This window comes from Pseudomonas fluorescens (genome assembly GCF_001623525.1).
Classification (GTDB): domain Bacteria; phylum Pseudomonadota; class Gammaproteobacteria; order Pseudomonadales; family Pseudomonadaceae; genus Aquipseudomonas; species Aquipseudomonas fluorescens_Q.
Map to the genome: position 1 here is coordinate 3,379,522 of NZ_CP015225.1, position 57,671 is coordinate 3,437,192.

The 57,671-nt window shown below is 61.6% G+C and carries 54 protein-coding genes (3 of these 54 cut by a window edge); 31 read left to right on the forward strand and 23 right to left on the reverse strand.

Annotated elements, in window-relative coordinates; all coding sequences use genetic code 11:
• On the reverse strand, positions 1–3 hold the beginning of the coding sequence (locus TK06_RS14500; RefSeq protein WP_003198539.1) for a carbohydrate ABC transporter permease. It extends 843 nt beyond the left edge of the window; only the first 3 of its 846 coding nucleotides appear in the window; its start codon is at positions 1–3; its stop codon lies off the left edge, out of view.
• On the reverse strand, positions 1–904 hold the 5' portion of the coding sequence (locus TK06_RS14505; protein WP_003198535.1) for a carbohydrate ABC transporter permease. Its footprint begins 5 nt before the window's first position; the window shows 904 of its 909 coding nt (coding positions 1–904); the start codon lies at positions 902–904; its stop codon lies off the left edge, out of view. The genes TK06_RS14500 and TK06_RS14505 overlap by 8 nt, the downstream gene beginning before the upstream one ends.
• A gap of 211 nt (positions 905–1,115) precedes the next feature.
• Complete coding sequence (locus TK06_RS14510; RefSeq protein WP_063322636.1) at positions 1,116–2,417, reverse strand: ABC transporter substrate-binding protein; 1,302 nt, start codon at positions 2,415–2,417, stop codon at positions 1,116–1,118.
• Between the two features lie 116 nt (positions 2,418–2,533).
• The gene (locus TK06_RS14515) at positions 2,534–3,793 is read right to left on the reverse strand and encodes an AGE family epimerase/isomerase (RefSeq protein ID WP_063322637.1); all 1,260 of its coding nucleotides are present in this window, start codon (positions 3,791–3,793) and stop codon (positions 2,534–2,536) included.
• A gap of 240 nt (positions 3,794–4,033) precedes the next feature.
• The gene (locus tag TK06_RS14520; protein WP_063322638.1) at positions 4,034–5,503 is read right to left on the reverse strand and encodes an ATP-binding protein; all 1,470 of its coding nucleotides are present in this window, start codon (positions 5,501–5,503) and stop codon (positions 4,034–4,036) included.
• The gene (locus TK06_RS14525; protein WP_063322639.1) at positions 5,493–6,224 is read right to left on the reverse strand and encodes a response regulator; all 732 of its coding nucleotides are present in this window, start codon (positions 6,222–6,224) and stop codon (positions 5,493–5,495) included. Before TK06_RS14525 ends, TK06_RS14520 begins: the two co-directional genes overlap by 11 nt.
• 184 nt (positions 6,225–6,408) lie before the next feature.
• The gene (locus TK06_RS14530) at positions 6,409–7,368 is read right to left on the reverse strand and encodes a glucokinase (RefSeq protein WP_063322640.1); all 960 of its coding nucleotides are present in this window, start codon (positions 7,366–7,368) and stop codon (positions 6,409–6,411) included.
• The gene (edd, locus tag TK06_RS14535) at positions 7,365–9,191 is read right to left on the reverse strand and encodes a phosphogluconate dehydratase (protein WP_063322641.1); all 1,827 of its coding nucleotides are present in this window, start codon (positions 9,189–9,191) and stop codon (positions 7,365–7,367) included. Before edd ends, TK06_RS14530 begins: the two co-directional genes overlap by 4 nt.
• Before the next feature lie 218 nt (positions 9,192–9,409).
• Between edd and gap the strand changes: the two genes are divergently transcribed.
• The 7 genes from gap (at position 9,410) to TK06_RS14570 (ending at position 17,553) form a co-directional block, all read left to right on the forward strand.
• Entirely contained in the window at positions 9,410–10,411 is a 1,002-nt protein-coding gene (gene gap / locus TK06_RS14540) for a type I glyceraldehyde-3-phosphate dehydrogenase (protein ID WP_047228368.1), read from the forward strand.
• Between the two features lie 247 nt (positions 10,412–10,658).
• A complete protein-coding gene (locus tag TK06_RS14545) occupies positions 10,659–11,180 on the forward strand; it encodes an RNA polymerase sigma factor (protein WP_063322642.1) in 522 nt (173 codons plus the stop codon).
• A gap of 99 nt (positions 11,181–11,279) precedes the next feature.
• Complete coding sequence (locus tag TK06_RS14550) at positions 11,280–12,242, forward strand: FecR family protein (protein WP_063322643.1); 963 nt, start codon at positions 11,280–11,282, stop codon at positions 12,240–12,242.
• Between the two features lie 119 nt (positions 12,243–12,361).
• Positions 12,362–14,956 (forward strand): TonB-dependent receptor, encoded by a 2,595-nt coding sequence (locus tag TK06_RS14555; RefSeq protein WP_063322644.1) that lies wholly within the window; start codon positions 12,362–12,364, stop codon positions 14,954–14,956.
• A 140-nt stretch (positions 14,957–15,096) separates the two neighbouring features.
• Positions 15,097–15,687: a biliverdin-producing heme oxygenase gene (locus tag TK06_RS14560; RefSeq protein WP_063322645.1), complete on the forward strand. Its 591-nt coding sequence runs from the start codon at positions 15,097–15,099 to the stop codon at positions 15,685–15,687.
• Between the two features lie 44 nt (positions 15,688–15,731).
• On the forward strand, positions 15,732–16,172 hold the full coding sequence (locus TK06_RS14565) for a YbaN family protein (RefSeq protein ID WP_063322646.1): 441 nt from the start codon (positions 15,732–15,734) through the stop codon (positions 16,170–16,172).
• A gap of 34 nt (positions 16,173–16,206) precedes the next feature.
• Entirely contained in the window at positions 16,207–17,553 is a 1,347-nt protein-coding gene (locus TK06_RS14570; RefSeq protein WP_063322647.1) for a CoA transferase, read from the forward strand.
• 189 nt (positions 17,554–17,742) lie between these two features.
• On the opposite strand, the gene arcD (TK06_RS14575) is transcribed toward TK06_RS14570, so the two are convergent.
• The gene (arcD, locus tag TK06_RS14575; RefSeq protein ID WP_063322648.1) at positions 17,743–19,170 is read right to left on the reverse strand and encodes an arginine-ornithine antiporter; all 1,428 of its coding nucleotides are present in this window, start codon (positions 19,168–19,170) and stop codon (positions 17,743–17,745) included.
• Positions 19,171–19,566: 396 nt separating this feature from the next.
• Here arcD (TK06_RS14575) and arcD (TK06_RS14580) point away from each other — a divergent pair, with 396 nt between their 5' ends.
• The 6 genes from arcD (TK06_RS14580) to TK06_RS32755 all read left to right on the forward strand — a co-directional run bounded on the left by arcD (TK06_RS14580) (position 19,567) and on the right by TK06_RS32755 (position 25,331).
• Positions 19,567–20,994 (forward strand): arginine-ornithine antiporter, encoded by a 1,428-nt coding sequence (arcD, locus tag TK06_RS14580; RefSeq protein WP_063322649.1) that lies wholly within the window; start codon positions 19,567–19,569, stop codon positions 20,992–20,994.
• Between the two features lie 31 nt (positions 20,995–21,025).
• On the forward strand, positions 21,026–22,282 hold the full coding sequence (gene arcA, locus TK06_RS14585; protein ID WP_063322650.1) for an arginine deiminase: 1,257 nt from the start codon (positions 21,026–21,028) through the stop codon (positions 22,280–22,282).
• Between the two features lie 71 nt (positions 22,283–22,353).
• On the forward strand, positions 22,354–23,364 hold the full coding sequence (locus tag TK06_RS14590; protein WP_063322651.1) for an ornithine carbamoyltransferase: 1,011 nt from the start codon (positions 22,354–22,356) through the stop codon (positions 23,362–23,364).
• A 148-nt stretch (positions 23,365–23,512) separates the two neighbouring features.
• A complete protein-coding gene (arcC, locus tag TK06_RS14595) occupies positions 23,513–24,442 on the forward strand; it encodes a carbamate kinase (RefSeq protein ID WP_063322652.1) in 930 nt (309 codons plus the stop codon).
• 65 nt (positions 24,443–24,507) lie between these two features.
• Positions 24,508–24,867: a DUF5064 family protein gene (locus TK06_RS14600; RefSeq protein WP_063322653.1), complete on the forward strand. Its 360-nt coding sequence runs from the start codon at positions 24,508–24,510 to the stop codon at positions 24,865–24,867.
• A 287-nt stretch (positions 24,868–25,154) separates the two neighbouring features.
• A complete protein-coding gene (locus tag TK06_RS32755) occupies positions 25,155–25,331 on the forward strand; it encodes a hypothetical protein (RefSeq protein WP_162843733.1) in 177 nt (58 codons plus the stop codon).
• 7 nt (positions 25,332–25,338) lie between these two features.
• Here the strand turns inward: TK06_RS32755 and TK06_RS14605 are convergent, their stop codons facing one another.
• Positions 25,339–26,232, reverse strand: coding sequence for a helix-turn-helix domain-containing protein (locus TK06_RS14605; RefSeq protein WP_063322654.1), 894 nt, complete (start codon positions 26,230–26,232; stop codon positions 25,339–25,341).
• Positions 26,233–26,407: 175 nt separating this feature from the next.
• Between TK06_RS14605 and pobA the strand changes: the two genes are divergently transcribed.
• Positions 26,408–27,598, forward strand: coding sequence for a 4-hydroxybenzoate 3-monooxygenase (pobA, locus tag TK06_RS14610; protein WP_063322655.1), 1,191 nt, complete (start codon positions 26,408–26,410; stop codon positions 27,596–27,598).
• A gap of 51 nt (positions 27,599–27,649) precedes the next feature.
• Complete coding sequence (locus TK06_RS14615; RefSeq protein ID WP_086936653.1) at positions 27,650–29,185, forward strand: MDR family MFS transporter; 1,536 nt, start codon at positions 27,650–27,652, stop codon at positions 29,183–29,185.
• 200 nt (positions 29,186–29,385) lie between these two features.
• On the opposite strand, the gene TK06_RS14620 is transcribed toward TK06_RS14615, so the two are convergent.
• Entirely contained in the window at positions 29,386–30,735 is a 1,350-nt protein-coding gene (locus tag TK06_RS14620; RefSeq protein WP_063322657.1) for a spinster family MFS transporter, read from the reverse strand.
• 352 nt (positions 30,736–31,087) lie between these two features.
• Here TK06_RS14620 and TK06_RS14625 point away from each other — a divergent pair, with 352 nt between their 5' ends.
• Positions 31,088–33,265 carry a hypothetical protein gene (locus TK06_RS14625; protein WP_063322658.1) on the forward strand — a complete coding sequence of 726 codons (2,178 nt, stop codon included), beginning with the start codon at positions 31,088–31,090 and terminating at the stop codon, positions 33,263–33,265.
• 105 nt (positions 33,266–33,370) lie between these two features.
• Here TK06_RS14625 and TK06_RS14630 read toward each other — a convergent pair whose 3' ends face one another.
• From TK06_RS14630 to TK06_RS32625, 3 genes are all read right to left on the reverse strand, one after another.
• Positions 33,371–34,318: an IS110 family transposase gene (locus TK06_RS14630; protein ID WP_063320545.1), complete on the reverse strand. Its 948-nt coding sequence runs from the start codon at positions 34,316–34,318 to the stop codon at positions 33,371–33,373.
• Between the two features lie 411 nt (positions 34,319–34,729).
• Positions 34,730–35,035: a DUF2288 domain-containing protein gene (locus TK06_RS14635; protein WP_063322659.1), complete on the reverse strand. Its 306-nt coding sequence runs from the start codon at positions 35,033–35,035 to the stop codon at positions 34,730–34,732.
• Positions 35,032–35,193, reverse strand: a complete 162-nt coding sequence (locus TK06_RS32625) for a hypothetical protein (RefSeq protein ID WP_158265818.1) — start codon at positions 35,191–35,193, stop codon at positions 35,032–35,034. Before TK06_RS32625 ends, TK06_RS14635 begins: the two co-directional genes overlap by 4 nt.
• A gap of 181 nt (positions 35,194–35,374) precedes the next feature.
• Between TK06_RS32625 and TK06_RS14640 the strand changes: the two genes are divergently transcribed.
• The 9 genes from TK06_RS14640 (at position 35,375) to TK06_RS14680 (ending at position 43,085) form a co-directional block, all read left to right on the forward strand.
• A complete protein-coding gene (locus TK06_RS14640) occupies positions 35,375–36,502 on the forward strand; it encodes a branched-chain amino acid ABC transporter substrate-binding protein (protein ID WP_063322660.1) in 1,128 nt (375 codons plus the stop codon).
• Between the two features lie 229 nt (positions 36,503–36,731).
• Complete coding sequence (livH, locus tag TK06_RS14645) at positions 36,732–37,655, forward strand: high-affinity branched-chain amino acid ABC transporter permease LivH (protein ID WP_014336891.1); 924 nt, start codon at positions 36,732–36,734, stop codon at positions 37,653–37,655.
• Positions 37,652–38,908, forward strand: coding sequence for a high-affinity branched-chain amino acid ABC transporter permease LivM (locus tag TK06_RS14650; protein ID WP_063322661.1), 1,257 nt, complete (start codon positions 37,652–37,654; stop codon positions 38,906–38,908). Before livH ends, TK06_RS14650 begins: the two co-directional genes overlap by 4 nt.
• Positions 38,905–39,672, forward strand: a complete 768-nt coding sequence (livG, locus tag TK06_RS14655; protein ID WP_063322662.1) for a high-affinity branched-chain amino acid ABC transporter ATP-binding protein LivG — start codon at positions 38,905–38,907, stop codon at positions 39,670–39,672. The genes TK06_RS14650 and livG overlap by 4 nt, the downstream gene beginning before the upstream one ends.
• Positions 39,673–40,374 carry an ABC transporter ATP-binding protein gene (locus TK06_RS14660; protein ID WP_063322663.1) on the forward strand — a complete coding sequence of 234 codons (702 nt, stop codon included), beginning with the start codon at positions 39,673–39,675 and terminating at the stop codon, positions 40,372–40,374.
• 277 nt (positions 40,375–40,651) lie between these two features.
• Positions 40,652–40,957, forward strand: coding sequence for a BufA1 family periplasmic bufferin-type metallophore (locus tag TK06_RS14665; RefSeq protein WP_063322664.1), 306 nt, complete (start codon positions 40,652–40,654; stop codon positions 40,955–40,957).
• Between the two features lie 27 nt (positions 40,958–40,984).
• The gene (gene bufB / locus TK06_RS14670; RefSeq protein ID WP_063322665.1) at positions 40,985–41,854 is read left to right on the forward strand and encodes an MNIO family bufferin maturase; all 870 of its coding nucleotides are present in this window, start codon (positions 40,985–40,987) and stop codon (positions 41,852–41,854) included.
• Entirely contained in the window at positions 41,851–42,609 is a 759-nt protein-coding gene (locus TK06_RS14675; RefSeq protein ID WP_063322666.1) for a DNA-binding domain-containing protein, read from the forward strand. The genes bufB and TK06_RS14675 overlap by 4 nt, the downstream gene beginning before the upstream one ends.
• Complete coding sequence (locus TK06_RS14680) at positions 42,606–43,085, forward strand: DoxX family protein (RefSeq protein ID WP_063322667.1); 480 nt, start codon at positions 42,606–42,608, stop codon at positions 43,083–43,085. Before TK06_RS14675 ends, TK06_RS14680 begins: the two co-directional genes overlap by 4 nt.
• Before the next feature lie 84 nt (positions 43,086–43,169).
• Here the strand turns inward: TK06_RS14680 and TK06_RS14685 are convergent, their stop codons facing one another.
• The gene (locus TK06_RS14685) at positions 43,170–44,084 is read right to left on the reverse strand and encodes a LysR family transcriptional regulator (protein ID WP_063322668.1); all 915 of its coding nucleotides are present in this window, start codon (positions 44,082–44,084) and stop codon (positions 43,170–43,172) included.
• A 104-nt stretch (positions 44,085–44,188) separates the two neighbouring features.
• Between TK06_RS14685 and TK06_RS14690 the strand changes: the two genes are divergently transcribed.
• Positions 44,189–44,788 (forward strand): short chain dehydrogenase, encoded by a 600-nt coding sequence (locus tag TK06_RS14690; RefSeq protein WP_063322669.1) that lies wholly within the window; start codon positions 44,189–44,191, stop codon positions 44,786–44,788.
• Positions 44,789–44,820: 32 nt separating this feature from the next.
• Here the strand turns inward: TK06_RS14690 and TK06_RS14695 are convergent, their stop codons facing one another.
• The gene (locus TK06_RS14695; RefSeq protein WP_063322670.1) at positions 44,821–45,189 is read right to left on the reverse strand and encodes a hypothetical protein; all 369 of its coding nucleotides are present in this window, start codon (positions 45,187–45,189) and stop codon (positions 44,821–44,823) included.
• Between the two features lie 175 nt (positions 45,190–45,364).
• On the opposite strand from TK06_RS14695, the gene TK06_RS14700 reads away from it, so the two are divergent.
• Positions 45,365–46,039, forward strand: a complete 675-nt coding sequence (locus tag TK06_RS14700) for a COG3650 family protein (RefSeq protein WP_063325154.1) — start codon at positions 45,365–45,367, stop codon at positions 46,037–46,039.
• A 121-nt stretch (positions 46,040–46,160) separates the two neighbouring features.
• On the forward strand, positions 46,161–47,774 hold the full coding sequence (locus TK06_RS14705) for an NAD(P)/FAD-dependent oxidoreductase (protein WP_063322671.1): 1,614 nt from the start codon (positions 46,161–46,163) through the stop codon (positions 47,772–47,774).
• 148 nt (positions 47,775–47,922) lie between these two features.
• Here TK06_RS14705 and TK06_RS14710 read toward each other — a convergent pair whose 3' ends face one another.
• Positions 47,923–49,017, reverse strand: coding sequence for a PLP-dependent cysteine synthase family protein (locus TK06_RS14710; protein ID WP_063322672.1), 1,095 nt, complete (start codon positions 49,015–49,017; stop codon positions 47,923–47,925).
• A 266-nt stretch (positions 49,018–49,283) separates the two neighbouring features.
• Here TK06_RS14710 and nhaA point away from each other — a divergent pair, with 266 nt between their 5' ends.
• Complete coding sequence (gene nhaA, locus TK06_RS14715) at positions 49,284–50,471, forward strand: Na+/H+ antiporter NhaA (protein WP_063322673.1); 1,188 nt, start codon at positions 49,284–49,286, stop codon at positions 50,469–50,471.
• A gap of 116 nt (positions 50,472–50,587) precedes the next feature.
• On the opposite strand, the gene TK06_RS14720 is transcribed toward nhaA, so the two are convergent.
• The gene (locus TK06_RS14720) at positions 50,588–51,052 is read right to left on the reverse strand and encodes a glycine zipper 2TM domain-containing protein (RefSeq protein ID WP_063322674.1); all 465 of its coding nucleotides are present in this window, start codon (positions 51,050–51,052) and stop codon (positions 50,588–50,590) included.
• A 171-nt stretch (positions 51,053–51,223) separates the two neighbouring features.
• On the opposite strand from TK06_RS14720, the gene TK06_RS14725 reads away from it, so the two are divergent.
• Positions 51,224–51,508 carry a hypothetical protein gene (locus TK06_RS14725; RefSeq protein WP_063322675.1) on the forward strand — a complete coding sequence of 95 codons (285 nt, stop codon included), beginning with the start codon at positions 51,224–51,226 and terminating at the stop codon, positions 51,506–51,508.
• Here the strand turns inward: TK06_RS14725 and pdxH are convergent.
• The 4 genes from pdxH to dinG form a co-directional block, all read right to left on the reverse strand.
• Complete coding sequence (gene pdxH / locus TK06_RS14730; protein WP_063322676.1) at positions 51,456–52,103, reverse strand: pyridoxamine 5'-phosphate oxidase; 648 nt, start codon at positions 52,101–52,103, stop codon at positions 51,456–51,458. The genes TK06_RS14725 and pdxH overlap by 53 nt on opposite strands.
• A gap of 24 nt (positions 52,104–52,127) precedes the next feature.
• On the reverse strand, positions 52,128–53,240 hold the full coding sequence (locus TK06_RS14735; RefSeq protein WP_063322677.1) for an OmpA family protein: 1,113 nt from the start codon (positions 53,238–53,240) through the stop codon (positions 52,128–52,130).
• A gap of 116 nt (positions 53,241–53,356) precedes the next feature.
• Entirely contained in the window at positions 53,357–54,502 is a 1,146-nt protein-coding gene (locus TK06_RS14740; protein ID WP_063322678.1) for a serine hydrolase domain-containing protein, read from the reverse strand.
• Between the two features lie 271 nt (positions 54,503–54,773).
• Positions 54,774–56,918 (reverse strand): ATP-dependent DNA helicase DinG, encoded by a 2,145-nt coding sequence (gene dinG, locus TK06_RS14745; RefSeq protein WP_063322679.1) that lies wholly within the window; start codon positions 56,916–56,918, stop codon positions 54,774–54,776.
• A 98-nt stretch (positions 56,919–57,016) separates the two neighbouring features.
• Between dinG and TK06_RS14750 the strand changes: the two genes are divergently transcribed.
• Positions 57,017–57,481: a CopD family protein gene (locus TK06_RS14750; RefSeq protein ID WP_003198438.1), complete on the forward strand. Its 465-nt coding sequence runs from the start codon at positions 57,017–57,019 to the stop codon at positions 57,479–57,481.
• A 63-nt stretch (positions 57,482–57,544) separates the two neighbouring features.
• Here the strand turns inward: TK06_RS14750 and TK06_RS14755 are convergent, their stop codons facing one another.
• Positions 57,545–57,671: the final stretch of a collagen-like triple helix repeat-containing protein gene (locus tag TK06_RS14755; protein WP_063322680.1), read on the reverse strand. It continues 632 nt past the right edge of the window; 127 of the gene's 759 nt are visible here — the last part of the coding sequence; its start codon lies beyond the right edge, outside the window — the gene reads right to left on this strand; it ends in the stop codon at positions 57,545–57,547.

Consider the following 57,671-nt stretch of genomic DNA (forward strand, 5'->3'; position numbering starts at 1 on the left):
CATGACGCTTGGTCCTCAGCTCGGAGTACAGGTAAGGCACGATGATTGCGAGGATCGCACCGAGCATCAGGATTGCACTGGCCGAGCCCATGCCCATCTGGCCGCGACTGAAGGTGAAGGAGTACATGAACATCGCTGGCAGGTCGGAGGAATAACCCGGGCCACCGGCCGTCATCGCGGCCACCAGGTCGAAGCTCTTGATCGCGATATGCGCCAGGATCATCACGGCACTGAAGAACACCGGACGCAGGCTCGGTAGCACCACTTTCCAGTAGATGCGCGGCATGCTCGCGCCATCGATCTGCGCGGCACGGATGATCGATTGATCGACACCCCGCAGGCCGGCCAGGAACATCGCCATGATGAAGCCCGAGGCCTGCCACACCGCAGCGATCACCAGGCAGTACACCACGCGATCCGGGTCGATCAGCCAATCCAGGCGGAAACCTTCCCAACCCCAGTCACGCAACAATTTGTCCAGGCCCATGCCCGGGTTGAGCAGCCATTTCCAGGCGGTACCGGTGACGATCATCGAGAGCGCCATCGGGTACAGGTAAATGGTGCGGATAAAACCTTCGCGACGAATGCGCTGGTCAAGGAACACCGCCAGCAACACGCCGATCACCAGGGTGATACCGATGAACAGGCCGCCGAACAGTGCCAGGTTCTTGCTCGCCACCCACCAGCGATCGTTGTCCATCAGCCGGGCATATTGCGCCAGGCCTGCCCACTTGTAGTTCGGCAGGAACGTCGAAGTGGTGAACGACAGGACGAACGTCCACAAGATATAGCCATAGAAGCCCACCAGGACGATGAACATGCTCGGCGCCAGCACCAGTTTCGGGAGCCAGCGCTGCAATGCATCGAACGGCGAGGCCTTGCTGAACACAGCAACAGAACTCATGGGAAAATCCAAAACAAGGTTACAAGGGCATCCCTTTGTGGGAGCGAGCTCTGTGGCGAGGGGATTTATCCCCGATCGGCTGCGAAGCAGCCGCAAAGCCATTGCATGCGGTGTTTCTGACACTCCGCCATTGCGACTTTTCGGGGCGGTGCGACGTTTCGCTAAATCCCCTCACCACAAAAGCTCGCTCCCACAAGGGAAGCGGCGCTAATTACTTCGCAGACTGAACCGCTGCGCCCAGTTTCTTGGCGGCATCGGCCGGGTCGGCTTTCGGGTCGTTGATGTAGTTGGTCACCACGTCAAAGAACGCACCCTGTACCGCCAACGTGGTCGCCATGTTGTGCGCCATGCTCGGTTGCAGGCCGCCCGTCTTGGCGTCTGTCAGGAAGTCCTTGGCAGCGGTCTGGGCGCAGGAATCGAAACCGTACTTGGCCATGTCGCCGAGCATGTCGTTACGAACCGGGATCGAGCCTTTGTTGATGCTGAAGACTTTCTGGAAGTTCTCGCCCAACACGACCTTGGCGATGTCCTGCTGACCGGCCGCAGTGCCTTTGTCTTTCTGCTTGAACACCGCCAGGGAGTCGATGTTGTAGGTGAAGGCCTTGTCGGTGCCCGGGAAGGCCACGCACTCGTAGTCCTTGCCGGCGACTTTCTTCGCGGCGGTCCACTCGCTCTTGGCCCAGTCACCCATGATCTGCATGCCGGCCTTGCCATTGATGACCTTGGCCGCCTCCAGGTTCCAGTCCTGGCCCTTGCCATCGTCGTCCATGTAGGTGGCGACTTTTTTCAGCTCGGTCAGTGCCTTGACCATTTCAGGGCCAGTCAGCGCTTTGTTGTCCAGGTCGACCAGGGCTTTCTTGTAGCCATCAGCGCCCATGACCGAAAGCACCACGGCTTCGAACACGGTGCTGTCCTGCCAAGGCTGGCCACCGTGGGCCAATGGAATGAAGCCCGCCGCCTTGAGCTTGTCGCCGGCGGCGTAGAATTCTTCGAGGGTGGTCGGGTTCTTGGTGATGCCGGCTTTCTTGAAGACTTCCGGGTTGATCCACAGCCAGTTGACACGGTGGATATTCACCGGCACGGCGACGTAGTCACCGTCGTACTTCACGGTGTCGGAGACTTTCTTGTCCAGCAGGCCGTCCCACTTTTCTTGCTTGGCGACGTCCTTCAGGACATCGGTATCGAGCAGGCCAGTGGTCGCCCATTCCTGGATGTCCGGCCCCTTGATCTGGGCCACGCCCGGTGGGTTGCCGGCCACGGCACGGCTCTTGAGCACGGTCATGGCAGTGGAACCACCACCACCGGCGACAGCGCCGTCCTTCCAGGTAAAGCCGTCTTTCTCTACCTGGGCCTTGAGCACATCGATCGCGGCTTTTTCACCACCCGACGTCCACCAGTGGACGACTTCCACGGTACCTTTGGATTCGGCGGCAAGAGCGCTGACAGGGAATGCTGCGACGGGAAGCAGGGAAGCAAGAGAAATGACAGTAGCGAGGCGAGAAATCGCATTCATCTAGAAGTACCTTTCTTGTTGTTATGCATGCAAGTCTGGTGCTTGCGCTGCATGGATTCTAATCAGAGGGAATCCCTTCGCAGGTAACGAAGGGACGTGCAAATGTCACGACATGGTTACACAGGCGAAGGACTGGATAACCGCGCCAGGGCTGACGCCATGCTCGGTGCCAGGGGCAGGCGCGGAATCAAGACCGCCTGCCAGGCGTGATACAAGTCCGGCTTGCCCGGCCAGATGTCGGCGCTGGGGCAGTTTTGCGGATCGAGTTCGTGATGCCAGCTGCCGTTGCAGCGGTCGATGAAATGTTTGTCACAGAACTCCCAGAATCGCCGGTACCAGGCTTCGTACTTCGCCTCGTCGGTGCGCTTGAGCAAGGCGCTGGCAGCGGCCGCCGCTTCGGCGTGGACCCAATGCAGCCGATGGCGAACCACCGCGCGGTTGTCCCAATCCAGGGTGTAGACAATGCCCGGCGCACCGTCGACGCCCCAGCCGTGACGGCAGTTCTGATCGAAGAGTTTTTGTGCGTCCTGGGCCAGCCAACCCGGGGTCAGCATGCCGATCTGGACGCGCGCCGCCTCAAGGTGCAGCAGCAGTCGCGCCCATTCGAAACCGTGGCCAGGGGTGGTGCCGTAGGGACGGAAACCATCGGCAGGATTGTCCTGGTTGTATTCGCGCAGCGGCTGCCAGTGGCGATCGAAATGCTCCACCACCAGGTAGTCGTTGGCGGCGGCATGGCCGTGGATCACCCGTTCGACGATGTGCAGGGCGCGAGCCAGCCAACGCGGGTCGTCGGTGGCATCGGCCAGGGCGAGGAAGGCTTCGGTGGCGTGCATGTTGCTGTTGGCGCCGCGATAGGCCTCTTCCTCACTCCAGTCGCGGTTGAAGGATTCGCGCAGTGCCCCCTCTTCTTCGCTCCAGAAATGCTCATCGATGATCCGCACCGCTTCGTCCAGCAACGCCGCAGCGCCGGGCCGCTGGGCCACCACCGCGGAACTGGCCGCCAGGGCGACGAAGGCATGCAGGTAGGCGGCTTTGCCCGCGCCGTCTTCATCAGGCCGTGTCGTGGCAAACCAGCCACCGTGCTCGGCGTCGCGCAAGGGGCCGCTCAGCGCCTGGACACCGTGATCCACCAGCTCGGCAAACCCCGGCAGACCCTGGATGTGGGCCATGGCAAAGCTGTGGGTCATGCGCGCGGTGTTCATGGTTTCGGCCCGTGCATTGGCCGGCAGGCGCCCCAGCTCGTCCAGGTTGCCAAAGCCGTCCGGCAGCTTCGATGCCTTGGCGAACGCCAGCAGCCGCAAGCCTTCGTCGGCAAGCCATTGCTGGTGGGCAGGGGCGTTCAGCCAACTGCTGAAGGCCGGTTGGAAGGTGTCCATTGGGTGGTACCTTTTTTGTTGTTTTGACGCAGGGAGTCTAAACAAGGGATGAGGAGTGGCAGGTAACGAAAGGGGCGAGTTATGTCACCGACTTGTGACATAACTCTGAGTGATGATCGTTCCCACGCTCCGCGTGGGAACGCAGCCCGGGACGCTCTGCGTCCCCTTTAAAGCCGAACGCGGAGCGTCCGTTGAGACATCCCCACGCAGAGCATGGGAACGATCAGTCAACGAGGTCCGCTATTCCACACTCCGAGGCAATTGCAGGGTCACCCGCAACCCCCCTTCACGCAGGTTCTGCAGGCTCACTTCGCCGCCATGGCTGTGGGCGATGTTGCGGGCGATGCCGAGGCCCAGGCCATAGCCCTGCTGTTGCCCGGCGAGGCGGAAGTGCGGTTCGAAGACTTGCTCCAGGCGCTGTTCCGGCACGCCGGGGCCTTCATCGTCGACGTGCAGGATGAAGGCGGTTTCATCGTCATCGATGTGCAGGTGAGCGTTCTGTCCGTATTTCAAGGCATTGTCGATCAGGTTGCCGATACAGCGCTTGAGGGCCAGCGGCTTGCCGGGATACGGCGCCAGGGCCCGGCCATCCTGGGTCACCCGACCGTTGCCGTTGGGCGCCAGGTAAGGTTCGACCAGGCAATCGAGCACATGATTGAGGTCCACCGGTTCGATGTTTTCGTGGATGTCGGTGTCCTTGACGCATTGCAGCGCGCCTTTGACCAACAACTCCAACTCATCCAGGTCACGACCAAACTTGGCCTGCAGGTTTTCGTCTTCCAACAGCTCGACCCGCAAGCGCAAGCGGGTGATCGGTGTGCGCAAGTCGTGAGAAATCGCGCTGAATAACTGGCTGCGTTCCGTCAGGTAACGGCTAATGCGTTCGCGCATGGCATTGAACGCCCGCCCCACTTCCACCACTTCGCTGCCGCCGCCTTCGGCAACCGGCTCCACTTCGGCGCCCAGGGACATGTCCCGCGCGGCCCGGGCCAAACGCTTGAGCGGTCGGCTCTGCCAGTGCACCAGCAAACCGATGAACAGCAACAACAAACTGCTGGTGAGCACGATGAAACCGACCTGTTGCTTGGGCAGATCCTGCTCTTCAAGGCTGGTGTAGGGTTCGGGCAGCAGCGAGGCGATGTACAGCCATTCCCCCGGCGCCATCTGGATCTGCGTGACCAGCACCGGCGGGTTCACCGGTTCCAGGGTCAAGGCGTAGTGAGCCCACGAACGGGGCAGTTCATCGAGTTTGAGCCCAGCGTTGAAAATTCGCAGGTCGTCGGGGCTGACAAAATTCACCGATATGTCGGCGTTACTGCCCAACGACCGGCGCAACACATCGTCCACCGCCTTGAGCACCGCCAGTTTGCGCGGCGTGACCGGTAGCACGTCCATGCCCAGGGGTTTGTCGTTGAGCGTGACGACAAATCGCGTACCGCCCATGCTGCGCAACTGATCCAGCACCAGCGGCCGGTAAGCCACCGGCAGCGAACGCAAATAACTGACGCTGGCGGTCATCGAATGGGCCAGGCTGCGGGCACTGGTGACCAGGCCTTCGAGCTGGGTGGCGCGCAACTGCGAGACCCAGATCAGGCTGGACAAGGTCTGGGCGAACAGCACCACCAGCAAGGTCAGCAGCAGCATCCGTCCCAGCAGCGAGCGCGGTACCGGCACCCGTCGGGCGACTTTTTTGATCCAGTCAATGACCATTGCTGGCAACCACACTGGCCGCCAGTTGATAACCGCTGCCACGCACCGTGCGAATCAGCCGCGGCGGTTTGTCGGTGTCACGCAAGCGCTGACGCAGACGACTGACCGCCATGTCGACGATCCGGTCCAGGGGCATCAGCTCACGACCGCGGGTCGCATTGCCGATGGTGTCGCGGTCGAGGATTTCCTGGGGATGATCGAGAAACAACTTGAGCAGGGCGAAATCGGCACCGGAAAGAATCACCTCCTCACCGTCGGTGTGGAACAGTCGATGACTGACCATGTCCAGCCGCCATTCATCGAAGGCCAGCACTTCGCCGCCGGGGCGCTCCTGGCCAAATTGTGCGCGGCGCAGCAGTGCCTTGATGCGCGCCTGCAATTCACGCGGACTGAAGGGCTTGCCCAAGTAATCATCGGCGCCCAATTCGAGGCCGATGACCCGGTCGGCTTCGTCGGAACTGGCGGTGAGCATGATGATGGGCACATGAGCCTGGCGTGGGTGTTGGCGAACCCAGCGGCATAGGCTGAAGCCGTCTTCATCGGGCAGCATCACATCGAGGATCACCAGGTCGCTCGGCGCCTCGTTCAGCGCCTGGCGAAACCCGGCGCCATCAGGCGTGGTGCGCACCTGGAAACCCGCACGGCTGAGGTAGGTGTCCAGCAGTTCGCGAATCTCCTGGTCGTCGTCGACCAACAAAATCGATTTGTTTACTGAACTCACGGGCCTCGTCCTTGTTGTTTGGATTGGGGCGATTATGCCTGATGGACAAGGCCTACAAACACACTACAAAAACTCTGTGGGAGCGGGCTTGCTCGCGATAGCGGTGCAACAGCCAACCTCAATGGCGACTGACACTCCGTCATCGCGAGCAAGCTCGCTCCCACAATACAGAACCTACCGAACCTTACGCGGCGGCGGATTGCTCCAACGCCACACCCGCACCCATCAGGCCGGGGTACGGCGCGGTCACCAGCCAGACCGGAATGCCCTTGAAGTAATCGCTCATGCAGCCCTTGTCGGCGAAGCAACGGGCGAAACCGCTTTCGAGGAAGAAATCGGCAAACCGCGGGACCACGCCACCGACGATGTAGACACCGCCGCGCCCGCCCAACGTCAACACATTGTTGCCGGCCACGCGCCCCAGCCAGCGGCAGAACTGCTCGAGCACTTCCAGGGCAATGGGGTCGCCAGCCAGGCCGGCGGCGGTGATGGATTCGGGGGTGTCGAGCACCGGCACATGGCCATCCACCGCGCAAATGGCCCGGTACACCCGAGGCAACCCGCTGCCACTCAGGGCGGTTTCGGCGCTGACGTGGCCGATCTCGTTGTAGATGTGCTGCCACAGCTGGGTTTCCCGCGGGCTGCTCAGGGGCAGGTCGACATGGCCGCCCTCCCCCGGCAACGCGGCGAAACGGCCTTCGCCCAAGTCCAGCAACGTACCAACGCCCAGCCCGGTACCCGGGCCGATCACCACTGCCGGGCGCAACGGCTCCGGAGTGCCTTCGCATACGACCCGGTACTCATCGGGACGCAAGCAAGTCATGCCCAGGGCCATGGCCGAGAAATCGTTGACCAGCAACAGCTTCTCCACCTGCAAGGTCTGGCAGAACGCCAGGTTGCTCAGGCGCCAGTGATTGTTGGTAAAGCGAAACTCATCGCCGCTCACGGGCCCGGCCACCGACAGGCACACCGAACCGATGGCGCCCTGTTTCAGGCCCAGGCCACTCAGGTACACCTGGATGGCATCTTCCGGGCAGGCATAATCCGCTGTTGCCAGCACCTGGATGTTTTCCAGGGTGTGGTTTTTCCACAGCGCAAAGCGTGCGTTGGTCCCACCGATGTCACCGACCAAAGCCAGTTTCAATTAAGCGTCTCCAGGGCAGAAGTGAAGGCGCTGGCGCCCTGCTCCGCCGAGCTGAAGGCCATGCGCATGAAACCGAACAGCTCGCGGCCGGTGCCGATGTTGTTGCCCAACAGGCCCTTGGCCGGCGTGCGCGCGGCGAATTCCTCGGCGTCCACCTTCAATTCCAAGGTGCCTTTGACGCCATCGACGCGGATGATATCGCCCTCCTGCACCCGGGCCAACGCACCACCGACATAAGCTTCGGGGCTGACATGAATGGCCGCCGGGATTTTCCCCGACGCACCGGACATGCGCCCGTCGGTCACCAGCGCCACTTTGAAGCCACGGTCCTGCAATACGCCGAGGAACGGCGTCATCTTGTGCAGCTCGGGCATGCCGTTGGAGCGCGGGCCCTGGAAGCGCATCACCGCGACGAAGTCTTTCTCCAGCAGGCCGGCCTTGAATGCATCAGCCAGGTCCTGCTGATCCTGGAAGACCATGGCCGGGGCTTCGACGACCTGGTTTTCCAGGGCCACAGCCGAGACCTTCATCACGCCACGGCCCAGGTTGCCTTCCATCACCCGCAGGCCGCCTTCCGGCGAGAACGCGCGGGCCACCGGGCGCAGGATATTTTCGTCGAGGCTTTCGATCGGGCCGTCGCGCCACACCAGCTCGCCGTCCTCGAGGAACGGCTCCTGGGTGTAACGGCTCAGGCCGTGACCGAGCACGGTGTTGACGTTTTCGTGGAGCAGACCGGCTTCCAGCAATTCGCGGATCAGGAACGACATGCCGCCCGCCGCCTGGAAGTGGTTGATGTCGGCCTTGCCGTTCGGGTAGACATGACTCAGGGTCGGCACCACCTCGGAGAGGTCGGCCATGTCCTGCCAGGTCAGTTGGATGCCCGCCGCCATGGCGATGGCCGGCATGTGCAGGGTGTGGTTGGTGGAGCCACCGGTGGCGTGCAGCGCAACGATGGAGTTGACCAGCGAGCGTTCGTCGACGATCTCGCCGATGGGCATGAAGTTGCCGCTCTGCTTGGTCATGCGCGTGACCTGGAACGCCGCTTCACGGGTCAGGGCATCGCGCAACGGCGTATTCGGGTTGACGAACGAGGCGCCCGGCAAGTGCAGGCCCATCACTTCCATCAGCAACTGGTTGGTGTTGGCTGTGCCGTAGAAGGTGCAGGTGCCCGGGCTGTGGTAGGACTTCATCTCCGATTCCAGCAGCTCTTCGCGGGTGGCCTTGCCTTCGGCGTAGCGCTGGCGAACGTCGGCTTTTTCCTTGTTGGAGATGCCGGACACCATCGGTCCGCCGGGTACAAAGATCGTCGGCAAGTGACCGAAGCGCAGCGCCCCCATCATCAGGCCCGGAACGATCTTGTCGCAGATACCGAGCATCAGCGCGCCATCGAACATGTTATGGGACAACGCCACCGCCGTGGACAGCGCGATCACTTCGCGACTCGGCAGGCTCAGTTCCATCCCCGCCTCGCCCTGGGTCACACCGTCGCACATGGCGGGCGTGCCGCCGGCGAACTGGCCGACCGAGCCGATCTCGCGCAGGGCTTTCTTGATCTGTTCCGGGAAGGTTTCGTAAGGCTGGTGGGCCGAGAGCATGTCGTTATAGGAAGACACGATGGCGATGTTGGCGGCGTTCATCATCCGCAGGTGATGTTTGTCTTCGGTGCCGCAACCGGCCACGCCGTGGGCGAAGTTGGCGCATTGCAGCTTGCCGCGCGTCGGCCCGTCGCTGGCTGCACCACGGATCAATGCAAGGTAAGCCTGACGCGTGGCGCGGCTGCGGGCGATAAGCCGTTCGGTGACCTCAAGGACGCGGGGATGCATGTGTAGAACTCCAGGCTAACGGGTGTGGCGACCTGATTGTCTATGCTGGTCAAAAGCCCCCTGGCGTTGGGCGACAGGCGGTTTATTGACCATTCGGACCAGTTGATTCAGGTCACTCGTTGTAGATAAAACAAAATATTGCCACTAAAAAGGCTTGTTTTCTATTTTTATGCGAATAATCTTGTAATTCCAACAACAAATCGATGGCGGCGCCGTTAATGACTCTTCGAATCGCAATCAATGGTTTTGGCCGCATCGGCCGCAACGTTCTTCGTGCACTGTATACCCAAGGCTATCGTCGCGACCTGCAGATCGTCGCCATCAATGACCTGGGCGACAGTGCGATCAACGCTCATCTGCTCAAGTTCGACACGGTCCACGGCACGTTCGATGCCGACGTGCAGCACGATCACGAAAGCCTGACGGTCAATGGCGACCGCATCTCGGTCAGCGCCATCCGCAACCCGGCCGAACTGCCTTGGGCCGCTGAAAAAATCGACGTCGTGTTCGAATGCACCGGCCTGTTCACCGACCGTGCCAAGGCAGCCGCGCATATCAGCGCCGGCGCCCGCAAGGTGATCATCTCGGCCCCGGCCAAGGGCGCCGACGCCACCGTGGTGTATGGCGTGAACCACGACATCCTGCGCCAGTCCCACCAGATCATCTCCAACGCTTCGTGCACCACCAACTGCCTGGCCCCGGTGGCCCAGGTGCTGCACCGCGAGCTGGGCATCGAAAGCGGCCTGATGACCACCATCCATGCCTACACCAACGACCAGAACCTGACCGACGTCTACCACAGCGATCCGTACCGCGCCCGCTCGGCCACCCAGAACATGATCCCGAGCAAGACCGGCGCCGCCGAAGCGGTGGGCCTGGTGCTGCCGGAACTGGCCGGCAAGCTGACCGGCATGGCGGTGCGCGTACCGGTGATCAACGTCTCGCTGGTGGACCTCACCGTGCAGCTCAAGCGCGAAGCGTCGGCCGAGGAAGTCAACGAACTGCTGCGCCAGGCCAGCCAGCATTCGAAGATCCTCGGCTACAACACCCTGCCGCTGGTCTCCAGCGATTTCAACCACAACCCGCTGTCGTCGATCTTCGACGCCAACCACACCAAGGCCAGCGGCAAGCTGCTCAAGGTACTGGCCTGGTATGACAACGAATGGGGTTTCTCCAACCGCATGCTGGATAACTGCCTGGCGTTGTGTAACGCCGAGTAACTCATTGCTGGCCAATGTGGAGCGGGCCTGTAAGAGCAAACCTTGGGAGCAGGCTTGTGGGAGCAAAGCCTGCTCGCGATGACACCGTCGCATGCAGCACCTGTGCAGGCTTTGAGAACGCTATCGCGAGCAAGCTTTGCTCCCACAGGTTGCGCTCCCCGCATGGCTTGGCGTGATGAAATGAAGGCTTGACCCGCAACGTAGATGATAAGCATTATCATCAACTCAAACCGGATCGGGCCCTACCGTGAGTCAATCGCGCTTTCATCACGTCTTCCTCGCCCAACGCACACCGCTGCTGCGCACCCTCGAGCGCATGGTCAGCAACCCCAGTACCGCCGAAGACCTGCTCCAGGAAACCTACCTGCGTGTCACCCGTGCATTGGCCGAACGCACGGTCGAGCACCTCGAACCCTTTGTTTTCCAGACCGCCCGCAACCTGGCGCTGGACCATCTGCGTGCCCGGCGCATCCAGTCGCGGACCTTGCTGGATGACGTACCGCCGGAAGTCGTCCACAACGTCGTCGCCCCCCAGAGCAGTGCCGAGGACGCCGCCCATGCCCAGCAACTGCTCGAACGCCTGAACGTCAGCCTCCAGGCCCTGAGTTCGCGACAACAGCAGATCTTCATTCTCAGCCGCCTGCATGGCCACAGTTACCAGCAGATCGCCGAACGCCTGGGCGTCTCCCTGAGCACCGTGCAAAAGGAACTGAAACTGATCATGGCGATCTGTGTGGGTGTGGCTGAACGTAGCCACGGCGAGCAGTGACCCGCCACCACGCGTCAGGCCATAAGCTGCGTACACGCTTGCCACTTGCTGCGTACAGCTTGTAGCTTGAGCCCATGCCGCTAATACCGAGACCCCACTGTGACGGACAATCTCCGCTCTGCCGAGCCCACTGCGACGCCGGAAACCGCCCATGCCATGGAGCAGGCGCTGGACTGGCTGATCCTGCTGGACACCCCCAGCGAGGAACAGACGCGGCAGTTCCACGCCTGGCTGGCGGCCGATCCGCGCCACGGCGAGGCGTTCGCCCGAGCCCAGGCGATCTGGAACGGCCCGCAGGTGATGGAAAGTGCCCGCCAGCTTGAAGCCGCGCCCAAGGTTACCGCGCTGTCGCGCCTGCGCGCCCACTGGAAACCCCTGGCCACTGCCGCCGTGCTGTTTCTCGGTCTGTTCAACTTCAGCGACCTGCCCCTGCGCCTGCAGGCCGACCACCTGACCGTGGTCGGTGAGCGCCAGCGCCTGCAGTTGGAGGACGGCTCCAAGGTCTTGCTCAACACCGATTCGGCCTTCTCCAGCACGTTCAACGAGCAGCGACATGTGGCGCGCCTGTACAAGGGCGAGGCGTTTTTCGAAGTCCCGGGCAACCGTAACCTGCCGCTGGAAATCGATGCCGGCCCAGTCATGGCCAGCGTCAGCGACACCACGTTCGCCGTGCGCTACCTCGACGGCGTGGCCCAGGTCCAGGTGCAGCGTGGCGACGTGGACCTGCGGGCCACCCGCAACGACACCCATGTGCGGCTGTCAGCTGGCGAAAGCATCCGCATCGGCCCCAACGGCTTCGACCGCCCGGCCCGGCTCGATGCCAACACCGACCTGGCCTGGGTCCAGGGTCGGCTGGTGTTCGAAAACCGGCCCCTGAGCCAGGTACTGGCCGAGCTGCGACGCTATTACCCCGGCTGGATCATCAACAGTAACGAACAATTGGCCAACGTGGCTGTGACCGGCAACTACCGCCTCGACCAGCCGCTGGACGTGGTCCGTTCGCTGGCCCATATCACCTCGGCGCGGCTTCAGGAGTTCCCGGCGCTGGTGATCCTGAACTGAATGAGAATTATTTTTACTCGATAGGCTCCGCTGATTCGTCTCGTTATAGCCAATGCAATTGATTCGCATCCAACGATGTGAATCTGCACCTATAACAGATGCGACACGGAGCGCTATCGATGTCCTCTCGCCTTACTTGCCGGTTTCTTGCCCCCTCTTGCACGCTGTCATTGCTCACCGCCGCCCTCCTGATGGCCGGCACAGCGCCGCTCGCCCTGGCCGCCACCACCGTGCAACCCGCTGCACGCAACATGGGCGACTACACCTTTGCCATCGCCCGGCAGCCCCTGGTTTCGGCCCTGAATGCATTCACTGCGGTCACCGGCTGGCAAGTCGGGATGCCCGCGGAACTGGCCGCAGGCGTCGCCTCGCCAGGAGTGAACGGCTCGCTGTCACCTGAAAAAGCCATGGAGCGCCTGTTGGTGGGGACCCACCTGAGCTATCGCAAGCTGGGCGACAACAGCATCGTCCTGGAAAAACGCAGTGCCGGCGGCGCGCTGGAGTTGCAACAAGTAACCATCAGCGCCACCCGCCAGGAACAGGACATCACCAGCGTACCGAGCACGGTCACGGTCCACGACCGCCAGGAACTGGATCGCAACAACGTCAATACCCTCAAGGATCTGGTGCGCTATGAACCAGGCGTATCGGTGGGCGGCGCGGGCCAGCGCGGCGGTATCAGCGGCTACAACATCCGCGGCATCGACGGCAACCGGATCCTGACCCAGGTCGACGGCGTGGAAATTCCCGGCGGCTTCTTCAACGGCCCCTACGCCAAGACCCAGCGCAACTACGTCGACCCGGAAATCATCAAGCGCGCGGAAATCCTGCGCGGTCCGGCCTCGGTGTTGTACGGCAGCAATGCCATCGGCGGTGCCGTCAGCTACTTCACCCTGGATCCGAACGACATCATCAAGCCAGGCGAGGATGTTGGCGCCCGCCTGAAGACCGGCTACAGCTCCGCCGACGAGAGCTGGCTCAAGTCCGCCACCGTCGCTGGCCGTAGCGGCCAGTTCGACGGCCTGTTGCACTACAGCCAGCGCGACGGTCATGAAACCGAATCCTACGGCAGCCACAACGGCACCGGCCTGGACCGCACCGCGGCCAACCCAGAAGACGTGCGCGCCAACAACGTGCTGGCCAAACTCGGCTGGAACTACAGCGACGACGCACGCCTTGGCCTGGTCTACGAGAAGTACAAGGACGACCGCGACAGCGACCTGAAAAGCGCCTACGGCGGGCCCTACGCCAACGGCCAGCCGGCCATCCCCGACTTTGTACTGCCCGGCGGCATGTACCAGTGGCGCACCGGCAACGACACCATCAGCCGCGAGCGTTTCGGCCTGGAACACAGCTTCGCCCTCGACAGCCTGCTGGCCGATCACATGAAGTGGAGCCTGAATCACCAGGTCGCCAAGACCGACCAGAGCACCGCCGAATTCTATTTCCCCATCACCCGCCAGGTCCTGCGCACCCGGGAGACCCTCTATGAAGAGAAACAGTGGGTCTTCGACGCGCAACTGGACAAGGCCTTCAGCGTCGCCGACACCGATCACGCGCTGACTTACGGCACCACCCTCAAGCAACAGAAAGTCACCGGTTCGCGCAGCGGCAATGGTGTGTGCCTGGCGGTGGGTGTCGGTTGCTCTGCGGTGGGCGCCATCAGCACCCGGGACGTGCTGGCAAAAGCCAGTGACTTCCCGGACCCGACCATCAACAGCTACGCCCTGTTCGTCCAGGACCAGATCAGTTGGGACAAATGGACCTTCACGCCTGGCCTGCGCTACGACTACACCCAGCTCAAGCCGCACCTGACCGAGGAATTCCTCAACACCGTGGACCCCACCAGTGGTGGTGAGGTCAGCGACAAGAACAAGACCTGGCACCGCGTCTCGCCGAAATTCGGCGTGACCTATGCCCTGACCGACCAGTACACCTGGTACGGGCAGTACGCCGAGGGTTTCCGCACCCCGACCGCCAAGGCCCTGTATGGCCGTTTCGACAACCCTGGCGCTGGCTATAGCGTGGAGCCCAACGCCGACCTGGAAGCGGAAAAAAGCCAGGGCTACGAGACCGGCCTGCGCGGCCGCTTCGACTCCGGCTCGTTCGACGTGGCGGTGTTCTACAACAAGTACCGCGATTTCATCAACGAGGACGCCATCACCCCCGGTGCCGACCAGTTGACCTTCCAGAGCAACAACATCAAGCACGCCACCATCAAGGGTGCCGAAATCAAGGGACGCCTGGACCTGGACGTGCTGGGCGCGCCAAATGGCCTGTACACCCAAGGTTCGGTGGCCTACGCCTACGGTCGCAACAACGACACCGGCGAGCCGCTCAACAGCGTCAACCCGCTGACCGGAGTGTTCGGCCTGGGCTACGACCAGGACCGCTACGGCACTTTGCTCAGTTGGACCTTGGTCAAGAAAAAGGACCGGGTCGACGACAGCAACTTCAACTCGCCTGATGGCGTGAGCAGCCAGTTCAAGACACCGGGCTTCGGCATCCTCGACCTGAGCGGTTTCTACAAGGTGACCGACGACGTCACCGTCAGTGGCGGCCTCTACAACCTCACCGACAAGAAGTACTGGCTGTGGGACGACGTGCGCGGCTACGACAGCGTCGGCGAAGCGGCGGTATTGAGCCCCGCCAACCTCGATCGTCTGACGGCGCCGGGGCGTAACTTCGCGGTGAACCTGATCTGGGATATCTGACCCAGGCCCAAGGATTTCCCCTGTGGCGAGGGAGCTTGCTCCCGCTGGGCTGCGCAGCAGGTCCATTTTTGTGAGTGCTTCGCACTCAAGCGGGAGCAAGCTCCCTCGCCACACAATGTGCTCACTCAAAGGACTTTTTCATGAATACCCTGCGCCCCGCTTCACGCTCCCAACGCCTGAACCAGATCACCCACGAGCCCCACAGCAAGCTCGACGCGCTGGTCAAGGCCCACGCCCCGTTCGAAACCCCGGCCAGCTTCGCCCGTTTCGTCGTCGCCCAGTACCTGTTCCAGTCGGAACTGGTGGCGCTGTACAACGACGCCGAGCTGTCCGCCCTGATTCCCGACCTGCCGGCCCGTTGCCGGGCCGACGCAGCCAAGGCGGATCTCGCCGACCTGGACACCGAAGTCCCCGCGCCGGTGGCCGGTGCGGTGAACAAACCGACCCAGGCCGAAGCCCTGGGCTGGCTGTTCGTCTCCGAAGGCTCCAAGCTCGGCGCCGCGTTCTTGATCAAGCGTGCCGTGGGCCTGGGGTTGAGCGAGACCTTCGGCGCCCGGCACCTGGCAGAACCTGCCGGTGGGCGCGCCGAAGGCTGGAAAACCTTCACCCGCACCCTCGACAGCCTGGCCTTTACCGAACAGCAGGAAGCCGAGGCGGACAAAGGTGCGCTGGATGCGTTCAACCGGTTTACGGTGTTGCTGGAACAAGCTTATGCGGCCGAGCTGGCCTGATTCATACCGCTCCCACAGAGATTGTGCATGACTGAAAAACGCTGATGAGCCGTCCCTCGAAACTCACCCAACTGCTCTTCGCCCTGCTCGCCTACGCTAGCCTGGGCATTGGCCTGGTCGCCATCGTCGTGCCTGGCCTGCCGACGACCGAGTTCATCCTGCTGGCCGCCTGGGCCGCGACCCGCAGTTCGCCGCGCCTGAGCGCCTGGCTGGAGAACCATCGTCTGTTCGGGCCGATTCTGCACAACTGGCGCAACGGCAAGGTTATCCCGCGCCGGGCCAAGGTCGGTGCCACTACCAGCATGCTGCTCTGCGCAGGCTTGATGCTGGTGCTGCTCGACCACGCCTGGCCGCTTTACCTCGCGCTCGCCGGCATGGGCCTGGGCAATCTGTGGATCTGGTCGCGCCCGGAGCAGGCACGGGGCTCTTGTGGCGAGGGAGCTTGCTCCCGCTGGGCCGCAAAGCGGCCCCCAACGGATTTTTGATCTATGATCGCCCTCTCGTACTGGAGGGCTTTCGATGTCAGATCTGCTCACGTCCATGCAAACCGCACTCGGCTTGCCCACGACCCCGATCACCTTCGCTGGCGATGGCGCGCTGCCCTCGGCCTTCGCCGTCACGGAGCTGGCCAGCGCCAGCATCGCCGTGGCCGGCCAGGCGACCGCCGAACTCATCCAGCAACAAACCACTCGCCTGCCACCTGTCGAGGTCGACCGACGCCTGGCGTCGTTCTGGTTCTCCACCTCCCTGCGCCCCATCGGCTGGAGCGTGCCGCCGATGTGGGACCCGGTGGCCGGCGACTACGCCAGCGCCGACGGCTGGATTCGCCTGCACACCAACGCACCGCATCATCGCCTTGCGGCGGAAAAAGTCCTCGGCACCTGCGCCGACCGCGCCGACATGGCGGCCAGGGTGGCCCGATGGAACAAGGCCGAGCTGGAACAGGCCGTGGTCGACGCAGGCGGTTGCGCTGCCGAGATGCGTTCGTGGCAAGCGTGGCAGGCCCATCCCCAAGGCCTGGCGGTGAACGCCGAGCCGCTGGTGCACCTGAGTGAAACGACTGGAGAGCAGCGCAAACCCTGGCTCGGCTCCGTGACCCAGCCACTGGCGGGCCTCAAGGTGCTGGATCTGACCCGCGTGCTGGCCGGCCCCGTCGCCAGCCGCTTCCTCGCTGGCCTGGGGGCCGACGTGCTGCGCATCGACCCGCCGATCTGGAATGAACCCGGCGTGGTGCCGGAAGTCACCCTGGGCAAACGCTGCGCCCGCCTCGACCTGCATCGGGCCGATGATCGCGCGGCATTCGAGGCACTGCTCAAGGACACCGACATCCTTTTGCACGGCTACCGTGCCGACGCCCTGGAACGCCTGGGCTACGGCGCCGAGCAGCGCCGGCAGATGGCCCCGGGCCTGATCGACGTCAGCCTCAATGCCTACGGCTGGAGCGGCCCGTGGCAGAACCGGCGCGGCTTCGACAGCCTGGTGCAAATGAGCAGCGGCATTGCCGAAGCCGGCATGGGCTGGAAACACACCGACAAACCAACACCGCTGCCGGTGCAGGCGCTGGACCATGGCACCGGCTATCTGCTGGCGGCCAGCGCCCTGGTGCTGTTGTCCCGGCGCCTGGCAAGCGGTCAGGGCGGCTCGGCACGCCTGTCACTGGCACGCACGGCGAAGCTGTTGATCGAACGTGGCGCAGGGGATTCGACCCTATTGCGAGCCGAGGCTGAGGATGATCAGGGCCTGGTGGTCGAACAGACGCCATGGGGACCGGCCCATCGCCTGCACGTGCCCTTGAAAATCACCGGGACGCCGCTGCAGTGGACCTTGCCAGCGGCGGAACTGGGCGCGCATCGGGCACGGTGGTGACGCTCACTACCGGTTAAAAAATGCCCTTTGTGGCGAGGGAGCTTGCTCCCGCTGGGCTGCGCAGCAGCCCCCTCCAAAAGCCACTACAATCAGCTTGAAACACCGCGTCGTCGTGCCTCGGGGCCGCTGCGCGCCCCAGCGGGAGCAAGCTCCCTCGCCACAAGAGTCCGCCTCGACAACGTGGTAGCCTCACAGTTCCAAAAACCCACTGTACAACCCATAAGCCGCCCCCCCCGCCCCCGCCATCACGCAGGCAAAGACGCCTTTTTCCACATGGGTGAACAAGGGCTGTCCCTGCTCGCGCTTGGCCTGGGCAAACAGGATCACCCCGGGCGCATACAACAGCGCCGACAACAGCAGGTATTTCACGCCGCCGGCATACAGCAGCCACACCGCGTAGCACAGCGCGACACCACCGATGCACAGGTCTTTCATGCGCCGTGCCGAGCCCTGTTCGTAGGTTTCCCCCCGGGCGCAAAGCAGCACCGCATAAGCCGCCGACCACAGGTACGGCACCAGGATCATCGACGAGGCGAGGTAGATCAGGCTGGTGTAGGTGCCTGCGGAAAACAGAGTGATCAGCAAAAACAGCTGGATCATGCCATTGGTCAGCCACAGCGCGTTGACCGGCGCACGGTTGGCATTCTCCTTGGTCAGGAACGCCGGCATGGTCTTGTCCCGGGCGGTGGCGTAGAGGATTTCAGCGCACAACAGCGCCCAGGACAGCAGGGCTCCCAGCAGTGAAACCGCCAGCCCCAGGCTGATCAGCAACGCGCCCCAGGGCCCGACAATGTGCTCCAGCACACCGGCCAAGGATGGGTTCTGCAACTGTGCCAGTTCCCGCTGGCTCATGACCCCCAGGGACAACACATTCACCAGCACCAGCAGCGCCAATACCCCGAGAAACCCGATCACCGTCGCACGCCCTACGTCCGCACGTCTTTCTGCCCGTGCCGAATAGACGCTGGCGCCTTCGATGCCGATAAACACGAACACCGTCACCAGCATCATGTTGCGCACCTGGTCCATCACACTGCCCAGGTCCGGATTCATCGCGCCCCAGATATCGCGGGTGAAAACCTCGGCCTTGAAGGCCACGGCGGCCATGACGACGAACATCAACAGCGGCACGACCTTGGCCACGGTGGTCACTAGATTGATGAAGGCCGCCTCCTGGATCCCGCGCAGCACCAGGAAATGCACCGCCCACAGCAACAACGACGCACAGCCGATGGCCACCGGCGTGTTGCCTTGGCCGAACACCGGGAAGAAGTAGCCCAAGGTACTGAACAGCAGCACGAAGTAACCGACATTGCCCAGCCAGGCACTGATCCAGTAGCCCCAGGCAGACGAGAAGCCCATATAGTCACCGAAGCCGGCCTTGGCATAGGCGTACACGCCCGAATTCAATTGCGGCTTGCGATTGGCCAGGGTCTGGAACACGAAGGCCAGGGTCAGCATGCCGATGGCGGTGATGGCCCAGCCGATCAGCACCGCGCCGACATCGGCCCGGGCCGCCATGTTTTGCGGCAGGGAAAAAATCCCGCCGCCGATCATTGACCCCACCACCAGTGCGATCAGTGCGCCCAGTGGCAACTTTTCAATCGGCTGCGGCATCTTCTCTCACTATTAAATTAAGTAAATAAAGCGACATAACGTTTTTGAATAACGTCATCCACACAAAGTCCAAAGACTTATGACCCGGCCATTCTCCAATGGCCCTAATTAAAAAGACCATGACATCCCATCATTATTGTCACGAACGCAGCCTACAAAATAGTTGCGACTCAGTGGAAATCAACTAGCGTGAATAATCCTGCGGCAAGAAAAACTTCACAAATCCTTTGCCAAAGGCCCTGAAACGGGCCTTTCGAGCAACTTCAAGACGCCAACGAACGGTGTTAACTCCTTCATTAACAATGGAATGTTGCCATGCACTGATCCAGATCAGCTATTCAACTTTCAAATCGACTTAGTCTGTTGACTCTCTTCTCCTGCACTGGAGTCTCGCAAATGTCTGATACGCCCGGAAAACTTCGATTAGGTGCGTTGGTTGCACTGGTTGTCGGCTCCATGATCGGCGGCGGGATCTTTTCCCTGCCACAAAACATGGCCGCCAGCGCCGACGTCGGTGCGGTGCTGATCGGCTGGGCCATCACCGCCGTCGGCATGCTGACCCTGGCCTTCGTGTTCCAGACCCTGGCCAACCGCAAACCCGATCTGGACGGCGGTGTGTATGCCTACGCCAAGGCCGGCTTCGGCGACTACATGGGCTTCTCCTCCGCCTGGGGTTACTGGATCAGCGCCTGGCTGGGCAACGTCGGCTACTTCGTGCTGCTGTTCAGTACCTTGGGCTACTTCTTCCCGGTGTTTGGTGAAGGTAATACCGTCGCCGCGGTGATCGGCTCATCGGTCCTGCTATGGGCTGTGCACTTCCTGGTATTGCGAGGCATCAAGGAAGCAGCATTCATCAACCTGGTGACCACCATCGCCAAGGTCGTACCGCTTGTACTGTTTGTGCTGATCGCCGTATTCGCGTTCAAGCTCGATATTTTCACCGCTGATATCTGGGGCCTGAAGAACCCAGACTTGGGCAGCGTGCTGAATCAGGTGCGCAACATGATGCTGGTCACCGTGTGGGTGTTCATCGGCATCGAGGGCGCGAGTATTTTTTCCGCCCGCGCAGAGAAACGTACCGACGTGGGCAAGGCCACCGTCATCGGCTTCATCACCGTACTGCTGTTCCTGGTACTGGTGAACGTGCTGTCCCTGGGCATCATGACCCAACCTGAACTGGCGAAATTGCAGAACCCGTCCATGGCCGCCGTGCTGGAGCATGTCGTGGGGCACTGGGGCGCGGTGCTGATCAGCGTCGGCCTGATCATCTCGCTGCTCGGCGCCCTGCTGTCCTGGGTATTGCTGTGCGCCGAGATCATGTTCGCCGCTGCCAAAGACCACACCATGCCCGAGTTCCTGCGCCGGGAAAACGCCAACCACGTACCGGCCAACGCCCTGTGGCTGACCAACGCAATGGTCCAGCTGTTTTTGGTCATCACCCTGTTCTCGGCCAGCACCTACCTGTCACTGATCTACCTCGCCACTTCGATGATCCTGGTGCCGTACCTGTGGTCGGCGGCCTACGCCGTGCTGCTGGCGGTGCGCGGCGAGACCTACGAAGGCTTCGCGGCCGAGCGGCGCAAGGACCTGATCATCGGCGCTGTCGCCCTGATCTACGCCGTATGGCTGCTGTACGCCGGCGGGATCAAGTACCTGCTGCTCTCTGCCCTGCTCTATGCCCCCGGCGCGATCCTGTTCGCCAAGGCCAAGCGCGAGTTGGGCAAACCGATTTTCACCTCTGTCGAGAAGCTGATTTTCGCCGCAGTGATCGCAGGCGCCCTGGTGGCGGCCTACGGGCTCTACGACGGCTTCCTGACCTTGTAGTTGGCTGATTGTTCTAACTGGAGGATTTGTAATGACCACGGAAAAAGTGAAATACGGCGTGCATTCCGAAGCCGGCAAATTACGTAAAGTCATGGTGTGTTCCCCAGGCCTGGCCCACCAGCGGCTGACCCCGAACAACTGCGACGAGCTGCTGTTCGACGATGTGATCTGGGTCAACCAGGCCAAGCGCGACCATTTCGATTTCGTCACCAAGATGCGCGAGCGCGACATCGACGTGCTGGAAATGCACAACCTGCTGACCGACATCGTCGCCATTCCCGAAGCCCTGGACTGGATCCTGCAGCGCAAGATCACCGCCAACTCGGTGGGCCTGGGCCTGGTGAACGAAGTCGGTTCCTGGCTACGCAGCCTGGAGCCGCGCCATATCGCCGAATTCCTGATTGGCGGCGTCTCGGCCGACGACCTGCCGGACAGCTTCGGTGGCAAGACCATTCAGATGTTCCGCGACTTCCTCGGGCACTCCAGCTTCATCCTGCCGCCGCTGCCCAACACCCAGTTCACCCGCGACACCACCTGCTGGATCTACGGCGGCGTGACCCTGAACCCGATGTATTGGCCGGCGCGGCGCCAGGAAACCCTGCTGGCCAGCGCCATCTACAAATTCCATCCCGAGTTCACGAACGCCGACTTCCAGATCTGGTACGGCGACCCGGACCAGGATCACGGCAACGCCACCCTTGAAGGCGGCGACGTGATGCCCATCGGCAACGGCGTGGTGCTGATCGGCATGGGCGAACGCTCGTCCCGCCAGGCCATCGGCCAACTGGCGCTGAACCTGTTCAAGCACAAGGCCGTGGAACGGGTGATCGTCGCCGGCTTGCCGAAATCCCGCGCGGCCATGCACCTGGACACCGTGTTCAGCTTCTGCGACCGCGACCTGGTCACGATTTTCCCCGAAGTGGTGAGCCAGATCGTCGCCTTCTCCCTGCGCCCTGACGAGAGCAAGCCCGGCGGCATCGATGTGCGTCGCGAGGACGGCACCTTCCTCGATACCGTGGCCGCGGCCCTCAAGCTGCCGGCGCTGCGGGTGGTGGAAACCGGCGGCAACAGCTTCGCCGCCGAGCGCGAACAATGGGACGACGGTAACAACGTAGTGGCCGTGGAGCCGGGCGTGGTGATCGGCTACGACCGAAACACCTACACCAACACCCTGCTGCGCAAGGCCGGTGTGGAAGTCATCACCATCAGTGCCAGCGAATTGGGCCGGGGCCGTGGCGGTGGTCACTGCATGACCTGCCCGATCATCCGCGACCCGATCGATTACTGACCTTTGAGCCTGGGCCGGTATCGACCCGATACCCGCCCAGGGGATAACCGAAACCCAAGGAGATCCATATCATGGCTTTCAACATGCGCAACCGCAGCCTGCTGAGCTTGATGCACCACACCAACCGCGAGCTGCACTTTCTGCTGGACCTGTCCCGCGACCTCAAGCGTGCCAAGTACACCGGCACCGAACAACCGCACCTCAAGGGCAAGAACATCGCGCTGATCTTCGAAAAGACCTCGACCCGCACCCGCTGCGCCTTCGAAGTCGCAGCCCATGACCAGGGCGCCCACGTCACCTACATCGACCCGGTGTCATCGCAGATCGGTCACAAGGAAAGCATGAAAGACACCGCCCGGGTCCTGGGGCGGATGTTCGACGCCATCGAATACCGAGGCTTCGAACAGGAGATCGTCGAGGAACTGGCCAAGTTCGCCGGGGTGCCGGTGTTCAACGGCCTGACCGCCGAATTCCACCCCACCCAAATGATCGCCGACACCCTGACCATGCGCGAACACAGCGACAAGCCGCTGCATGACATCAGCTACGCCTACCTGGGCGATGCCCGTTACAACATGGGCAATTCGCTGCTGATGATCGGCGCCAAGCTGGGCATGGACGTGCGCATCGGCGCGCCGAAAGCCTTGTGGCCGCATCAGGACTTCATCGACCAGTGCCAGGCCTTCGCCGTCGAAAGTGGCGCGCGCATCACCATCACTGAAGACCCGAAGGAAGCCGTCAAGGGCGTGGACTTCATCCACACCGACATCTGGGTGTCCATGGGCGAGCCGGTGGAAGCCTGGGATGAGCGCATCGAGCAATTGCTGCCCTACCAGGTCAATGCGCAAATGATGAAAGCCTCGGGCAACCCGCGGGTGAAGTTCATGCACTGCCTGCCGGCGTTCCATAACAGCGAAACCAAGGTCGGCAAGGACATCGCCGCCCGTTACCCGAACCTGGCCAATGGCGTGGAAGTGACCGAGGAGGTCTTCGAATCGCCGGCCAACATCGCCTTCGAGCAAGCGGAAAACCGCATGCACACCATCAAGGCGATCCTGGTCTCGGCGTTGGCGGATATCTGAAACCAACGCAGTTCCCTTGTGGGAGCGAGCTTGCTCGCGATGGCGCAGGAACAGGCAACATTGATGTCGACTGACACACCGCTATCGCGAGCAAGCTCGCTCCCACAAGGGACCGCGTTGTTCGTCCATTTTTTAGAAGGACAACACCATGCGTATCGTCGTTGCCCTGGGCGGTAACGCCCTCCTGCGTCGGGGTGAACCCATGACCGCAGACAATCAACGCATCAACATCCGCACCGCGACCGAACAGATCGCGAAAATCCACCCCGGCAACCAACTGGTCATCGCCCACGGCAACGGCCCGCAGGTCGGCCTGCTGTCGTTGCAGGCAGCGGCCTACACCTCGGTGACGCCGTATCCGCTGGACGTGCTCGGCGCCGAAACCGAAGGCATGATCGGCTACATCATCGAACAGGAACTGGGCAATCTGCTGGACTTCGAAGTCCCCTTCGCCACGCTCCTGACCCAGGTTGAAGTGGACGGCAACGACCCGGCCTTCCAAAAACCCACCAAACCCATCGGCCCGGTCTACAGCCAGGAAGAGGCGCAGAAACTGGCCGCCGAAAAAGGCTGGGCCATCGCCCCGGACGGCGACAAGTTCCGTCGCGTGGTCGCAAGCCCCAGGCCCAAGCGCATCTTTGAAATCCGCCCGATCAAATGGCTGCTGGAAAAGGGCAGTATCGTGATCTGTGCCGGCGGTGGCGGCATCCCGACGATGTACGACGCCGACGGCAAGCTGCAAGGCGTGGAAGCGGTCATCGACAAGGACCTGTGCTCGGCGCTGCTGGCCGAACAGCTGGAAAGCGATCTGCTGGTGATCGCCACCGACGTCAACGCCGCGTTCATCGACTTCGGCAAGCCGACCCAGAAAGCCATCGCCCAGGCCCACCCCGACGAAATGGAAAAGCTCGGCTTCGCCGCCGGCTCCATGGGGCCGAAGGTACAGGCAGCCTGCGAATTCGCGCGCAACACTGGCAAGGTCGCGGTGATCGGTTCACTCTCGGACATCGACGCGATCGTCCTGGGCAAGGCCGGCACTCGTATCAGCACGGCGACACCTGGCATCGCTTATCGATAATAGGAAACTTGCGGGGCGGATCCAGGGTCTGCCCTACTCCCCATGCCTTCGAAGGAGAGTTGCTTATGGCCATGTTCGAACCCGGACACCTGCACATGGAGCGCCATGCGCTGAACAAGGAAGATTTCAGCTACAACCTGTGCATCGACTACAAGGTCGACCAGGACGGCAAGGAAGGCACGGGCATGTCATTCCGGGTGCATGGCACCGTCGAAGACAAATCACTGGACGAGACATTCTTCCTGGCCAAGGACCAGGCCTTCGATTTCGCCCGCCACGCCACGCGCATCGCCCAGAAGTATGGCCTGCCCAAGACCGCCAGCATCGGCTCGATGCACGAGTACTACGACAAAATGTTCGAAGACGTGCGCAAGCAACTGGACGTCAAGCCGGGCGATCCGATGAAGCCAGAGCACCTGGAATAACAGGCTCAGAACACTTCCATTGCTGAAGTGGACCTGTGGCGAGGGAGCTTGCTCCCGCTGGGCCCGCGCAGCGGCCCCAAAATATTGCGGTCGCTGCGCAACCGAGCGGGAGCAAGCTCCCTCGCCACAATGAAGCAGTGCTTCAGCCCCTGGGAGCCTGGGTCCCACCAGGGGATATCAGTGTTCTGAATATCGGCTTACACACAAAGCCTGCCTGACTGGCAACTCGCCACAGCTGACCTATTCTGAAAGTAGTACCCCCGGGTATTCGTTCAGAGGTCACCGCCATGAACATTAAAACAAGAAGACGCCTCGCCATTTTTGTCACCTGCGCCGCCACGCTCGCGCTGTACGGCACTGCGGCCTATCGGGTCGAGCAGGCCAGGCAACTGCCCCGTGAATACGCCAGTTGCAACTTCGAACGGTGCATCCCCCACAGCGCAACCCTGAACGCCCTGCGCTGAGGCGTGCTCAGTCGTCCTGTTGATCGGTCTTGAGCCGGTCCCGGAACGTCTTGGGCGAGATGCCCACGCGTCGGCGGAACAGCCGGGTGAAGTTGGTCGGATCGGAAAACCCGAGCATTTCGGAAATCTCGTAGATGGTCATGCCGGTGTAGGTCAGCAGGCGCTTGGCCTCCAGCAACTGGCGCTCATGCATGATCTGCAACGCCGGTTGCCCCGCCAGTTCCCGACAGGTGCCGTTGAGGTGCGACACGGAAATGCCCAGGCGGTGGGCCAGGTCTTCGACCTTGACGTGCTCGCGATAGGTTTCTTCCACCAACTGGATGAAGCCGTTGAGGTATTCCCGGGCCCGTTGCGGGCGCTGGGCCTGGGTGTGTCGCTGCATCACCTGGCGGCTGACCCAGACCATGATCACGCTGACCAGCGCATGCATCAGCATTTCCCGCGCCGGTTGATGCCCCACGTACTCATTCTGCAAGGCGCTGAACAGGCTGTTGAGGTACTCGGCATTCTCGAGGGCGGGGTAGCTTTCGGCCTGGGCCAGGACGTTGACCGAATGCCCCAGTTGCGCTTGCAGGTGCGTGACCAGCGGCGCCGCCAGGGTCACCACGTAACCTTCCACATCCTCGGAAAAACGAAAGCCATGGACCGACAGCGGCGGCAGGATCTGCACGGCCGGCTCGGTGAGTAGCGTGCGCCGACCCTCGATTTCCAGTTCCGCCTGGCCCTTGAAGACAAACAACAACTGGCACAGATCGGCATGCCGATGGGGCTTGATTTCCCATTGATGCTCGCGGCTGCGCTTGGAGATGGTCTCGCAGTGCAACAAGTCCGGCGTCGGCCATTCCTGGCTCTCGCCATAGAGCTTGAACACCGGGATCGAAGGCAGGTCAGGTTTTTTCATAACGTGGATCCGGGCCTGGGGTTGCGGGCGATAATCGCACCAATTGGCAAAAAGAACAGGTATCGGCTCAGTTTTCCCCTTCAACTGACAGGTCCGCAAGCGAAAAATGTAGGCACTCGATTTCTAATAATCAACACCGACCCTGGTCGCGTGCTTCGTGCGAGTCATAACAACAATGAAAACCCTCAAGACCCAAGTCGCTATTATCGGTGCCGGCCCCTCTGGCCTGCTACTCGGCCAATTGCTGCACAACGCCGGGATCGATACTGTCATCCTCGAACGCCAGACCCCGGAATACGTACTGAGCCGCATCCGCGCCGGCGTGCTGGAGCAAGGCATGGTCGAACTGCTGCGCCAGGCCGGCGTTGGCCAGCGCATGGACGCCGAAGGCCTGCCCCATGATGGTTTTGAACTGGTGCTCAACGATCGACGGGTACACATCGATCTCAAGGGCCTGACCGGTGGTAAAAACGTCATGGTCTACGGTCAGACCGAAGTGACCCGTGACTTGATGGCCGCCCGCGAAGCCGCCGGCGCCCGGACCCTGTACCTGGCCAGCAACGCCCAACCCCACGACATGCAAACCCAAACCCCTTTCGTGACCTTCGAGCATGAAGGAGAAACCTGGCGCCTGGACTGCGATTACATTGCCGGTTGCGACGGTTTCCACGGTGTGGCGCGACAGTCCATTCCTGCGGAAAAACTCAAGGTCTTCGAACGCGTCTACCCGTTTGGCTGGCTCGGCGTGCTGGCCGATACCCCGCCGGTCCACGAAGAGCTGGTCTACGCTCGCCACACGCGCGGTTTTGCCTTGTGCAGCATGCGCTCCAAGACCCGCACCCGTTATTACCTGCAAGTGCCCGCCGAGGAACAAGTTGCCGACTGGCCGGACGAGCGTTTCTGGGGTGAACTGAAAAACCGCCTGCCCGCCGACTTGGCCGCAGCCCTGGTGACCGGCCCGTCCATCGAGAAAAGCATCGCCCCGCTGCGCAGCTTCGTGGTCGAGCCGATGCAGTATGGGCGGATGTTCCTGGTGGGCGATGCGGCCCACATCGTCCCGCCCACTGGCGCCAAAGGGCTGAACCTGGCGGCCAGCGATGTCAGCACGCTGTTCAACATCCTGCTCAAGGTCTATCGCGACGGCCGTGTGGAGCTGCTGGAGAAGTATTCGGCCATCTGCCTGCGGCGCGTCTGGAAAGCCGAACGGTTCTCCTGGTGGATGACCTCGATGCTGCACCGCTTCGACGACGACGCCTTCAACCAGCGCATCAGCGAAGCCGAGCTGGAATATTTCGTCGACTCCGAGGCCGGTCGCAAGACCATCGCGGAAAATTACGTCGGACTTCCTTACGAGGCTATCGAATAGTCGCCTATCGACTTAAACTGCGGGTTTCGTCCATTTTGCCTCTCCGGCGCGATGCCCGCAGGTTCTGCCTTGACTCGGTTCAATACGCTCCAAGCCCCAAAACCGGCCATCCGCAGCGTGCTGGTAGCCCTGATGCTGGCGATTTTCCTGGGGGCGCTGGACCAGACCATCGTCGCCGTCTCGATGCCGGCCATCTCCGCACAGTTTGCCGACGTCAGCCTGCTGGCCTGGGTGATTTCCGGCTACATGGTCGCCATGACCGTGGCGGTGCCGATCTACGGCAAGCTCGGTGACCTCTACGGTCGCCGGCCGCTGATGCTGTTCGGCATGGGCTTGTTCACCCTGGCCTCGCTGTTCTGCGGCCTGGCACAAGACATGGAGCAATTGGTGCTGGCGCGGATTTTCCAGGGCATCGGCGCCGGCGGGATGATTTCGGTGAGCCAGGCGATCATCGGCGACATCATCCCGCCCCGCGAACGCGGTCGCTACCAGGGTTATTTCAGCAGCATGTACGCGGTGGCCAGCGTGGCCGGGCCGGTGCTCGGCGGCTACATGACCGAGTACCTGTCGTGGCGCTGGGTGTTCTGGATCAACCTGCCGCTGGGCCTGGTGGCCTGGTGGGTCGCCCGACGCAGCCTGGTCGGGCTGCCAGTGCCGCAACGCACGCCGATCATTGATTATCTGGGCACCGTGTTGCTGATCATCGGCCTGACGGCGCTGCTGCTGGGGATTACCCAGGTCGGCCAGGGTCATGCCTGGCACAGCCGTGAAGTGTTGGGGTTGCTGGGTTGCGCAGGCGCAGCGCTGGGGGTGTTCGCCTGGCACGAGCGCCGGGCGCGGGAGCCGTTGTTGCCGATGCACCTGTTCGCCAACCGCGATGCGGTGCTGTGCTGGTGTACGGTGTTCTTCACCAGCTTCCAGGCGATTTCCCTGACGGTGCTGGTGCCGTTGCGCTTCCAGAGCGTGACCGGCGCCGGTGCCGACAGTGCGGCGCTGCACTTGTTGCCGCTGGCGATAGGGCTGCCGATCGGTGCGTATTTCGCCGGTCGCCGGACCTCGGTCACGGGACGCTACAAACCGATGATCCTGAGCGGCGCCCTGCTCTTCCCGTTCGCTATCCTCGGCATGGCCTGCACCCCGCCCGCCGCGCTCTGGCTGAGCAGCCTGTTCATGCTGCTCAGCGGCATCGCCTCCGGCATGCAGTTTCCCACTTCACTGGTGGGTGCGCAGAACGCCGTACACCAACAGGACATCGGCGTCGCCACCAGCACCACCAACCTGTTCCGCGCCCTTGGCGGCGCGGTGGGCGTGGCACTGATGTCAGCGTTGCTGCTGGCCTTGCTGCAGGATTCCAGCTTCGCCCAGCTCGCCAGCTCGTCGTTGATCGGTGAAGGGCATTCCGGCAGCGTCTTGCTGGACGGCCTGAACGCCGCCCCGGGCGAGGCGCAGAACGCCTTGCGCCAGGAATTGCAGGCGACGTTCCGCCATTTGCTGGTGATCAGCGCGGCGGTGTCGTTGCTGGGGCTGGCGGCGGCGGTGGTGATGCCCAATCGCTTGCTGCGTGGTCGCGATGAGAAGGTTCACTAGGCAGATAGAGCCACAGCCCCACAGGCCTGTGATTGAACCAGCCCCGTGGTTCAACACAGAACCCTGTGGCGAGGGAGCTTGCTCCCGCTGGGCTGCGCAGCAGACCCAAAAATTCAGTGTCCGCCGGTACAGTAGAGGGCCGCTTCGCGCCCCAGCGGGAGCAAGCTCCCTCGCCACGGGGGAACGGTGTATGGCTTTAGTCAAACCGTCGCCGCCACACTTCCCGGCACCATCACCACACTCATCCCCTCCTTCATCCGCTTGGCATCGCGCACAAAACAACGTGACGCCAGGAACAGGAACACCATGGTCAGGAACAACGCCACCGGGATCAGATACATCGCGTCATGCAGGCCGATGGCCTTGAACGCTTCTGTCATCTGCTCGACTCCGGCTGCGGCCATGGCCGTGCGGGCGAAGTAGTCGGACAAGCCGCCCACCACCACCGGCCCCAGGCCGCCGCCAAGCAAATACAGCCCCGCAAAGTACAACGCCATCGCCGTGGCGCGCAGGCGCGGCTCCACCACGTCCTGGATCGCGGTGTAGACGCAGGTGTAGAAGTTATAGGCAAACAGCCAACCCACGCTGAACACCGCCACGAACACGCCGATTTCAATGCGCCCGGCATGCAGGGCCCATGCTGTGGTGACCGTCGAAATCGCCAGGCTGAACGCTGCAAACAGCAGGCGGCCGTTGGGCACGCGCTGGTGGATCTTGTCCGCGACCCAGCCGCCCAGGGTGAGCCCGAACAACCCCGTCACACCCACCATGATCCCGGTGGCCACCGCCGCCTCATGCAGCGGCATCAGGAAATAGCGTTGCAGCATCGGCACCAGGAAGGAGTTGCAGGCATAGGTAGCGAAGTTGAAGCACAACCCAGCCAGCACCAACCACAGGAACGTGGGAATCGCCAGCACCCGACGGATCGGCCGGTCGATCTTTTCCTGGGACACCTGCACGGTTTCCGCCGCGCCGCGCTTGGGTTCCTTGATGAAGAACATGAATAGCGCCAGCACCAAGCCTGGCACAGCCGCGATAAAGAACGGCGCGCGCCAACTGTCGAACGCCTTGACCATCGCCCCGATGGTGAAGAACGCCAGCAGCAAGCCAATCGGCAGGCCCAGCATGAAGATGCCCATGGCCCGCGCCCGGCGATGGGCCGGGAACAGGTCGCCGATCAGCGAATTGGCGGCCGGTGCGTAACTGGCCTCGCCGATGCCCACGCCCATGCGCACCACCAGGAACGCCCAGAAACTGCCCACCAGGCCGTTGACCGCCGTCAGCGCGCTCCAGGTCGCCAGGCCCCAGCCCATCAACTTGCTACGCGAACCGGTATCGGCCATGCGTCCCAATGGCAACCCGGCGATGGCGTAGACGATGGTGAAAGCGGTGCCGATGATGCCGATCTGGAAGTCGCTGAGACTCCACTCCATGCGGATCGGCTCGATGATGATCGCCGGGATGGTGCGGTCGAAGAAGTTGAACAGGTTGGCCAAAAACAACAGGAACAGAATGCGCCAGGCATTCGCCGCTTGGGTCGAGTTCTGCATGGGTCCGTCTCTTTTATTGTTATGGAGCATTAGCGGAATCTGCAATCTAGACAGCGGCGCGCGGGCTGTCTCCAATCATTCGCAAGGCTGATACCCACCCATGGCGAGCGGCGCGTTTCTTGATAACGGTCAATTACCTGTAACAATTGCCATCATTTCGCCCATTCTTGATTAAAGATCGTCTCCCGGTGGCCGATTCAACCTATCAGGAAAGAATCTCTCGAGCTGCCCCCCAGGCTATAGCCCTGGACGCTCGGGACCGACCTTCGCGCCATCCAGGACGCGAGCTCCCATCCGCGATGGTTCGATGACAGCGCTCGTCGAGCCAACCAGTTCAGGCATATGGCGCACAATGACTTCCAAAAAAACAGCCACTGCGGTATCCGATCTGACCCTGAGCCCAGCCGCCAATGGCCCTGAAGCCTCGAAACCATCGAGCAGCTCGCGTCCCCTGTCGACTCAGCAGTATCTGTATTTCACCGAAACCAACACCGACCGCATCCTCGACAACCTCGACGGCCTGCGCGACGCGGTGTTCCCACGACCGCCCCATCTGGTAGAGGACGAGAGCGACCGCACTCAGCAGGAATTCCCCTCGGTCTGCCTGATCGGCCTGGGCCGCTGCGGCTCCAACATCGCCCTCGACGTGGCCGAGCTGGTGTACAACGCCCGCAAGTTCTACCTCAACGAATTCAATGCTGAAGACAAGGCCTACAGCGACAAGGGCTACAGCCCCGCGCAGTGGATCCGCAACAACCTGCGCCTGGGCACCAGCAAGGCCAGCAAACCGGTGTTCCTGGTAGAACCGCTGGTGATGCTCGGCGACCTGGACAAGGACATCGCCGGGCGCATCCGTTTCTCGCGCAAGGGTGAGAAAAGCGGCTTTTTGCGCGACTACAGTAAGATGAAGATCATGGACCTCTCGGAAGTCCACGCCGGTGGCGCCGGTAACGCGCCGATCCTGGGCCAGTACCTGGCCAAGATCATCCTGAACAAGGACACCCAGCGCTTCTCCAGCCCCGACTGGAAAATGATCCACTCGTACCTGATCGACAGCTGCGGCATCAAGGCCAACCAGTCGCGCCTGTACTTCTCGATCTTCAGTGCCGGCGGCGGTACCGGTTCGGGCATGGCCTCGGAGTTCGGCCTGGCCCAGCAATACTCGTACATGAACAAGACGTTCGACACCAAGCCGATGGACGAACACGACAGCAAGAGCGGTCACTCCTTCGTCTTCGAACCGATTTTTACCAGCGGCATCTGTGTATTGCCGAACATTTCCGACCACCGCAGCGAAATGTCCGAGGCCTTGCACATCAACGCCGGACGCCTGCTGTGCAAGTACCTGTCGGAAGAATGGGATTTCTCGTACAACTTCGCCAACGAAGACAGCAGCGAAGCCAGCGTGATGGGGCGTATCCGCCCCTGGAACGCGATGATGCTGATCTCCAACGACATCATGCGCTACGCCGAAGAAAGCGATGACGGCAACATCCAGAACATTGACGTCAATGCCATGGAGAAGCACGCCAACCAGTACATCTCCCAGCAGATCTTCAACATCCTGACGGCCCAGGCCGTGACCACCGACTACGACCAGAACTATTTCCGTCGTGCCGGCATCGACATCGGCGAAACCATTCGCCTGGACGCCAACGACCTGTTCATGAGCCTGGCCGGCCCGGTGGCGATTGCCTACGCCGAATCCGTCGTCCCGGAAACCCCGGCGCCCAGCGGCGACAAGTTCAAGGTGTTCGAGAAAGAACCGCCGCGCCTGAACATCGACGACCTGTTCTTCCGCTCCATCGACCTGCCGCACTTCAACAAAGTCACCCAGGCCATCGAAGGCATCAGCCTGCTGCCGATCGAATCCAAGCGCTACCGCGCCTCCCTGGAGCAATACAAGAATTCCGGCTACGACGCCGCGGCCCTGCATGACCTGCACTTCTTCAAGAATTGCTCGTCGGTGGTGTCCATCGTCTCCCTGCCCAAGGACTACAAGCTGTCCTACATGGACCTGAACCGGCTCAAGACCCACCTCAACAGCCTGTTCCCCAACACCACCCTCAAGCGTTACGCGTTGGTGATCGGCGCGTCGGCCAACCTGTCGCTGACCACCCTGATCGCCAAGAGCCCGTGCCTGTCGGATGATTTCCTGACCCTGATCGTGGCCTTCATCAAACGTTGCTTCGCCCGCACCCCGTACCGCTTCGACGATACCCTGGACAACTCGATCCTGGACTTCATCATCAATGAAGACTTCGACGAAGAACGGATCGACGACCTGCTCAACGAATTCGAAAACCCGGCGAAGATCCTCGACACCAACTGGTACGCGATCAAGCCGATGTACGAGAAGAAGTATCGCGAGCTGATCAACGACAAGGACAAGTTCGTCTCGATCAACGATATCCGCCTGTCCCGCGACTGCGTGAAAAAGGCCATCAAGTACCTGCGCGAGATCTACCGTCACCGCATTGGCAAGACCAAGGTCATTTCCTTGAATAACCATACTGGCAGGACTTACTGAGGCCGGCCCAGCACCGTGTTGCCTCCAATCGCGAGCAAGCTCGCTCCCACAGGGTTTTGTGTACACCGACCCACTGTGGGAGATTCTATGGTGCAGGACTACCCCCTAAATGCCTTTCGGTAAGTATTCGCTCTGGTTCTTCAGCAGGGCGAATACCACTCGGGCAAGCTTGCGGGCCAGTGCCACTAATGCTTCGGTTGTGCTGAGTCCCCGGGCCCTTAGTGCCTCATAAAAACCCTTCCATGCCGCTGTGCGCCTTGCCGACATCGCGGCGTTATGCATCAATCGACGGGCCTCTGGGTCACCTCGCTTAGACAGGCAGCGGCGTCCCTTCTTTTTCCCTGAGTCCGATATACGCAGGTCTAGGCCCAGAAAAGCGATGAAGGCATCGGCATTTCTGAAATCCCCACGCTGAAACGACGTGAGCAAACGGGCACCGTTCAACAGGCCAATGCCTTCGACTTTCATGCAACGCTTGAGCTGAGCGCCCAAGCCAGCGGCTTCCAACTGCGTCTGGATTGTTTTCTCGAGCAAGATCTCCAGTCGTTGCATGGCTTTTATCTGGTTCTCAAAGGCCCTTTTGAGCAACGGTTCGTTGGACCAACTTTGCTTGAGGCTGACACGCGCCTGGACCAAGGCTGCCCGACGTCGGAAGAGGCTTATAAGCCGGCAATACAAGGGCGATGGCGGGGTCCACGGGTGCAACTGGTGGCCTTCGTTGTTCAAGTAGCGAGCCAACAACCGAGCATCCAGCGCATCGGTTTTAGCGCGAACTTTCACACCTTTGCGGTAATGGCTGAGCTCGTAGCCGCCGATCATGTAGATCACACAGCCTTTCGCATAAGCCAGGTCGGCGAATTCCTGATGATAGATATTGGTGGCTTCGATGGCGACATCCACTGGCGCGGACAACTCCTTGAGCCACTTTTTGATCGCTGCCTTGGTGTTGGGGATCGCTTCCAGTCGATCTGTTTCTGCGTGATAAATCACCAACTCATCTTTGGCGACATCAACACCCACGATCGGCTTTGCGACAGAAACCGGCATTGCCATTGAAAATCCTCCGGGCTAAGGTTTGAACACTTGAAGGGTTCACCCAGAGGCGCAGGCTTGTTCCTATCGTCGGTCTAGGCCAGATGCATTCTTTATCGGCGCTTGGGTGAAAGGAGGAGGGGTGAAATCTCCCACGGTCTGTACTGCGGCTAACAGTCAGAATCGAGCTTTGTCCCTCCTCCTCCCTTCAAGTCCTACCATACAAGCGAGCTTGCTCGCGATAGCGGTCCTGAATCCTGCACCTGAACAACATCCAGAAACAATTGAGCAGCCCAAAGGCTGCTCCATGAACTGTTCCCGTTACGTATACGTCACCCTGCCCTGTGGCGTTTCGCCACGGCAGGAAGCCATCACGCTACTCACCTACACACTTTATTGTCTACCCGAACACGAACCAACCTGGTGCACTGATCAGTTCGACGCCCCTTCCTGGATCATAATCCAGGGCGAAACCACCACCGCCCAAAGTTGCGGATCGCGTTCCAGAAAATCCAGCGCCCGCGTTTCAGACAGCTTGGCGAGCTGGTCGGCGGCCAGCCAGGCGGCGACTTTGGTACCTTCGTCCCGGGCGACGGCCTCGGCGGCGGCGATCAAATCCAGTGCCGGATCGACCCACAATAGGGCACCCTTGGCAAAGAACGGCTCCAGCTCTTTCCAGGTGATGGATGCGGTTTCACCAAGCAGCTTGGCATAGAGGGTGCTAGGTTCTTGATTCATGGGACCTGTCCGGAAAAGAAATCGGCGCGAATGATAACGTCGGTGGTCTGGCAGAAAAACCCGGTAGCAATTGCAGTACCGATTGAAAAGCGCAGGAAAGCCAAGGATTGCCGATATGACCGGACAAACCCCGCCGCCATTCTGTCTTTTTCTTTCAATTAAGCGACACCCTCAGGTTTTGCCCCCAAGCGCCAGCTTCCCTTGCCAACAATCGGCGCTCTACACTGTACCGGTACAGTTGCCGGGGGCATTTTCCGCGAGGGTATCCAAGATATCTGACCCGGTTCTGCTGCTACGGCGCCAGGACTATAAAAACTACAACAGCATGAGTGGAGCACTATGACTAAGGCTACTAAGCAGATTTCCAAACTGTTTGCCGCTATGGTTCTGGCCGGGGTTGCCAGCCATTCGTTCGCCGCCGACACCATCAAGATCGGCATCGCCGGCCCAAAAACCGGCCCTGTAGCCCAATACGGCGACATGCAATTCAGTGGCTCCAAAATGGCCATCGAGCAGATCAACGCCAAGGGTGGCGTCAACGGCAAGCAACTCGTCGCCGTTGAGTACGATGACGCCTGCGATCCAAAACAAGCGGTCGCGGTCGCGAACAAAGTCGTCAACGACGGCATCAAGTTCGTGGTCGGCCACCTGTGCTCCAGCTCCACCCAGCCGGCTTCGGACATCTATGAAGACGAAGGCGTGGTCATGATCACCCCGGCCGCTACCAGCCCGGACATCACCGCTCGCGGCTACAAGATGATCTTCCGCACCATCGGCCTGGACAGCGCCCAAGGCCCTGCGGCCGGCAACTACATCGCCGACCACGTCAAGCCGAAGATCGTTGCGGTCCTGCACGACAAGCAGCAGTACGGTGAAGGCATCGCCAGCGCCGTGAAGAAAACCCTCGAAGACAAAGGCGTGAAAGTGGCCGTCTTCGAAGGCGTGAACGCCGGCGACAAAGACTTCTCCTCGATGATCGCCAAGCTCAAGCAAGCCAACGTCGACTTCGTCTACTACGGCGGCTACCACCCGGAACTGGGCCTGATCCTGCGTCAATCCCAGGAAAAAGGCCTGAAAGCCAAGTTCATGGGTCCGGAAGGCGTGGGTAACGACTCCATCTCGCAGATCGCCAAGGAATCTTCCGAAGGCTTGCTGGTAACCCTGCCGAAATCTTTCGACCAGGACCCTGCCAACATCGCCCTGGCTGACGCCTTCAAGGCCAAGAAAGAAGACCCGAGCGGTCCGTTCGTGTTCCCGTCCTACTCTGCCGTGACCGTGATCGCCGACGCCATCAAGGCTGCCAAGAGTGAAGACGCGGGCAAAGTGGCTGAAGCCATCCACGCCGGCACCTTCAAGACCCCTACCGGTGACTTGAGCTTCGACAAGAACGGCGACCTGAAAGACTTCAAGTTCGTGGTTTACGAGTGGCATTTCGGCAAACCTAAAACCGAAGCTTCGCCTCAGTAAGGCCTGGCCTGACTGACTGCCAATAAAGCCCACGGCGTGCCGTGGGCTTTGTTTTAAATGTATTGGGCCGCGCTGGCGTGATCCGCCAGTCTCCCCACCTGAAAATCTCAAAACCGTCATCAGCGGTTCGCTGGCAAACCTCGTGCTCGAAGTGGATGCAGATCCACGGGGCCGGGCGGGAAAATGACTCCACCAGTGAAATGCGTATCAGGTTTTTAGGAGCGCTGTAATGCCTGACATCTATCACTTCTTCCAGCAGCTGGTTAACGGCCTGACCGTTGGCAGCACGTATGCCCTGATCGCCATCGGCTATACGATGGTCTACGGCATCATTGGAATGATCAACTTCGCCCACGGCGAGGTGTACATGATCGGCTCCTACGTGGCGTTCATCGCCATCGCCGGGCTGGCCATGATGGGACTCGACAGTGTCCCGCTGTTGATGACCGCGGCTTTCATCGCGAGCATCGTCGTCACCAGCTCCTATGGCTACAGCATCGAACGGATCGCCTACCGCCCCCTGCGCGGCAGCAACCGTCTGATCCCGTTGATTTCCGCCATCGGCATGTCGATCTTCCTGCAGAACACGGTACTGCTTTCGCAAGACTCCAAGGACAAATCCATACCCAACCTGATTCCCGGCAACTTTGCCATCGGGCCAGGTGGGGCACATGAAGTGCTGATTTCCTACATGCAAATCGTGGTGTTCGTGGTGACCCTGGTCGCCATGCTCGGCCTGACGCTGTTCATCTCCCGTTCCCGCCTGGGCCGCGCCTGCCGCGCCTGTGCCGAGGACATCAAGATGGCCAACCTGCTGGGCATCAACACCAACAACATCATCGCCCTGACCTTCGTCATCGGTGCGGCCCTGGCGGCCATCGCCGCGGTGCTGTTGAGCATGCAATACGGCGTGATCAACCCCAACGCCGGCTTCCTCGTCGGCCTGAAAGCCTTCACCGCCGCGGTACTGGGCGGCATCGGCAGCATTCCCGGCGCGATGCTCGGCGGGCTGGTACTGGGCGTGGCGGAAGCCTTTGGCGCCGACATCTTCGGCGACCAGTACAAGGACGTCGTGGCATTCGGCTTGTTGGTTCTGGTTCTGTTATTCCGGCCGACCGGCATCCTGGGCCGTCCGGAGGTTGAGAAAGTATGACTAGGCATCTCAAATCGGCGCTCTTCAGCGCCCTGCTGGTCTGGGCCGTGGCCTACCCGGTACTGGGTCTTAAACTGACCATCGTCGGTATCAACCTGGAAGTGCACGGCACCAGCCCGGCCATCCTGGCGACCATCGCCGTGTGTTCGCTGCTGATGTTCCTGCGGGTGCTGTTCAGCACACAGATCAGCGCCATGTGGAAGTCGTCGCCCGGCCTGCCGGTGATCCCGGCCAAGGCCAGCAACTTCCTGACCCTGCCGACCACCCAGCGCTGGATCGTCCTGGCCCTGATCGTTGGCGCACTGGTGTGGCCGTTCTTCGGCTCCCGTGGTGCGGTGGACATCGCCACGCTGATCCTGATCTACGTGATGCTCGGCCTTGGCCTGAACATCGTGGTAGGCCTGGCCGGCCTGCTGGACCTGGGTTATGTCGGCTTCTACGCCGTCGGTGCCTACAGCTATGCGCTGCTGTCCCACTACTTCGGCCTGAGCTTCTGGATCTGCCTGCCGATCGCCGGGATGATGGCCGCCACCTTCGGTTTCCTGCTGGGGTTCCCGGTCCTGCGCTTGCGCGGTGACTACCTGGCCATCGTAACCCTGGGTTTTGGCGAGATCATCCGTCTGTTCCTGCGCAACCTGACCGACATCACCGGTGGCCCGAACGGCATCAGCAACATCGAGAAACCGACGTTCTTCGGCCTGACCTTCGAACGTAAAGCCGCCGAAGGCCTGCAGACCTTCCACGAGTACTTCGGCCTGGAATACAACTCGATCAACAAGGTGATTTTCCTCTACCTGGTTGCCCTGTTGCTGGCCCTGGCCGCGCTGTTCGTCATCAACCGGCTGCTGCGCATGCCGATCGGTCGCGCCTGGGAGGCACTGCGTGAAGACGAAATCGCTTGCCGCGCCCTGGGTCTCAACCCAACCGTGATCAAACTGTCGGCGTTTACCCTCGGCGCTGCGTTCGCCGGTTTTGCCGGCAGTTTCTTCGCCGCCCGCCAGGGCCTGGTGACGCCGGAATCCTTCACCTTCATCGAGTCGGCGATCATCCTCGCCATCGTGGTGCTGGGTGGGATGGGCTCGCAGTTGGGCGTGATCCTGGCGGCCATCGTGATGATCCTGCTGCCTGAAATGATGCGTGAATTCAGCGAATACCGCATGTTGATGTTCGGTGCCCTGATGGTGCTGATGATGATCTGGCGTCCTCAAGGTCTGCTGCCTATGCAACGCCCCCACATGGAGCTGCGCAAATGAGCCGCGAGATCCTGAAAGTCGAAAACTTGAGCATGCGCTTCGGCGGTTTGCTGGCGGTCAACGGCGTGGCCCTGACCGTGAAAGAGAAGCAAGTGGTTGCCCTGATCGGGCCGAACGGCGCGGGCAAGACCACCGTGTTCAACTGCCTGACCGGCTTCTACCAGCCCACCGGCGGCACCATCCTGCTGGACGGCGAGCCGATCCAGGGCCTACCCGGCCACCACATCGCCCGCAAGGGTGTGGTACGCACCTTCCAGAACGTGCGGCTGTTCAAGGACATGACGGCGGTCGAGAACCTGCTGATCGCCCAACATCGTCATTTGAACACCAACTTCTTTGCCGGCCTGTTCAAGACCCCGGCGTTCCGCAAAAGCGAACGCGAGGCCATGGAGTACGCCGAGTACTGGCTGGACAAGGTCAACCTCACCGAGTTTGCCAACCGTCCCGCCGGCACCCTGGCCTACGGTCAGCAACGGCGCCTGGAAATCGCCCGCTGCATGATGACCCGTCCGCGGATCCTCATGCTCGACGAGCCGGCCGCCGGCCTGAACCCCAAGGAAACCGAAGACCTGAAAGCCCTGATCGGCGTGCTGCGTGAAGAGCACAACGTCACCGTGCTGCTGATCGAGCACGACATGAAGCTGGTCATGAGCATTTCCGACCACATCGTCGTGATCAACCAGGGCACGCCCCTGGCCGACGGTACGCCGGAACAGATCCGCGACAATCCTGAAGTGATCAAAGCCTACCTGGGGGAAGCGTAAATGCTGCAATTCGAAAACGTTTCCACCTTCTACGGCAAGATCCAGGCCTTGCACAGCGTCAACGTCGAAGTCCGCCAGGGCGAAATCGTCACGCTGATCGGTGCCAACGGTGCCGGCAAATCCACCCTGCTGATGACGCTCTGCGGTTCGCCCCAGGCCCACAGCGGCAGCATCCGCTACATGGGTGAGGAACTGGTGGGCCAGGACTCGTCGCACATCATGCGCAAGAGCATCGCGGTGGTGCCGGAAGGTCGTCGGGTATTTGCCCGGCTGACCGTGGAAGAAAACCTCGCCATGGGCGGATTCTTCACCGACAAGGGCGACTATCAGGAACAGATGGACAAGGTCCTGCACCTTTTCCCACGCCTGAAAGAACGCTTCACCCAGCGCGGCGGCACCATGTCCGGCGGTGAACAGCAAATGCTCGCCATCGGTCGTGCGCTGATGAGCAAACCCAAGCTGCTGCTGCTCGACGAACCGTCCCTGGGTCTGGCACCGATCATCATCCAGCAGATCTTCGACATCATCGAACAACTGCGCAAGGACGGCGTAACGGTGTTCCTGGTGGAGCAGAACGCCAACCAGGCGCTGAAAATCGCCGACCGGGCGTACGTGCTGGAAAACGGTCGCGTGGTGATGCAAGGCACCGGTGAGGCCCTGCTGACCGACCCGAAAGTGCGTGAGGCGTACCTGGGCGGTTGAGCCTGTCGCAGTAAAAAAACGGCCTTCGGGCCGTTTTTTTTCGCCCGGGCCAGCCGCAATCCCCTGTGGCGAGGGAGCTTGCTCCCGCTGGGTCGCGCAGCGGCCCCAAGATTTTACGGTCGCTTCGCAACCGAGCGGGAGCAAGCTCCCTCGCCACAGTTTTGGGGACAACCGAAAAAAATTCTACAGCCGCTGTAACACTCCCCCACCTCCCTTCTCTAGTTCAGCAGACCGGCGCTGACGCCGGTTCATTTCCCTGAATGACTGGAGAATCATCATGACTGCTTCGACCCGCACCCTGTCCGCCACTGCCCTGATCCTGGCCCTGGGTTCTGCCCTGAGCATGACAGCCGTCTCGACCGTCCACGCAGCCGACGACACCATGGAAAAATGCTTCGGCGTTGCCCTCAAAGGCAAGAACGACTGCGCCGCCGGCGCCGGCACCACCTGCGCCGGTACGGCAAAAATGGACTATCAGGGCAACGCCTGGAAATCGGTCCCCAAAGGCACTTGCACCACCACCAAAAGCGAAACCTCCCCGACTGGTTTCGGCCAGCTCGAAGCGTTCAAAGCCAAGTCCTGATCGCATCTGCCTGAGGCCTCTGCCACCATGTTGAATACCCCATCCCTTGCCACTGATAACCGGCTGCCGCCAAGGGCAGGGCTGGGGCTCAAGAGCGAGCATTTTCGCGAGGTACTCCAGGCCCGACCGGACCTGGGCTTTTTCGAAGTGCACGCGGAAAACTACATGGTGGCCGGCGGGCCGCTTCATCACTTCCTGGGGCGGATACGCGAACAGTACCCGCTGTCGCTGCACGGTGTCGGCCTGTCGATCGGTGGGGAGGGGCCGCTGGATATCGCGCATTTGCAGCGCCTGGCTGCATTGATCGACCGCTATCAGCCCCAATCCTTTTCCGAACACCTGGCCTGGTCCAGTCACGGCCCGGTGTTCCTCAATGACCTGCTCCCCCTGGCCTACGACGAAGCGACCCTCGACCGCGTCTGCGAACACGTCGACCAGGTGCAATCCAGCCTTAAACGTACGCTGCTGCTGGAGAATCCGGCGACCTATCTGGCGTTCGAAGCCTCGACACTCGACGAGCCGCACTTCATGAGCGAAGTCATTCGTCGCACCGGCTGCGGCCTGCTGCTGGATGTGAACAACGTCTACGTTTCGTGCGTCAACCACTGCCGCGATCCACTGGCCTACCTCGACGCCCTGCCCCTGCAAGCGACCGGCGAAATCCACCTGGCCGGTTTTGCCGAAGACACCGACAGCCTTGGCGAGCGCCTGTTGATAGACGACCACGGCGCACCCATCGACAACGCAGTCTGGCAACTGTACCTCAAGGTTCTGGCGCAGACCGGGCCGGTAGCCACCTTGATCGAGCGCGACAACCACATCCCCCCATGGGAAGTGCTGCTGGCCGAAGCGCGCCAGGCCGATCAACTGTTGAGCGCCACTGGAGCCCGGCCATGAGCAACCAGCATGCTTTTGCCGCCGCCCTGCTCGACCCGCGCAAGGCATGTCCGCCCGGCCTGGTCAGCGCCAATGGGGCAGCCCCGGAAAGCCGTTTCGCGGTGTACCGCAACAACGTGCTCAGCTCATTGATCAACGCCCTGGCCGACAATTACCCGGTGGTGGCGCAACTGGTGGGCGAGGAATTTTTCCGAGGCATGGCTGGGGTCTACGTCCAGTCGGCGCCACCGCGAAGCCCGGTGATGAACGACTACGGGGATGATTTCGCCGGCTTCATCGAACGCTTCGAACCCGCCGCCTGCGTACCGTACCTGGCGGATGTCGCCCGACTGGAGCGACTGCACGTGCAGGCCTGGCATGCCGCCGACGCCGAGCCCATGGCCGCAGAACGGATCGTCGAGGTGCTGTCGTCCGCCACACAGACAAAGCACCTGAAGATCGGTCTGCACCCGTCACTGCGGCTGCTGCACTCGCCCTTCGCCGTGGTGACGATCTGGGCCGCCCATCAGCACGAGACACCCGTGCCGTTCGAGGCGTTTTCTGCGCAAAACGCCTTGGTGCTGCGCAACGGCCTCGAGGTGCAAGTGTTCGCGATCAATCACGCGGCCCACGGGTTCATCACCGCCCTGCAACAGGGGCTGTCCCTGGCCGCTGCCATTGAAGCCTCAATCGACCTCGACCTGGAACAGACCCTGGCGGGGCTCATTCGTCACAGCGCTATCACTTACCTCCTAGCTGAACAGGTATCCCCATGAACGCCCTGATTGCCGGTTTCATTCAATGGCTGGAGAAAATCCCCCACAGCCTGATCGCCTTCGTCGCACGCTTCTCGATTGCCGCGGTGTTTTGGAAATCCGGCCAGACCAAAATCGAAGGATTGGCCATCGACCTGGTCGACGGCACCTTCCAGATCGGTCTGCCGCGGCTGGCGGACTCGACCATCCCCCTGTTCAAGAGCGAATACGCCCTGCCGCTGCTGTCGCCGGAACTGGCCGCGCACCTGGCGGCCTCTGCCGAGCACGTGTTCCCGATCCTGATCCTGCTTGGCCTGGCGACGCGCTTTTCAGCGCTGGCCTTGCTGGGCATGACCTTGACCATCCAACTGTTCGTCTACCCGGACGCCTACCCGACCCATGGTACCTGGGCGGCGGTATTGCTCTACCTGATGGCCCGTGGGCCTGGGATGTTGTCGATCGATCACTTGATAGCCAAGCGTTACACCCACGGCTGAACACAGATCCTCTTACAGATCCCACAGGGGATCTGGACAGGTCGAAACATCCAAGCCACCCACAGGGGTTGTTCAACGGATGGACTATCGCTGCAGCCGATCCAACGCCTCGCCACTGCGCTTGAACCAGTCGATCAAATAGTCGGCCAGCACCTGGGTGCGCTTGGGCAGGCCGCCCTGGTAGGGATGCACCAGGTACATTGGCATGCGCCGGGTCTGGTAATCGCGCAGCAGCCAATGCAGGCGTCCGTCAGCCAACTCTTCATGCAGCAGATACGACGGCAGACGGGCGATTCCGGCACCGGCCAGGGCGGCTTTTTTCAGCAGGCTGTAGTGATTACTGGCGAACGGCCCTGACACCCGGACCCGCAGCAGTTCGTGTTGCTGGTGATACAGCCATTCTTCCCGCCCGCTGTAATGGCTATTGAGCAGGCAACGGTGTTCGGCCAGGGCCTGGGGCGTCTCGGGTTCGCCATAGTGTTCGAGGTAGGCCGGGCTGGCGCAGGTCATTTCGTGCCACGCCAGCAGTGGCCGGGCCACCAATCGCTCATCGATGGCGGCGTCGGAACGGATCGCCAGGTCGAAGCCATCGCGGCTCAGGTCACGGTAACCGTTGTTGAGCTCCAGCTCGATCTGCACGTTGGGATACGTACGAGCAAACTCCATCAGCAAGCCTTCGAAGAACGTTTCGCCCAACGAAACCGGCACCGTCATACGCACCGGCCCGGAAATATCGTCCTTCAACCGAGCCAATGCCTGACGGGCCCTTTCCACCTGCACCAGCAACGCCTGAGCCTGGGGCAGCAACGCCGCCCCTGCCGCCGTCAGGCTCAAGCGCCGCGTGGTGCGTTGCAGCAACACCACCGAAAACCGCTTCTCCAGCAGGCTGATGCGCTTGGACAACTGGCCCTTGCTGCACCCCAACTGCTGGGCCGCCAGGGTGAAACTGCCGGCCTCCATCAATACGGCAAACGCCGCCAGGTCATCCATTTCGCTCATTGGATTGTTTCCAATTGAAAACCAAAGGTTGCCTATTAGCATGATTATCCATGGAAAGAACCTCTCTAGACTGAAAACTCATTCAACCCATTGAGGAACAGCTCATGAAAATCCTGTTGATCGGCGCCAACGGCACCATCGGCTCGGCCATCGATAACGAACTGTCGCCGCGCCACGAAATCATTCGGATCGGCCGCCACAGCGGTGAATTGCAGGTGGACATCAGCGACAGCACCTCGATTCGCGCCCTGTTCGAGAAGACTGGCCGTTTTGATGCCCTGGTCTGCGCCGCCGGCAACGTCACCTTTGCGCCCCTGGCTGACATGACCAAAGACAGTTTTGCCCTGGGCCTGAAAGACAAGCTGATGGGCCAGGTCAACCTGCTGCTGATCGGCCGCGAATTCGCCAACGACGGTGCCTCCTTCACCTTCACCACCGGCGTACTCAGCCACGACCCGATCAAGAGCGGTGCTTCGGCGGCCCTGGTCAACGGCGCCCTGGACAGTTTCGTGCGCGCCGCGGCAATCGAGTTGCCACGGGGCTTGCGGGTCAACTCGGTGAGCCCGAACGTATTGCTGGAAGCCATGGACAAGTACGCACCTTACTTCCGGGGCTACAAGCCGGTCCCAGCCGTCGATGTTGCATTGGCCTACGCCAAGAGTGTCGAAGGCCTGCAGACCGGCCAGACCTATCACGTGGGTTGAGAAACGGACGCCCGCAGGCGCGCCTGATTTCATCAGGGCGCCGAAGGCTCGAGCAATGTGGGTATCAATGAAGAGGCGACCTCACGCGGCACGCCTATCACGACCTCGGGACTTTCAATCACCCCTTTGATTGTCGCGGTACTGACCAACACACCATTGATGTACAAGCGCAGGGGCTTGTTCATTTCCTCTCGAGTAACCCTTGCCAAGCGGCGCTGGGCGTCGGGGGCAAGCGCCACCTTCAACGTCACGTTTCTCAGGTCGATGCCATCCGCACGCTTGAGATTCAAATCGATTTCCGTGAAATCCGAAGCGGACGAAAAATGGATATCAGCCGCCATGCATTGCAACGCCGCGGTCATCCCCAAGGTTATGAACATGAATCGCTGTGTCTTTTTCATATGCCACCCCTAGGCCAGGAACCCGCGAAGCCTACTGCATCCGCCCCCTGCCCAGGCCATCGGGATGATTCGCAATGTAACCGCGAAGACCTTGCTGGCCCGCCAGGTTTGCCTGATGGCTTGTACTGTAGAATCAGTCTGAGTAACGTGGCGGCACTTGTCTGGAGACCCAATGATGCGTGCCGCCCGTTCCCTGTTGCTTGTCGCCCTCCTCTCCATCTTCACCGGCTGCCAATTGCTCGAAGCCCCACGGCAGAGCGCGTCCCATGCGGGCCAGACTCGCATGCAGGGTGAGCTCACCGCAGCTGATGGCAAACTGGTGTTCCAGCCATGCCAGGAACAGCGCCGCTACATCGTCAACGACAGCGGCGGCACCAGCGTGCTGCAGCAGGCCGCCAGCCTGGCCGATGACCAGGGCAAACTGTTTGCCGATGTGCGCGGTCGCATCGTCTCCAGCGCAGCGGCCGGCACCGACAGTCAGTTGGACGTTGAACAGCTGTATCGCCTGGAACGCTCGGGAACGGCTTGCGAAGACATTGACTTCAAACGAGTGATCCTGCGCGCCGCAGGACACAGCCCGGAATGGACCCTCAAGGCCAGTGGCAAGGGCCTGGTGCTGGACCGCGAAGGCCAGCCGCCGCTGGCGGTGCCTTACGTCGAGGAGCAATTGGGCGATGGCCGCTTCAACCTGGGCACCGAGGCCAACGGCCAGAAAGTCGAACTCTGGGTCACACCTGCGCGTTGTGTCGACAGTGTCAGCGACAGCGTGCAACACATGAGCGCCGAGTTGCGGGTCAACGGCCAGGTCCAACGCGGTTGCGCCTACTTCGGCGGCGCGCGCGACGACTGATTGCGTGGCGTCACAGCCGCTTTAAGTGAACAGCGTTATAGGGGAACCGGCGATTGCGGCTTATAATCGCCCGCTTCAAACGCCTTGGCGCAGTTGTGCGCCCCGCGAACCGGATCCCGCCATGTTACGAATCACCGAACTCAAGCTGCCGATCGACCACCCCGAAGAAGACCTGCGTCCTGCCATCGTGCAGCGCCTGGGCATCGCCAGCGATGACCTGCTCGACTTCACCCTGTTCAAGCGCAGCTACGACGCACGTAAGAAATCTTCCGAACTGTGCTTCATCTACACCATCGACCTGACGGTGCGCGATGAAGCCAGCCTGCTGCGCAAGTTCGCCGATGACCGTAACGTCAACGAAGCGCCGGATATCAGTTACAACGTGGTAGGCCAGGCACCGGCCGACCTGAGCGAGCGGCCGATCGTGGTCGGCTTCGGCCCGTGCGGGATCTTCGCCGCCCTGTTGCTGGCGCAGATGGGCTTCAAGCCGATCATCCTCGAGCGCGGCCCGGAAGTGCGCCAGCGTACCAAGGACACCTGGGGCCTGTGGCGCAAAAGCGTGCTCAACCCCGAATCCAACGTGCAGTTCGGTGAAGGCGGCGCCGGGACGTTTTCCGACGGCAAGCTCTACAGCCAGATCAAGGATCCCAAATTCCTTGGCCGCAAGGTCCTGCACGAATTCGTCAAGGCCGGGGCTCCGGAAGAAATCCTCTATGTCAGCAAGCCGCACATCGGCACGTTCCGCCTGACAGGCGTGGTGGAAACCATGCGCGAGCAGATTCGTGCCTTGGGCGGCGAAGTACGTTTCCAGCAGCGGGTCACGGATGTGCTGATCGAGGACGGCCAACTGGTCGGCGTCGAACTGGCCAGCGGCGAACAGATTCATTCCAAACATGTGATCCTTGCCCTGGGCCACAGCGCCCGGGACACCTTCCGCATGCTCCACAGCCGCGGCGTGTACATGGAAGCCAAGCCGTTCTCGGTGGGTTTCCGTATCGAACACCCGCAGTCGCTGATCGACAGCGCGCGCCTGGGCAAGTACGCCGGTCACCCGAAACTTGGCGCCGCCGACTACAAACTGGTGCACCACGCCAAGAATGGTCGTTCGGTGTACAGTTTCTGCATGTGCCCGGGCGGCACCGTGGTAGCCGCGACGTCCGAGCCGAACCGCGTCGTGACCAACGGCATGAGCCAGTATTCGCGCAACGAGCGCAACGCCAACTCCGGTATCGTCGTCGGCATCACGCCGGAAGTCGATTATCCCGGTGGCCCTCTGGCGGGTATCGAGCTGCAGGAACGCCTGGAATCTCACGCCTTCGTCCTCGGTGGCAGTAACTACGAAGCCCCGGCGCAGTTGGTGGGCGACTTCATTGCCGGCAAGCCGTCCACGGCACTGGGCAGCGTCGAACCTTCCTACAAACCCGGGGTATCCCTGGGCGACTTGGCCCTGGCCCTGCCGGACTTTGCCATCGAAGCCATCCGCGAGGCCCTGCCAGCGTTCGAGAAACAGATTCGCGGTTACTCGCTGCACGACGCCGTGCTGACCGGCATCGAAACCCGCACCTCGTCGCCACTGCGCATTACCCGCAACGAATCGCTGCAGAGCCTGAACGTCAAGGGCCTGTTCCCGGCCGGTGAAGGCGCCGGTTATGCCGGGGGGATTCTGTCGGCGGGGGTGGACGGGATCCGGATTGCCGAGGCCGTGGCGCGGGATATCCTTGGCCTCGAGGCCTGAGGGGCTAATGACTCAGCCTAAGTAGACAGCATGACCCTGTGGGAGCGGGCTTGCTCGCGAATGCGGTACATCATTCACCGATAAGTTGACTGACTCACCGCCTTCGCGAGCAAGCCCGCTCCCACAAAAGACCTCAGTGCCTTCAAGGTCAGAAATTGGCCCGCAACACACTCTCCGGCAGTTCCTCGCCCCGCTCCACACACGCCGCCACGATGTCCATCAACCCGCTCAACTCATAGCCCTGGGCCTTGAGCCATGCCGGATCGTAATAGGTCGTGGCGTAGCGCTCGCCGCCGTCACACAAGATCGCCACGATCGACCCCGACTCCCCCGCATCGGCCATCTGCCGGGCCGCCATGAGCGCGCCGACCAGGTTGGTGCCGCTGGACCCACCGACGCGTCGTCCCAGACGCTCGGCCAGGTAATGCATGGCCGCCAGCGACAAGGCGTCCGGCACCTTGACCATCGCATCGATGACTTTCGGCAAGAACGACGCCTCGACCCGTGGGCGGCCGATGCCTTCAATGCGTGAACCACAATCCAGGCGCAGGCTGGCATCGCCACTGCGGTAGTAATCGAAGAACACTGAACGCTCGGCGTCGGCACACAGCACGCGGGTACCATGCTGGCGATAGCGAACATAACGTCCCAAGGTGGCTGTGGTACCGCCGGTGCCGGGGCTGGAAATCAGCCAGCTCGGCTCCGGATGTCGCTCGAAGCGCATCTGCTGGAAGATCGATTCGGCAATGTTGTTATTGGCCCGCCAGTCCGTGGCGCGCTCGGCGTAGGTGAACTGGTCGATGAAGTGCCCATCATGCTCACGGGCCAGGCGCTCGGATTCGGCGTAGATCTGCGTAGGGTCGTCCACCAGGTGGCTCTGGCCGCCATAGAAAGCGATCTGTGCGATTTTTTCCCTGGAAGTGGTCGCCGGCATCACCGCGATAAAGGGCAGGCCGAGCAGCCTTGCAAAGTACGCTTCCGAAATGGCTGTCGAGCCGCTGGAAGCCTCTATCACCGGCGCACCGGGCTTGAGCCAGCCGTTACACAACGCGTAAAGAAACAGCGAACGAGCCAGCCGATGCTTGAGACTGCCGGTGGGATGACTGGACTCATCCTTGAAATACAGCTCGATTCCCGGCAGGCCTGGCAGCGGCAGGGGAATCAGATGTGTATCGGCACTGCGCTGGAAGTCAGCCTCAATGATGCGAATCGCTTCGCGCGCCCACTGGCGGTGGTCGTTCATGGTGTCCTCTCACTGGCTCGGTTCGACGCGGGGAAACCTGACGGTCATGCAGGCGCGACGTGGTCTCGGAAAAACCAGGCGCAAGCTTAGGAAAAAACCGACATCACGCACAGGTACAGCTAAGGTCCAATATGCGCCGCAACTGCCCGACTGTGCGGTGCACGCGTCGTAACGACATATAACAAAAAAGAATATAACTTTTGTTTTAACAACTAACAGTACGGGTTAGGGTGTGCCATCTTTTTGATTCGATAGGGAGAGCGATCATGCCTCTACGTAATTCCTTGACGCGTTTCTTCCAACTGGAAGCGGCCAGCGGCCTGCTGTTGATCGCCGCCGCCGTGTTGGCCCTGGCCATCAATAATTCGCCGCTCTCCTGGTTGTACAACGGCTTGCTGGACACGCCGGTAGTGGCCCAGGTCGGGGCGCTAAAGATCGCCAAGCCGCTGTTGCTGTGGATCAACGACGGCCTGATGGCGATGTTCTTTCTGCTCATCGGCCTCGAAGTCAAACGTGAGGTACTCGATGGGCAACTGTCCAAACCCTCGCAAATCGTCCTGCCGGGTGCGGCGGCGATTGGCGGCATGGTCGTGCCGGCGCTGATCTACTGGTTCCTCAACCGCGACAACCCGGCCGCCCTCGCCGGCTGGGCGATTCCGACGGCCACCGACATCGCGTTCGCCCTCGGCGTGCTGGCCTTGCTGGGCAAGCGGGTGCCGGTGTCGCTCAAGCTGTTCCTGATGACCCTGGCAATCATCGACGACCTGGGCGCCATTATCATCATCGCGATCTTTTACTCCGGCGCCCTGTCCAGCCTGTCGCTCATACTGGCGGCAACCTGCATCGCCGCCCTGGTGGCGATGAACCGGATGGGCGTGGTCAAGCTCGGACCCTACATGGTTGTCGGCCTGATTCTGTGGGTCTGCGTGCTCAAGAGCGGTGTCCATGCCACCCTGGCCGGGGTGACCCTGGCGTTCTGCATCCCGCTGCGCACGAAAAACGCCGAGACTTCGCCACTGCTAACCCTGGAACATGCCCTGCATCCCTGGGTGGCCTATGGCATCCTGCCGCTGTTCGCCTTCGCCAACGCCGGCTTGTCCCTGAGCGGCGTCACCGTCGAAAGCTTCACCCATCATGTGCCAATGGGTATCGCCATTGGCCTGTTGCTGGGCAAGACCGTCGGCGTCTTCGGCCTGACCTGGCTGGCGGTGAAAATCGGCATCGCCAGCCTGCCCCTTGGCGCTAACTGGGGCCAGGTATTGGGGGTGGCGATCCTGTGCGGTATCGGGTTCACCATGAGCCTGTTCGTTGGCTCCCTCGCGTTTGAGCCGGGTGTCAGCGACTATGCGGGCATGGACCGGATGGGGATTCTCACTGGTTCGATACTGGCGGCGTTGTTGGGTTATGCGGTGACGGCGGCGGCCAGTCGCAAGCAGCCTGCATTGCCTGGTTGACCCTTACTTCTGCGTTAGCGTCTTGAGAGCCATGGGAGGTTAAGGAATGGTGTGTATATCCGTTTCTGCGGTAACGGCAACGGATATACACACAACTCTGGAATCCCTCCCGTAAATTAGTGCGATACGCGACTCGTACCACCCACAGTAGAAATACGAACCCGCTCACCCACCCGGAACACCTCGTTTTCCTGAACCTGCTGCACATAGGCACGCATGCTGCCATCGTCCTCACGAACAGTGATTTCCACGCCTTGGGTACGAGTCAGGCCTTCTTCAGTAGCGGAGCCAATAAGGCCACCGGCCACCGCGCCGATCACAGCGGCGACAATGCTGCCACGGCCACCACCGATGGCACTGCCGCCTACACCACCGACCACAGCACCGGCCGCACCGCCGATAGGGGTCTTGGTGCCTTCGATCTTGACCGGACGCAAGGCTTCGATCGTGCCCATGCGAATCGTCTGCACGCGACGCGCTTCGTCACGGGAGTAGGAGTCACCGGTCAGGCTCGACTGACAGCCAGTGAGCAACATCGCCATCGTGGAAAAGGAAGCAACCAGCAAAACAGACTTACGCATAGCATCAAACTCCAAAAGACAGGGATTCATTAAACTCCGCAGCTTGACGCCTGTCACGGCCTCGCCGGGATAAAATTGTTTTCATTCAGGTGGGATACAGGCGCACCCGAAAAATTCACCAAACAGTAGCGCCAATTTCCGAAACCTGCGTCATCAACCCTGGAATTTTTCATGGATTATTTCATTATCGTCGCCACCACCGTGGCCGGTCTGTACTTCCACTGGTGGCTGTACGTGCGGATCAAACGCTGGGCGGATCGCGATCTGGCGCTTTCGCTGGCCGGGCCGGATGGGCAAAAGAAAACCTACATGCTGCAACAATTGGCCCGCGCCCAGGCACAAGGCATCAAGCGCCGTGACCTGCCGCAATGGCTCCAGACCGCCGCGGCAGGTTATCCCGATGCTAAGGCGCCAGACGCTCGCGAGTCCACTGCGCCCCTTGCAGGCGATAGTTGAGGCGATCGTGCAGGCGGCTCGGACGCCCCTGCCAGAACTCGATGCGCTCGGGCAGCAAACGATAACCGCCCCAATGCTCCGGGCAATGCGGTTGGCTGTCGCTGAAACGTTGTTCGGTGGCCTTGAGCAGGTCGTCCAGCTCACCACGCCCTGCAATTACCCGGCTCTGGGGTGAAGCCCAGGCGCCGAGACGGCTGCCCAGCGGGCGAACCTGGTAATAGGCGTCCGACTCCTGCGCGGTGACCTTCACCACTTTGCCCTCGATGCGCACCTGGCGCTCCAGGGCCGGCCAGAAAAACGTCATGGCCGCAAATGGATTCGCGGCCAGTTGCTGCCCCTTGGCGCTGTCGTAGTTGGTGAAGAACGTGAACCCCAGGGCATCCAGGCCCTTGAGCAGCAGGATCCGGCAGTGCGGGCGCCCTTCTGCATCCACCGTCGCCAGGGTCATGGCGTTGGCCTCCACCGGGGCCTGCTCGGTTTTCACTGCGTCGGCGAACCATTGGTGGAACAGTGCAAACGGCTCGGCCGGGGCTTGTGCCTCGGTCAAGCCATCGCGGGTGTAGTCGCGGCGCATATCAGCCAGCGGTTGGGTCATGGCGCGTTCCTTGTGGTTAGCCCATCACTGCTTGGGGGTATCGGCGGCCGCGACTTTCTTGGTGTCGGTGGCGGCTTTGGCCGGTTGGGTTTTCTTCGCCGGGGTAGTGGCCTTGGCAGGGGCTTTCTTCGCAGGCGCCTTGGCCACGGCTTTTTTGGCCGGCGCTTTTTTGCTGGTCGGGGTCACGGCTTTTTTCGCCGCAGGCGCTGGGGCCGGGGCCACGGGCTTCACGTCCTGGGCCGCCACCAGCGTCACGGGTGCGGGAGCCGGCATGTTGTATTTGCTCAGCAGCGCAACCATGGTGTTGGCCGGCGTGACCAGCAGTTCCACGCGGCGGTTCAAGGCACGCCCTTCCAAACTGTCGTTGGCCGCACGTGGCGCCACTGCGCCCATGCCGCGCAGCATCAGGCGATCACGTTGCAGGCCGCTGAGACGGAAAATCGCCGCAACGGACTGGGCACGCTCCTGGCTGAGTTTCAGGTTCGCAGGTGCGGCGCCCGAGGTATCGGCGTGGCCGAGGATCAGCACGGCGGTCTTGGGGTCGGCTTCAAGGATCTTCGCCACGCGGGTGAACGGCCCGAGGGTCACGGGCAGCAGCATGGCCGGACGGTCCGGGTTGAAGGAGCCGTCCACGGGCGCGGTGACCACCAGCACGTTGTCGCGGCGCTCGAGTTGGAGCTTGCTGTCCTGGATAGCTGTGCGCAGCTTCGGCTCGTAGTCGTCGAGCCAGGCCTGGGTGACTTTAGGATCGGGCATCGGCACCGCCTTGGCGGTTTCCTGATCCTTGCCGCCAAACGGCCACCACCACTTGCCGTTGCTTTCGGCTTCGGCCTTGGCAAGGGCCGGTGCCTTGGCTTCAGGTTTGTCCTGGGGTTTGACGTCATCTTTCTTCGCAACGTCGGCAGCATCATCGGAAGCGAACGGCCACCACCAGTGGGTGGCGCTCTCGGCCTTGGCTTGCGGTGCGACGGCAGCCGGTTTCAGAGGCGCCGCTGGCGCCGTGTCCTTGGCCGCCACCTTGTCGGAAGAGCCGAACGGCCACCAGCCGCTGCTGCCCTCGGCATCATTTTGTGGGGTTTGTGCGCAACCAGTGATAGCGAAGCACAGCGCCAGAGCGAGGGTTTTATTCGATGACATTGGATATCCACAAAATGATGTAAATGGAAAATAAAGGCCATGTTTTGGCCGCATAAACAGTCGCTTGGAATCTGAAAAGGCCACGAGGTTCCGGTGCCCGCCGCCTTCAATGGCGTTTATAGACAAGTGGCAAGGACCCTCGCAAGGTTCTGCGCGCGCGGGTCCATCAATACGTAAGGCCCAAGCGTGTTGGTCACGAAGCCAAAAGCCACATCATGCTCCGGGTCGGCGAACCCCATGGAGCCACCGGCCCCCGGATGACCGAACGCCCGTGGGCCAAGGCCATAGGTCGCATTCGGTACATCCGGCTGGTCGAGCATGCAACCCAGGCCGAAACGGGTCTGGGTCAACAAAGTCTTGTCCTCGCCGAAGCTGTGCTGGCGAGTCAGTTCGTCGAGCATTTCACCTTCCAGCAGGCTGCCATCCAGCAGCCCCCCATAGAACCCGGCCAGGCTGCGGGCGTTACCGTGGCCGTTGGCCGCCGGTTGCTGCATGCGCCGCCACTCCGGTTTGTTGGTACTGGTCATGATCGACGGCGGATTGGTGAAGGCCCGGGTGGTCATGGCCGTGGGCTCGCGCATCGTCACCTGCAGCAGGCGTTGGGCCGCGGCATCGCCGACGTTGCCTTTGCCACGGGCGATGTGGGCCACGCGATGAAACTCCTCGTCGGCCAGGCCAACGTGAAAATCCAGGCCCAACGGCTTGGCCACACGGGCCACGATGGACTCCCCCGGGCCACGCCCATCGGCCCTGCGCAACAGCTCGCCAACCAGCCAGCCGTAGGTGATCGCGGCATAACCATGACCCTCGCCCGGCGTCCACCAAGGTGTTTCGGCGGCCAGGGCATCGATCATGGCTTGCCAGTCATAAAGCGCTTCGGGCGGCAGCAATTCACGTAGCGCCGGCAACCCGGCCTGATGGCAGAGCAACTCGCGCAGGGTAATGGATTGCTTGCCGGCGGCGGCAAACTCGGGCCAATAGCGGGCGACCGGGGCATCCAGCTGCAACTTGCCTTCGGCCACCAGTTGCAGGGCGGTGACGGCGGTGAACGTTTTGGTGCAGGAAAACAGGTTGGCGATGGTGTCGCTGTGCCAGGTCTCATGGCCATCCTTGTCGGCGGTACCGGCCCACAGATCGATCACCGTGCGACCACCCACCTGAATGCACAACGCCGCACCGCGCTCCTGGGGATTATCGAACAGCGCCGCGAACGCTTCACGCACCGCCTCGAACTGAAGTTCATAATGGCCTTGAATCTGCACCCGCAACTCCTTTGAAACAAAGACTTTTTAGAGTGGCTGGCATTGTTTCAGCCATTGGGGGTTTTGGGAACCGCCATGGGACGGCTGGTTAACCTGAAACCGGCCCCTGTGGCGAGGGAGCTTGCTCCCGCTGGGTTGCGCAGCAACCCCAAAACCCGCCGTTGCGGTGTGCCAGATTGATCGCGACCAGCCTTCTTGGGGCTGCTACGCAGCCCAGCGGGAGCAAGCTCCCTCGCCACAACAGCGTCCATCACCAGAAGAACCCGCTTTGTCAGGAAATCTCCCGCCGAAACGGCGGCAGCGCGTTGAGGATCGCCTTGCCATAGCGCTGGGTGACCAGCCTGCGGTCGAGCAAGGTGATGGTGCCGCGGTCTTCTTCGGTGCGCAGCAACCGACCACACGCCTGGACCAGCTTCAGCGAAGCGTCCGGCACGGAGATTTCCATGAACGGGTTGCCGCCACGGGCTTCGATCCACTCGGCCAGTGCGGCTTCCACCGGGTCGTCGGGAACCGAGAACGGGATCTTGGCGATCACCACGTGCTCGCAGTAGGCACCCGGCAAGTCCACGCCTTCGGCAAAACTCGCCAGGCCGAACAGCACGCTGGAATCCCCACCATCGACCCGGGCCTTGTGTTTGTTCAAGGTTTCCTGTTTCGACAGATTGCCCTGGATGAACACCTGTTTGCGCCAGTCACGGTCAAGGCCGTCGAACACGTCCTGCATCTGTTTGCGCGAGGAAAACAGCACCAGGGTGCCCCGTGAGCCTTCCACCAGTTCCGGCAGGTCGCGGATGATCGCCGCGGTGTGGGCGGCGGCATCCCGTGGGTCGGCCTTGAGGTCCGGCACCCGCAGCACGCCGGCGTCGGCGTGATGGAAGGGGCTCGGGACCACGGCGGTCACGGCTTTCTTTGGCAAGCCGGCGCGCATGCGGAAGCGGTCGAACGTGCCCAGGGCGGTCAGCGTGGCGGACGTCACCAGCGCGCCATAGGCCACGTTCCACAAGTTGCGCCGCAGCATTTCCGCCGCCAGGATCGGGCTGGCATTGACCTCGATGTCGAACAGCGAACCGCTTTCGGCCAGGGTCAGCCAGCGCGCCATTGGCGGGTTGTCTTCCGGGTCTTCAGCGGTGAAGGCCGTCCACAGTTCCCAGTTACCTTGCGAGCGGGACAACAGGCTGCCAAACAGCGGGTACCACTCCTCGGCCTGGTTGCTGGCGATTCCGATGTTGACCTCGCCGTCCATGCCTTCCTTGAGCAGGTCGGTCAGGCGCGTGAACAAGTCGGTCAGGCGTGCGAAACCTTTCTTGAGCTCGATGCCCATTTCGCGCATGTGTTCAGGAATCACTCCGCCGACGAAGCGATGGCGTGGCCGCTCCCGGCCCTCGACGTCTTCGCCTGGCTTGAAATCGGCCACTTGCTCGCACGCGGTGAACATGAACTGCTGGTTCGTCTTGATTTCCCGCGCCAGTTCCGGCACCTGTTCGATGAACTTGCCCAGGTCACCCGGCAATGGATGCTGGGCCAACAGTTTGGTGAGGTTCTTGGCGGTGGTTTCCAGCCAGTCGGCCGTGGAACGCAGCCGGGTGTAATGGGCGAAGTGACCGATGGCCTTGTCCGGCAGGTGATGGCCTTCGTCGAACACATAGATCGTGTCGCGCGGGTCCGGCAGCACCGCACCACCGCCCAGGGCCAGGTCGGCCAGCACCATGTCGTGGTTGGTGACGATGACATCGACCTTGCCCATGCCTTCGCGGGCCTTGTAGAAGGCGCACTGGCCGAAGTTCGGGCAATGGCGGTTGGTGCACTGGCTATGGTCGGTCGTCAGGCGGGACCAGTCAGCGTCTTCCAGGGCCGTGGACCAGCTGTCGCGGTCGCCGTCCCATTTATTGCCGGCCAGCTTCTCGATCATGCTGGTGAACAGCTTCTGGCTGGCCTCATCGACTTCGATCTTGAAGCCTTCTTCTTCGAACAACTGGGCCGTGGCGGTCTGCGCGTGGCCTTCCTGGAGCAACATGTCGAGCTTGGACAGGCACATGTAGCGCCCACGGCCCTTGGCCAGCGCGAACGTGAAGTTCAGCCCGCTGTTGCGCATCAGGTCGGGCAGGTCCTTGTAGACGATCTGTTCTTGCAAAGCGACGGTGGCCGTGGCGATCACCAGGCGTTTGCCGGCGGCCTTGGCAGTGGGAATCGCCGCCAGGCTGTAGGCCACGGTCTTGCCGGTACCGGTGCCGGCCTCCACCGCCACCACGGCGGGCTCGCCACTGCGCCGGCCTTCGTCGTCGGTGTCGATGTCACCCAGGACTTTTGCCACTTCGGCAATCATCAGGCGCTGGCCATATCGCGGCTTGAGGCTCTTGGCTTCGAGAAAACGCGAATAGGCGCCCTGGATCGTGGTTTTGAGTTCGGTGCTGATCATGAATGGTCGGGCGCTAAAACGCTGGATAAATTTTCAGTGGTTCGAATCGGCGGCTATCATACCCCGCTAATGAATCCTGCGCAGAACGGAGTAACCCAATGACACCCTTTGCCCTCGTCTACACCCTGCATTTACTGGCGGCCCTGGTCTGGGTCGGCGGCATGTTTTTCGCCTGGATGATCCTGCGCCCCGCAGCAATGACGGCGCTTGAGGGCCCTGCCCGGCTCAAGTTGTGGGTAGAAGTGTTTCAGCGTTTTTTTGTCTGGGTCTGGGTGGCGGTGGTGCTTTTACCGATCAGCGGTGTAGGCCTGATCCATGTGCGCTTCGCCGGTTTCGAAACCGCGCCTCGGTATGTGCAGGTGATGATGGGGTTGTACGTGGTGATGACAGCACTGTTCATCCGCATCCAGGGTCTGCAACTGCCGGCATTGCGTAGTGCCGTGACGGCGCAGGACTGGCCGGCGGGTGCGGCGGTGCTGGGGAAGATTCGGCGGTTGGTGGGGATCAATTTGTTGATCGGGTTGCTGGTGGTGGCGATTGGCGCGGCGCGGCCGATGTTCTGAACATCACATAAAACCCTGTGGGTGCGAGCTTGCTCGCTCCCACAGGTTCAGATCAGATTTTCTTCAGAACCGCTGCACCGTCACCGTCCCCGCCGCTCCGGCAGGCCCTGGCTGGCCATCGGCGCCAGGACGGCCGCTTTTGCCGCCATCGGCGGTATAGACCAGACAGCCCTTGGCCTTGCCACCGGCC

Coding starts and splice junctions, on each gene's coding strand:
- pobA (WP_063322655.1), top strand. CDS start 26,408: ATGAAAACCCTCAAGACCCAAGTCGCTATTATCGGTGCCGGCCCCTCT.
- TK06_RS14590 (WP_063322651.1), top strand. CDS start 22,354: ATGGCTTTCAACATGCGCAACCGCAGCCTGCTGAGCTTGATGCACCAC.
- TK06_RS14675 (WP_063322666.1), top strand. CDS start 41,851: ATGAGCAACCAGCATGCTTTTGCCGCCGCCCTGCTCGACCCGCGCAAG.
- TK06_RS14625 (WP_063322658.1), top strand. CDS start 31,088: ATGACTTCCAAAAAAACAGCCACTGCGGTATCCGATCTGACCCTGAGC.
- arcC (WP_063322652.1), top strand. CDS start 23,513: ATGCGTATCGTCGTTGCCCTGGGCGGTAACGCCCTCCTGCGTCGGGGT.
- TK06_RS14520 (WP_063322638.1), bottom strand. CDS start 5,503: ATGGTCATTGACTGGATCAAAAAAGTCGCCCGACGGGTGCCGGTACCG.
- TK06_RS14665 (WP_063322664.1), top strand. CDS start 40,652: ATGACTGCTTCGACCCGCACCCTGTCCGCCACTGCCCTGATCCTGGCC.
- TK06_RS14570 (WP_063322647.1), top strand. CDS start 16,207: ATGTCAGATCTGCTCACGTCCATGCAAACCGCACTCGGCTTGCCCACG.
- TK06_RS14720 (WP_063322674.1), bottom strand. CDS start 51,052: ATGCGTAAGTCTGTTTTGCTGGTTGCTTCCTTTTCCACGATGGCGATG.
- TK06_RS14660 (WP_063322663.1), top strand. CDS start 39,673: ATGCTGCAATTCGAAAACGTTTCCACCTTCTACGGCAAGATCCAGGCC.
- livG (WP_063322662.1), top strand. CDS start 38,905: ATGAGCCGCGAGATCCTGAAAGTCGAAAACTTGAGCATGCGCTTCGGC.
- TK06_RS32755 (WP_162843733.1), top strand. CDS start 25,155: ATGAACATTAAAACAAGAAGACGCCTCGCCATTTTTGTCACCTGCGCC.
- TK06_RS14685 (WP_063322668.1), bottom strand. CDS start 44,084: ATGAGCGAAATGGATGACCTGGCGGCGTTTGCCGTATTGATGGAGGCC.
- livH (WP_014336891.1), top strand. CDS start 36,732: ATGCCTGACATCTATCACTTCTTCCAGCAGCTGGTTAACGGCCTGACC.
- TK06_RS14700 (WP_063325154.1), top strand. CDS start 45,365: ATGCGTGCCGCCCGTTCCCTGTTGCTTGTCGCCCTCCTCTCCATCTTC.
- TK06_RS14620 (WP_063322657.1), bottom strand. CDS start 30,735: ATGCAGAACTCGACCCAAGCGGCGAATGCCTGGCGCATTCTGTTCCTG.
- TK06_RS14560 (WP_063322645.1), top strand. CDS start 15,097: ATGAATACCCTGCGCCCCGCTTCACGCTCCCAACGCCTGAACCAGATC.
- TK06_RS14515 (WP_063322637.1), bottom strand. CDS start 3,793: ATGGACACCTTCCAACCGGCCTTCAGCAGTTGGCTGAACGCCCCTGCC.
- arcD (WP_063322648.1), bottom strand. CDS start 19,170: ATGCCGCAGCCGATTGAAAAGTTGCCACTGGGCGCACTGATCGCACTG.
- bufB (WP_063322665.1), top strand. CDS start 40,985: ATGTTGAATACCCCATCCCTTGCCACTGATAACCGGCTGCCGCCAAGG.
- TK06_RS14630 (WP_063320545.1), bottom strand. CDS start 34,318: ATGGCAATGCCGGTTTCTGTCGCAAAGCCGATCGTGGGTGTTGATGTC.
- TK06_RS14635 (WP_063322659.1), bottom strand. CDS start 35,035: ATGAATCAAGAACCTAGCACCCTCTATGCCAAGCTGCTTGGTGAAACC.
- arcA (WP_063322650.1), top strand. CDS start 21,026: ATGACCACGGAAAAAGTGAAATACGGCGTGCATTCCGAAGCCGGCAAA.
- TK06_RS14640 (WP_063322660.1), top strand. CDS start 35,375: ATGACTAAGGCTACTAAGCAGATTTCCAAACTGTTTGCCGCTATGGTT.
- TK06_RS14510 (WP_063322636.1), bottom strand. CDS start 2,417: ATGAATGCGATTTCTCGCCTCGCTACTGTCATTTCTCTTGCTTCCCTG.
- TK06_RS14735 (WP_063322677.1), bottom strand. CDS start 53,240: ATGTCATCGAATAAAACCCTCGCTCTGGCGCTGTGCTTCGCTATCACT.
- pdxH (WP_063322676.1), bottom strand. CDS start 52,103: ATGACCCAACCGCTGGCTGATATGCGCCGCGACTACACCCGCGATGGC.
- TK06_RS14725 (WP_063322675.1), top strand. CDS start 51,224: ATGGATTATTTCATTATCGTCGCCACCACCGTGGCCGGTCTGTACTTC.
- TK06_RS14705 (WP_063322671.1), top strand. CDS start 46,161: ATGTTACGAATCACCGAACTCAAGCTGCCGATCGACCACCCCGAAGAA.
- TK06_RS14565 (WP_063322646.1), top strand. CDS start 15,732: ATGAGCCGTCCCTCGAAACTCACCCAACTGCTCTTCGCCCTGCTCGCC.
- arcD (WP_063322649.1), top strand. CDS start 19,567: ATGTCTGATACGCCCGGAAAACTTCGATTAGGTGCGTTGGTTGCACTG.
- TK06_RS14605 (WP_063322654.1), bottom strand. CDS start 26,232: ATGAAAAAACCTGACCTGCCTTCGATCCCGGTGTTCAAGCTCTATGGC.
- dinG (WP_063322679.1), bottom strand. CDS start 56,918: ATGATCAGCACCGAACTCAAAACCACGATCCAGGGCGCCTATTCGCGT.
- nhaA (WP_063322673.1), top strand. CDS start 49,284: ATGCCTCTACGTAATTCCTTGACGCGTTTCTTCCAACTGGAAGCGGCC.
- edd (WP_063322641.1), bottom strand. CDS start 9,191: ATGCATCCCCGCGTCCTTGAGGTCACCGAACGGCTTATCGCCCGCAGC.
- TK06_RS14680 (WP_063322667.1), top strand. CDS start 42,606: ATGAACGCCCTGATTGCCGGTTTCATTCAATGGCTGGAGAAAATCCCC.
- TK06_RS14690 (WP_063322669.1), top strand. CDS start 44,189: ATGAAAATCCTGTTGATCGGCGCCAACGGCACCATCGGCTCGGCCATC.
- TK06_RS14695 (WP_063322670.1), bottom strand. CDS start 45,189: ATGAAAAAGACACAGCGATTCATGTTCATAACCTTGGGGATGACCGCG.
- TK06_RS14710 (WP_063322672.1), bottom strand. CDS start 49,017: ATGAACGACCACCGCCAGTGGGCGCGCGAAGCGATTCGCATCATTGAG.
- TK06_RS14750 (WP_003198438.1), top strand. CDS start 57,017: ATGACACCCTTTGCCCTCGTCTACACCCTGCATTTACTGGCGGCCCTG.
- TK06_RS14555 (WP_063322644.1), top strand. CDS start 12,362: ATGTCCTCTCGCCTTACTTGCCGGTTTCTTGCCCCCTCTTGCACGCTG.
- gap (WP_047228368.1), top strand. CDS start 9,410: ATGACTCTTCGAATCGCAATCAATGGTTTTGGCCGCATCGGCCGCAAC.
- TK06_RS14600 (WP_063322653.1), top strand. CDS start 24,508: ATGGCCATGTTCGAACCCGGACACCTGCACATGGAGCGCCATGCGCTG.
- TK06_RS14615 (WP_086936653.1), top strand. CDS start 27,650: ATGCCCGCAGGTTCTGCCTTGACTCGGTTCAATACGCTCCAAGCCCCA.
- TK06_RS14650 (WP_063322661.1), top strand. CDS start 37,652: ATGACTAGGCATCTCAAATCGGCGCTCTTCAGCGCCCTGCTGGTCTGG.